65 protein-coding genes and 2 tRNA genes are annotated in these 56,313 nt (G+C 46.0%); 8 read left to right on the top strand and 59 right to left on the bottom strand.

Going from position 1 to position 56,313, the window contains the following annotated elements; genetic code table 11:
* Window positions 1–528: 528 nt before the first annotated feature.
* Complete coding sequence (locus Q6A92_RS19770) at window positions 529–1,017, top strand: hypothetical protein (protein WP_274401792.1); 489 nt, start codon at window positions 529–531, stop codon at window positions 1,015–1,017.
* A 688-nt stretch (window positions 1,018–1,705) separates the two neighbouring features.
* Window positions 1,706–2,941 (top strand): MFS transporter, encoded by a 1,236-nt coding sequence (locus tag Q6A92_RS19765; RefSeq protein ID WP_274401790.1) that lies wholly within the window; start codon window positions 1,706–1,708, stop codon window positions 2,939–2,941.
* Between the two features lie 33 nt (window positions 2,942–2,974).
* Here the strand turns inward: Q6A92_RS19765 and Q6A92_RS19760 are convergent, their stop codons facing one another.
* The 4 genes from Q6A92_RS19760 to Q6A92_RS19745 form a co-directional block, all read right to left on the bottom strand.
* Window positions 2,975–3,802 (bottom strand): SAM-dependent methyltransferase, encoded by an 828-nt coding sequence (locus Q6A92_RS19760; protein WP_274401788.1) that lies wholly within the window; start codon window positions 3,800–3,802, stop codon window positions 2,975–2,977.
* Window positions 3,799–4,632, bottom strand: coding sequence for an aKG-HExxH-type peptide beta-hydroxylase (locus Q6A92_RS19755; protein ID WP_274401786.1), 834 nt, complete (start codon window positions 4,630–4,632; stop codon window positions 3,799–3,801). Before Q6A92_RS19755 ends, Q6A92_RS19760 begins: the two co-directional genes overlap by 4 nt.
* Window positions 4,610–5,497, bottom strand: a complete 888-nt coding sequence (locus tag Q6A92_RS19750) for an aKG-HExxH-type peptide beta-hydroxylase (protein WP_274401785.1) — start codon at window positions 5,495–5,497, stop codon at window positions 4,610–4,612. The genes Q6A92_RS19755 and Q6A92_RS19750 overlap by 23 nt, the downstream gene beginning before the upstream one ends.
* A gap of 363 nt (window positions 5,498–5,860) precedes the next feature.
* Window positions 5,861–6,022 (bottom strand): hypothetical protein, encoded by a 162-nt coding sequence (locus Q6A92_RS19745; protein WP_274401784.1) that lies wholly within the window; start codon window positions 6,020–6,022, stop codon window positions 5,861–5,863.
* Between the two features lie 395 nt (window positions 6,023–6,417).
* On the opposite strand from Q6A92_RS19745, the gene Q6A92_RS19740 reads away from it, so the two are divergent.
* Together Q6A92_RS19740 and Q6A92_RS19735 are read left to right on the top strand one after the other, a co-directional pair.
* Entirely contained in the window at window positions 6,418–7,650 is a 1,233-nt protein-coding gene (locus Q6A92_RS19740) for a DNA polymerase IV (RefSeq protein WP_274401783.1), read from the top strand.
* The gene (locus Q6A92_RS19735) at window positions 7,647–8,009 is read left to right on the top strand and encodes a YolD-like family protein (protein ID WP_274401782.1); all 363 of its coding nucleotides are present in this window, start codon (window positions 7,647–7,649) and stop codon (window positions 8,007–8,009) included. The genes Q6A92_RS19740 and Q6A92_RS19735 overlap by 4 nt, the downstream gene beginning before the upstream one ends.
* A 162-nt stretch (window positions 8,010–8,171) precedes the next feature.
* Here the strand turns inward: Q6A92_RS19735 and Q6A92_RS19730 are convergent, their stop codons facing one another.
* The 38 genes from Q6A92_RS19730 to Q6A92_RS19545 form a co-directional block, all read right to left on the bottom strand.
* Window positions 8,172–9,572, bottom strand: coding sequence for a DUF3991 and TOPRIM domain-containing protein (locus Q6A92_RS19730; protein WP_274401781.1), 1,401 nt, complete (start codon window positions 9,570–9,572; stop codon window positions 8,172–8,174).
* A 74-nt stretch (window positions 9,573–9,646) separates the two neighbouring features.
* Window positions 9,647–10,879, bottom strand: coding sequence for a MobP2 family relaxase (mobP2, locus tag Q6A92_RS19725; protein ID WP_274401780.1), 1,233 nt, complete (start codon window positions 10,877–10,879; stop codon window positions 9,647–9,649).
* Window positions 10,876–11,340 (bottom strand): hypothetical protein, encoded by a 465-nt coding sequence (locus tag Q6A92_RS19720; protein ID WP_274401779.1) that lies wholly within the window; start codon window positions 11,338–11,340, stop codon window positions 10,876–10,878. Before Q6A92_RS19720 ends, mobP2 begins: the two co-directional genes overlap by 4 nt.
* Entirely contained in the window at window positions 11,337–11,636 is a 300-nt protein-coding gene (locus Q6A92_RS19715) for a hypothetical protein (RefSeq protein WP_274401778.1), read from the bottom strand. Before Q6A92_RS19715 ends, Q6A92_RS19720 begins: the two co-directional genes overlap by 4 nt.
* Window positions 11,633–11,884, bottom strand: coding sequence for a hypothetical protein (locus tag Q6A92_RS19710; RefSeq protein WP_274401777.1), 252 nt, complete (start codon window positions 11,882–11,884; stop codon window positions 11,633–11,635). Before Q6A92_RS19710 ends, Q6A92_RS19715 begins: the two co-directional genes overlap by 4 nt.
* A gap of 325 nt (window positions 11,885–12,209) precedes the next feature.
* Window positions 12,210–13,037 (bottom strand): hypothetical protein, encoded by an 828-nt coding sequence (locus Q6A92_RS19705; protein WP_274401776.1) that lies wholly within the window; start codon window positions 13,035–13,037, stop codon window positions 12,210–12,212.
* Between the two features lie 13 nt (window positions 13,038–13,050).
* Window positions 13,051–14,082, bottom strand: a complete 1,032-nt coding sequence (locus Q6A92_RS19700) for a bifunctional lytic transglycosylase/C40 family peptidase (RefSeq protein WP_274401775.1) — start codon at window positions 14,080–14,082, stop codon at window positions 13,051–13,053.
* Between the two features lie 12 nt (window positions 14,083–14,094).
* Window positions 14,095–14,763 (bottom strand): hypothetical protein, encoded by a 669-nt coding sequence (locus Q6A92_RS19695; protein ID WP_332239100.1) that lies wholly within the window; start codon window positions 14,761–14,763, stop codon window positions 14,095–14,097.
* A 2-nt stretch (window positions 14,764–14,765) separates the two neighbouring features.
* Window positions 14,766–16,661: an ATPase gene (locus Q6A92_RS19690; protein ID WP_332239099.1), complete on the bottom strand. Its 1,896-nt coding sequence runs from the start codon at window positions 16,659–16,661 to the stop codon at window positions 14,766–14,768.
* On the bottom strand, window positions 16,648–17,100 hold the full coding sequence (locus Q6A92_RS19685) for a hypothetical protein (RefSeq protein WP_274401772.1): 453 nt from the start codon (window positions 17,098–17,100) through the stop codon (window positions 16,648–16,650). Before Q6A92_RS19685 ends, Q6A92_RS19690 begins: the two co-directional genes overlap by 14 nt.
* Window positions 17,101–17,225: 125 nt before the next feature.
* The gene (locus Q6A92_RS19680; protein ID WP_274401771.1) at window positions 17,226–18,545 is read right to left on the bottom strand and encodes a hypothetical protein; all 1,320 of its coding nucleotides are present in this window, start codon (window positions 18,543–18,545) and stop codon (window positions 17,226–17,228) included.
* Between the two features lie 123 nt (window positions 18,546–18,668).
* On the bottom strand, window positions 18,669–21,227 hold the full coding sequence (locus tag Q6A92_RS19675; RefSeq protein ID WP_274401770.1) for a DUF6273 domain-containing protein: 2,559 nt from the start codon (window positions 21,225–21,227) through the stop codon (window positions 18,669–18,671).
* Window positions 21,228–21,233: 6 nt separating this feature from the next.
* Complete coding sequence (locus Q6A92_RS19670; protein ID WP_274401769.1) at window positions 21,234–22,298, bottom strand: WxL protein peptidoglycan domain-containing protein; 1,065 nt, start codon at window positions 22,296–22,298, stop codon at window positions 21,234–21,236.
* A 120-nt stretch (window positions 22,299–22,418) separates the two neighbouring features.
* Window positions 22,419–22,757, bottom strand: a complete 339-nt coding sequence (locus tag Q6A92_RS19665) for a WxL domain-containing protein (RefSeq protein ID WP_274401814.1) — start codon at window positions 22,755–22,757, stop codon at window positions 22,419–22,421.
* Between the two features lie 44 nt (window positions 22,758–22,801).
* On the bottom strand, window positions 22,802–22,999 hold the full coding sequence (locus Q6A92_RS19660) for a hypothetical protein (RefSeq protein WP_274401768.1): 198 nt from the start codon (window positions 22,997–22,999) through the stop codon (window positions 22,802–22,804).
* Window positions 23,000–23,074: 75 nt separating this feature from the next.
* Window positions 23,075–24,139, bottom strand: a complete 1,065-nt coding sequence (locus Q6A92_RS19655; protein WP_274401767.1) for an ImmA/IrrE family metallo-endopeptidase — start codon at window positions 24,137–24,139, stop codon at window positions 23,075–23,077.
* Between the two features lie 134 nt (window positions 24,140–24,273).
* Window positions 24,274–24,855 carry a hypothetical protein gene (locus tag Q6A92_RS19650; protein ID WP_274401766.1) on the bottom strand — a complete coding sequence of 194 codons (582 nt, stop codon included), beginning with the start codon at window positions 24,853–24,855 and terminating at the stop codon, window positions 24,274–24,276.
* Window positions 24,845–25,180, bottom strand: coding sequence for a hypothetical protein (locus Q6A92_RS19645; RefSeq protein WP_274401765.1), 336 nt, complete (start codon window positions 25,178–25,180; stop codon window positions 24,845–24,847). The genes Q6A92_RS19650 and Q6A92_RS19645 overlap by 11 nt, the downstream gene beginning before the upstream one ends.
* Window positions 25,177–27,630 carry a pLS20_p028 family conjugation system transmembrane protein gene (locus Q6A92_RS19640; RefSeq protein ID WP_274401764.1) on the bottom strand — a complete coding sequence of 818 codons (2,454 nt, stop codon included), beginning with the start codon at window positions 27,628–27,630 and terminating at the stop codon, window positions 25,177–25,179. Before Q6A92_RS19640 ends, Q6A92_RS19645 begins: the two co-directional genes overlap by 4 nt.
* A gap of 2 nt (window positions 27,631–27,632) precedes the next feature.
* A complete protein-coding gene (locus Q6A92_RS19635; RefSeq protein ID WP_274401763.1) occupies window positions 27,633–29,789 on the bottom strand; it encodes a VirD4-like conjugal transfer protein, CD1115 family in 2,157 nt (718 codons plus the stop codon).
* Window positions 29,786–30,148 (bottom strand): hypothetical protein, encoded by a 363-nt coding sequence (locus tag Q6A92_RS19630; RefSeq protein WP_274401762.1) that lies wholly within the window; start codon window positions 30,146–30,148, stop codon window positions 29,786–29,788. Before Q6A92_RS19630 ends, Q6A92_RS19635 begins: the two co-directional genes overlap by 4 nt.
* Window positions 30,149–30,164: 16 nt before the next feature.
* Window positions 30,165–31,268 (bottom strand): hypothetical protein, encoded by a 1,104-nt coding sequence (locus Q6A92_RS19625; RefSeq protein WP_274401761.1) that lies wholly within the window; start codon window positions 31,266–31,268, stop codon window positions 30,165–30,167.
* 15 nt (window positions 31,269–31,283) lie between these two features.
* The gene (locus Q6A92_RS19620; protein ID WP_274401760.1) at window positions 31,284–31,514 is read right to left on the bottom strand and encodes a hypothetical protein; all 231 of its coding nucleotides are present in this window, start codon (window positions 31,512–31,514) and stop codon (window positions 31,284–31,286) included.
* Between the two features lies 1 nt (window position 31,515).
* On the bottom strand, window positions 31,516–31,707 hold the full coding sequence (locus Q6A92_RS19615; protein ID WP_274401759.1) for a hypothetical protein: 192 nt from the start codon (window positions 31,705–31,707) through the stop codon (window positions 31,516–31,518).
* A gap of 29 nt (window positions 31,708–31,736) precedes the next feature.
* Window positions 31,737–31,976, bottom strand: a complete 240-nt coding sequence (locus tag Q6A92_RS19610; protein ID WP_274401758.1) for a hypothetical protein — start codon at window positions 31,974–31,976, stop codon at window positions 31,737–31,739.
* A 21-nt stretch (window positions 31,977–31,997) separates the two neighbouring features.
* Window positions 31,998–32,138 carry a hypothetical protein gene (locus Q6A92_RS19605; protein ID WP_274401757.1) on the bottom strand — a complete coding sequence of 47 codons (141 nt, stop codon included), beginning with the start codon at window positions 32,136–32,138 and terminating at the stop codon, window positions 31,998–32,000.
* 137 nt (window positions 32,139–32,275) lie between these two features.
* The gene (locus Q6A92_RS19600) at window positions 32,276–32,647 is read right to left on the bottom strand and encodes a hypothetical protein (protein WP_274401756.1); all 372 of its coding nucleotides are present in this window, start codon (window positions 32,645–32,647) and stop codon (window positions 32,276–32,278) included.
* Window positions 32,648–32,663: 16 nt separating this feature from the next.
* Window positions 32,664–33,389: a hypothetical protein gene (locus Q6A92_RS19595; RefSeq protein WP_274401755.1), complete on the bottom strand. Its 726-nt coding sequence runs from the start codon at window positions 33,387–33,389 to the stop codon at window positions 32,664–32,666.
* Window positions 33,386–34,198: a hypothetical protein gene (locus Q6A92_RS19590; protein WP_274401754.1), complete on the bottom strand. Its 813-nt coding sequence runs from the start codon at window positions 34,196–34,198 to the stop codon at window positions 33,386–33,388. The genes Q6A92_RS19595 and Q6A92_RS19590 overlap by 4 nt, the downstream gene beginning before the upstream one ends.
* Complete coding sequence (locus Q6A92_RS19585) at window positions 34,185–35,420, bottom strand: ATPase, T2SS/T4P/T4SS family (RefSeq protein ID WP_274401753.1); 1,236 nt, start codon at window positions 35,418–35,420, stop codon at window positions 34,185–34,187. Before Q6A92_RS19585 ends, Q6A92_RS19590 begins: the two co-directional genes overlap by 14 nt.
* A gap of 17 nt (window positions 35,421–35,437) precedes the next feature.
* Window positions 35,438–35,827, bottom strand: a complete 390-nt coding sequence (locus tag Q6A92_RS19580) for a hypothetical protein (RefSeq protein ID WP_274401752.1) — start codon at window positions 35,825–35,827, stop codon at window positions 35,438–35,440.
* 155 nt (window positions 35,828–35,982) lie between these two features.
* Complete coding sequence (locus Q6A92_RS19575; protein WP_274401751.1) at window positions 35,983–36,177, bottom strand: hypothetical protein; 195 nt, start codon at window positions 36,175–36,177, stop codon at window positions 35,983–35,985.
* A gap of 20 nt (window positions 36,178–36,197) precedes the next feature.
* Window positions 36,198–38,603: a MucBP domain-containing protein gene (locus Q6A92_RS19570; RefSeq protein ID WP_332239098.1), complete on the bottom strand. Its 2,406-nt coding sequence runs from the start codon at window positions 38,601–38,603 to the stop codon at window positions 36,198–36,200.
* A 456-nt stretch (window positions 38,604–39,059) separates the two neighbouring features.
* Window positions 39,060–39,779, bottom strand: a complete 720-nt coding sequence (locus Q6A92_RS19565) for a hypothetical protein (protein ID WP_274401749.1) — start codon at window positions 39,777–39,779, stop codon at window positions 39,060–39,062.
* A gap of 441 nt (window positions 39,780–40,220) precedes the next feature.
* Window positions 40,221–40,514, bottom strand: a complete 294-nt coding sequence (locus tag Q6A92_RS19560) for a hypothetical protein (protein WP_274401748.1) — start codon at window positions 40,512–40,514, stop codon at window positions 40,221–40,223.
* 643 nt (window positions 40,515–41,157) lie between these two features.
* Entirely contained in the window at window positions 41,158–41,925 is a 768-nt protein-coding gene (locus Q6A92_RS19555) for a Fic family protein (protein ID WP_274401747.1), read from the bottom strand.
* Between the two features lie 27 nt (window positions 41,926–41,952).
* Complete coding sequence (locus Q6A92_RS19550) at window positions 41,953–42,309, bottom strand: hypothetical protein (RefSeq protein ID WP_274401746.1); 357 nt, start codon at window positions 42,307–42,309, stop codon at window positions 41,953–41,955.
* Between the two features lie 20 nt (window positions 42,310–42,329).
* Window positions 42,330–43,493, bottom strand: a complete 1,164-nt coding sequence (locus Q6A92_RS19545; protein WP_274401745.1) for a ParM/StbA family protein — start codon at window positions 43,491–43,493, stop codon at window positions 42,330–42,332.
* A 432-nt stretch (window positions 43,494–43,925) separates the two neighbouring features.
* On the opposite strand from Q6A92_RS19545, the gene Q6A92_RS19540 reads away from it, so the two are divergent.
* Window positions 43,926–44,741 carry a hypothetical protein gene (locus Q6A92_RS19540; protein WP_274401744.1) on the top strand — a complete coding sequence of 272 codons (816 nt, stop codon included), beginning with the start codon at window positions 43,926–43,928 and terminating at the stop codon, window positions 44,739–44,741.
* A 333-nt stretch (window positions 44,742–45,074) separates the two neighbouring features.
* Here the strand turns inward: Q6A92_RS19540 and Q6A92_RS19535 are convergent, their stop codons facing one another.
* The 15 genes from Q6A92_RS19535 to Q6A92_RS19465 all read right to left on the bottom strand — a co-directional run bounded on the left by Q6A92_RS19535 (window position 45,075) and on the right by Q6A92_RS19465 (window position 53,795).
* Window positions 45,075–45,254, bottom strand: coding sequence for a hypothetical protein (locus Q6A92_RS19535; protein ID WP_274401743.1), 180 nt, complete (start codon window positions 45,252–45,254; stop codon window positions 45,075–45,077).
* 179 nt (window positions 45,255–45,433) lie between these two features.
* Window positions 45,434–45,592 carry a hypothetical protein gene (locus tag Q6A92_RS19530; RefSeq protein WP_274401742.1) on the bottom strand — a complete coding sequence of 53 codons (159 nt, stop codon included), beginning with the start codon at window positions 45,590–45,592 and terminating at the stop codon, window positions 45,434–45,436.
* Between the two features lie 108 nt (window positions 45,593–45,700).
* Window positions 45,701–46,129: a single-stranded DNA-binding protein gene (ssb, locus tag Q6A92_RS19525; RefSeq protein ID WP_274401741.1), complete on the bottom strand. Its 429-nt coding sequence runs from the start codon at window positions 46,127–46,129 to the stop codon at window positions 45,701–45,703.
* Between the two features lie 19 nt (window positions 46,130–46,148).
* Window positions 46,149–46,322, bottom strand: a complete 174-nt coding sequence (locus Q6A92_RS19520; protein WP_274401740.1) for a hypothetical protein — start codon at window positions 46,320–46,322, stop codon at window positions 46,149–46,151.
* Window positions 46,319–48,502, bottom strand: coding sequence for a type IA DNA topoisomerase (gene topB, locus Q6A92_RS19515; RefSeq protein ID WP_332239097.1), 2,184 nt, complete (start codon window positions 48,500–48,502; stop codon window positions 46,319–46,321). Before topB ends, Q6A92_RS19520 begins: the two co-directional genes overlap by 4 nt.
* A gap of 32 nt (window positions 48,503–48,534) precedes the next feature.
* Entirely contained in the window at window positions 48,535–48,879 is a 345-nt protein-coding gene (locus tag Q6A92_RS19510) for a hypothetical protein (RefSeq protein ID WP_274401738.1), read from the bottom strand.
* The gene (locus Q6A92_RS19505; protein WP_274401737.1) at window positions 48,876–49,097 is read right to left on the bottom strand and encodes a hypothetical protein; all 222 of its coding nucleotides are present in this window, start codon (window positions 49,095–49,097) and stop codon (window positions 48,876–48,878) included. Before Q6A92_RS19505 ends, Q6A92_RS19510 begins: the two co-directional genes overlap by 4 nt.
* 47 nt (window positions 49,098–49,144) lie before the next feature.
* Window positions 49,145–49,618 (bottom strand): hypothetical protein, encoded by a 474-nt coding sequence (locus tag Q6A92_RS19500; RefSeq protein ID WP_332239096.1) that lies wholly within the window; start codon window positions 49,616–49,618, stop codon window positions 49,145–49,147.
* A 170-nt stretch (window positions 49,619–49,788) separates the two neighbouring features.
* Complete coding sequence (locus Q6A92_RS19495; RefSeq protein ID WP_274401735.1) at window positions 49,789–51,984, bottom strand: phage/plasmid primase, P4 family; 2,196 nt, start codon at window positions 51,982–51,984, stop codon at window positions 49,789–49,791.
* A gap of 41 nt (window positions 51,985–52,025) precedes the next feature.
* Window positions 52,026–52,598, bottom strand: coding sequence for a hypothetical protein (locus tag Q6A92_RS19490; protein WP_274401734.1), 573 nt, complete (start codon window positions 52,596–52,598; stop codon window positions 52,026–52,028).
* Entirely contained in the window at window positions 52,561–52,797 is a 237-nt protein-coding gene (locus tag Q6A92_RS19485) for a hypothetical protein (RefSeq protein ID WP_274401733.1), read from the bottom strand. Before Q6A92_RS19485 ends, Q6A92_RS19490 begins: the two co-directional genes overlap by 38 nt.
* 30 nt (window positions 52,798–52,827) lie before the next feature.
* Window positions 52,828–52,968: a hypothetical protein gene (locus tag Q6A92_RS19480; protein ID WP_274401732.1), complete on the bottom strand. Its 141-nt coding sequence runs from the start codon at window positions 52,966–52,968 to the stop codon at window positions 52,828–52,830.
* Complete coding sequence (locus tag Q6A92_RS19475) at window positions 52,955–53,170, bottom strand: hypothetical protein (protein WP_274401731.1); 216 nt, start codon at window positions 53,168–53,170, stop codon at window positions 52,955–52,957. Before Q6A92_RS19475 ends, Q6A92_RS19480 begins: the two co-directional genes overlap by 14 nt.
* Window positions 53,133–53,483 carry a hypothetical protein gene (locus Q6A92_RS19470; protein WP_274401730.1) on the bottom strand — a complete coding sequence of 117 codons (351 nt, stop codon included), beginning with the start codon at window positions 53,481–53,483 and terminating at the stop codon, window positions 53,133–53,135. The genes Q6A92_RS19475 and Q6A92_RS19470 overlap by 38 nt, the downstream gene beginning before the upstream one ends.
* Window positions 53,484–53,537: 54 nt before the next feature.
* The gene (locus tag Q6A92_RS19465) at window positions 53,538–53,795 is read right to left on the bottom strand and encodes a helix-turn-helix domain-containing protein (RefSeq protein ID WP_274401729.1); all 258 of its coding nucleotides are present in this window, start codon (window positions 53,793–53,795) and stop codon (window positions 53,538–53,540) included.
* Between the two features lie 168 nt (window positions 53,796–53,963).
* On the opposite strand from Q6A92_RS19465, the gene Q6A92_RS19460 reads away from it, so the two are divergent.
* From Q6A92_RS19460 to Q6A92_RS19450, 3 genes are all read left to right on the top strand, one after another.
* Entirely contained in the window at window positions 53,964–54,392 is a 429-nt protein-coding gene (locus tag Q6A92_RS19460; protein ID WP_274401728.1) for a helix-turn-helix domain-containing protein, read from the top strand.
* Window positions 54,393–54,397: 5 nt separating this feature from the next.
* The gene (locus Q6A92_RS19455) at window positions 54,398–54,817 is read left to right on the top strand and encodes an ImmA/IrrE family metallo-endopeptidase (RefSeq protein WP_274401727.1); all 420 of its coding nucleotides are present in this window, start codon (window positions 54,398–54,400) and stop codon (window positions 54,815–54,817) included.
* An 86-nt stretch (window positions 54,818–54,903) separates the two neighbouring features.
* Window positions 54,904–56,037 carry a site-specific integrase gene (locus Q6A92_RS19450; protein ID WP_274401726.1) on the top strand — a complete coding sequence of 378 codons (1,134 nt, stop codon included), beginning with the start codon at window positions 54,904–54,906 and terminating at the stop codon, window positions 56,035–56,037.
* A 120-nt stretch (window positions 56,038–56,157) separates the two neighbouring features.
* On the opposite strand, the gene Q6A92_RS19445 is transcribed toward Q6A92_RS19450, so the two are convergent.
* A tRNA-Thr gene (locus Q6A92_RS19445) sits at window positions 56,158–56,231 on the bottom strand.
* Window positions 56,232–56,237: 6 nt separating this feature from the next.
* Window positions 56,238–56,312: transfer RNA gene (locus Q6A92_RS19440), tRNA-Asn, on the bottom strand.
* Window position 56,313: the final 1 nt, after the last annotated feature.

The raw sequence follows: 56,313 nt of genomic DNA, 5'->3' as shown, positions 1-56,313 counted from the left end.
ATCAGGGAAAGAAGATCAAAATGCCATCTTTGCTCCCTGATTTTTTTTATTGGCAGTCTCTGTTTATTCTTTTTCTAGACATCCTTTTTCTCAGCCGGATCGAACACATTAACAAAAGCGTCCGCACAAAGTCGGAAAACGGCTCCGAATCTTTTGGGCTGTAATTCTGACAATTAGAAATGTGTTTTTTGTTCACATAATTGATTTCCTTCTTCATTGATACTGATTGCCGTAGAATGTTTATGTATGATAGGAAAAATGATTCATAACGTTTGTATTTCAGGAAAAATTAAAAGCATTTTTTCAATGAAATACTTTAAATTTATATCTTTTATCTCATGTTTTCCATCTATTTTTGATATCTTCTCAAATAAGAATCACCACTGGTGCAAATAGACGCACGGTTTAGGAAACCCACATAGCTTATTTCAATCCGTATTTTACGTATCACATTGTTTTTTTAGGCCTATTAAAACAGGCAAATAAGACGTTTACTTTTGATTTTGTATTTTATGTCTGGATAAGTTAGTGACCATTTTTGTGACCACATCTTCTCATGTAATTTCATTTATGAGTTTAAAAGCATTCCTTCAAACAATGAATGAAGAAATGCTTTTCTCTATTATTTTCTCAATCAGTTTTGGTAACATCTCAAATAAGAAATCCGCATCTGCTGCTTATATTGCCTGCCAATTTAATCTACAAAATTGTTGGATTTTACACAATGGAGACCGGAACGTCTGGTTTGATAATAATACAGATCGAGGTAACAATATGGCCAATGTAAAACAGTATTTAATTAGTCATGAATGGAAAAAGATGACATCAAGAACTGAAATTGTGCAGGATTATTGGCTATTGAAACGAATATCTAATATTAATAATTCATTGCATAAGTTCCATGCATGGATATGGATAACATCGATATCTGGTCTCAGCGACGAAGAAATTATAACAATCGCTAAGGAGAAAGAAAAAGAAATAAACGATAAATTCGAAAAGATAAAGGTGGACTGAAGTGATTAAAATTAAGGCGTCTTTAACAAATCATGCAAACTAATATTTTATCTAACTAATAATCCTGTAACAGCAGTTTTAGAAACGCAACTTGAGGAGAAGAATTTGCTCATTTCCGATCAATAAGAAAAAAACTCCCAGGATAGAGAGTTCGGAACAGAGGAATACAGAAACATTCTAGACAACACTCATTACTTTTATACTTTGCTTAAAATTTACGTATAAATGCCGTTATGCTTCGATTCATTAAACCATATATTACCTCTGATCATCCGACTGTTTAATGCCAAATTTCTTTGATATAAGATCCCATAATAAAAAAAACACCTTCTAGCTATAATGATAGCATAAGGGGGGGGTTATAGAGATATAGTTTATAAGCAATGTTTTAATACATGAAGTTCGATGAAATACGTGCACCTTATGACAAAATGAAAATCGTCTCAAAAACAATCGATTATGAGATGAACACCGATTCGATTGTACTCGATATATTGGAGTATAAAAATGGATTTTTTTAATCACGTTAATTATAGTGCTTGTATTGTCGTATATTTATTGTGGAGTGATTAAAATATGTGAATTGTCATTGTTATAATAACAATCTGTTAAATAGCTACAGTGGTGAGTATATATGCTAATTCACTCATTCTTTTGAGCTGCATCTAGAACAGAAAGGAATTTGATAATGACAAAAAAATATTCGTTTAAATGTCTTTGGATTGGGCAATCTTTGGCCAATTGTGGAGATGTATTTTATATTGTCGGATTAATGACAGTCGTATATGCTGTTACCAAATCAGCAATTTTTATGACCGTCATTCCTTTTTTAACTACATTCATAAGATTTATCAGCGGTATTTTTGCTCCCCTAATTCTGAATAAGTTGGGTTTAAAAGGTTCTTTGGTTAGCTCTCAAATTGGTAAGTCCTTCTTTTTACTGTTTATGGCACTTACTTTAACGTTCCATATATTTGGACCGAATTTTCTTATCATGTTTTTTTTCGTAGCTTGTATTAGCTTTCTTGATGGTTGGGCATCACCTGCCAGAAATGCAATGGTTCCAATGCTTATAGATCAGGATAGGTTGGTAAAGGCTAATGGCTTTTTGTCAATATTAGATCAATCCATTAATTTAAGTGGATGGGCGCTGGGAGGCATGTTGGCAGCACTTATAGGTGGGTCAAATATAGTTTGGACTACTTTTTTCCTGTTCGTTATTTCAACCATCTTTATGTTCATGATTAAGATCGATACTTCGATTAATGCTTCCAAAAACAATAATTCATCAGCTAGGAAATTTGAAGTAATGAGAGAAGGATGGCATGCCATTTGGCATAAGCCTGTTTTACGTATCATCAGTATTACTGATATGATCGGGACCCTTGCCTCGGTGGTTTGGATGGCAGCCATTGTATTAGTGTTTGTTCACCAAGCATTACATGTCAATGAATCGTGGTGGGGGTTTATAAATTTCAGCTTTTTTGCTGGGCTTATTATTGGTGGCCTAATCAGTGTTAGACTTTCTAATCATATAAATAAACATTTAAAAATTGTCTCGTTAGTGGGCTTGTTCATGACTGGGATTGCTACAATGCTCTTTGGATGGAATACGTTCCCTTTACTTGCATTGATTTTTTCGGCCGTAGTTGGGATTTTCGACCAGCTAAAAAATGTGACCTTTGAAACGCTCATCCAAACAAATACGAAATCAGATTTATTGGCAAAGGTTTATTCTGCTCAAGATGCGATGTATTCATTGTCTTATGGCATAGCAACTTTGTTTTTTGGATATCTCACCGATAAAATCGGAGTTCAATTTGTTTTCACTTTATCTAGTGCGCTTTTGTTTACTTCGTTTATATATGTTATAGGTTCCAAAAATTATCTTGTTAAACCCGAAAATGTCAGAGTGGATGAGTAATTCAGCACGGAAAGAAAAAAGCGAGGGATGATTTCATCCCTCGCTTTTTTCTAATACATTTAAAAATTTATTGTTGATTGCTTCAACAGGTGTTCCTGGTATAAATAAACTTGAATCAACTGTTATAAAGTCTCTAAGCTTCTCCAGATCTGATACTGGACAATTTGTTACTATAGCCTGTTTTCCATTTCTATTGATTGACCTAATTAGTTTCACTTCATGATCTGGTGGAAATGTTTTAAGTAGAAAATTTTTGAATAGATCTAAACGATTATGCAGCGAGAGATTTGAATATTCTGTTCGCTTATTGCCAACCGAGCATATATGGTATACATAATAATCCATTCTAGGATCCAGCTGCAGTTGATAAAGTAAAGCCCTATTTGCATCCAGTATTACAGCACCATAGTCAAGTGGATCTCTTGATAAGTCATTAATCATAGTATCGAAACTCGATATACCATCGAACTTATTTAAATGTATATCTCCCTTATCCTCTAGTTTCTGTAAAGTTTTAATCCAACTTACCCCAACTTGTGGATGACCTGGTACCAAAACAGCTACATCTCCAAAATTCTGTGCCTTCTCTAATATTCTTTCTGTTATTCGTCTATAGTTTTCCTGATCTCGCGCTCCCTCTTTGTAGAGATCACCTAGATTTTCAGGATCAATGACATTCAAAAAATTTTCCAGCCAATTTTTGTTTATTTTTTCAAAAGGAAAAAATAAAACTTTGGATGATTTACGAATCACATCTATTACCTCTAAGGTGAGTTGTTTCGCTCCCCTTACACCTGTGCCTAAAATATTCACAACGGGTAAGGTATTTATTGAATTCATATTATACGGATGCGCTATCATAAATTCACCTTCTTCTTACTGTGTTTATTTAGCCAGTCATGGGCTCTTTTTAAAAGATATTTCATACGATCTCCAAGAATATCCTGGATTGCCCCTTGGCTGTTAATCATAGTTAGGGAGTATAACCCCTTGCGTAATAAAAAGCTATTTTCTCCATGGACAGAATTATTATCCAAAGAATAGTTCCATTTTTTGCGTAAATTAAGAATTTCAGTGGCAACCAAGATACTATGTGCCACTCCATCTAATGGCCTTTTTGTATTTCTTATCGCAGAAGGTAACCAGTATTGCTTTTGATTTAATTTTTCTGGTTGAACATAATGTCCAAACCTATTTTCATCTAAGTATAGAACATTGTGCGTAAACTCATGAACTAAAGATTCAATAATATCAAGCGTTGTCCAATTATTATTTGGCTGTATCCAAATAGCACCAAGGGTATTGGGACTAGACGATGATCCTGGAATTGAAACTGAATCAGTAATAAAAATAGTTTTTACCACAACACTAAATATTTCATAGTATTCGGGATCGTTATTTTTTAAATAGTTTAATGCTGAGTTTACTTTCAGACAAAATAAATCCATTTTTTGAGCCTTTGGTTGCCCGCATTGATCAAGTTTAAATTTATGGACTAATTGTTCCCACCTCTTTCCTGAAGTGAGAAGTTCCAAGTCTGTCGAAGTTGATGTGACTTGGTTTGCTTCAGAAAGAAAATTTTCAAATCCCTTTTTCAAATCAGGTATAGTTAATTTTTTATCTTTATCTAAATATGGATAAGAAAAAGTATAAATATTTTTCAGAATTTCACTTTTGGTGAGAATGTACATGGCTTATCTCACCCTCCATTAATTTTAACTTTGATAAACAAATATCCAGCATTTCTATCGCTCGTTCATTCAACATCTTTTTTTCAATGCCTATGTTTTTTACAGATTTCAGCGAGACTAAAGTCATAGAAATAAGTTCGTGTGTCTCTGGATGAAGTACATGTTGTACCTCATCTCTAATTATATTTTTTCGAAACATTAGTATTTCTGTGGCAACTATTGCACTATGATATGCTTTATCAAGAGGTCTTCTTTTCCCTCTAATAGCGGACATTGCAAATGTCTCTGAATCAGTTAACCTGTTTTTATTTGAGAAAATACCACATTGCCATTCGTATAGGAAAATCATTGTATGGCATAACTCATGAATCAACAATTCATAGTAATCTATTTTATTCCAATTGTCTGATGGATTCACCCATAACACACCAACTGCATCACTTGTTGTACCGCCTTTTGCCATTTGGGATGGAGCGTAGAACACAGAATCCATAGCAAGATTAAATAACCATTTAAAGGATTCGTATTTTTCTCCCAGTTCAATCATTGCTGAACGAGTTTTTTTTAAAGCGAAGTTTTTTTTATAATTAGATTCAATCTGGCTATTACCTAGATCATAATCCACATCATCTAGGAGACTTTTAGATCCAAATATACTCACGAATGATCGAGTTAATTCGTTACTCTCTACAAAATTAATCTCGTTTGTTTTTGAGTGAGGCACATCAGGTTGAATTTCTCTCAAAAAGTTCTTGTACCCCTTCTTTAATCCTTGATAGTTAATTAAGTCTTGCTCGGTACAGTATGATTTTGATAACACTTGAATTATCTTCAAATTTTGTCTCAATCCAAGTAAGTTTAGCATTAACGTTCCTCCTCGTATAATAAGTTTTGAACTTAATAGTAATTTCTGTTCACGGGTACTGCGTAATATCATCTAGTTGTTCATTGGAATGGTTCCAATCGTTAGGCTTTTTTCTCCTGTAGTCATTTTACTTTTTTATCCTGACGCATAATCGGGTGTAGCGGTTGGCCCAACTTATCGGAAGCAAGATGAAGCAGCTTTTGGTCGTGACCCGAGTCTACTGATCGCGAGGTCGCGTTTATACAGCTGTAATTAGGGGACATCACAAAGTATCCGAGCTTATTCCAAAATTGATAAAGAAAGGAGGTTCTAAAATAAAAAAGTATCATGATAAATTTGAAGTTACCATGATACTTCTCATATTTATTTGCTTTCTGGTTCAGCGGCAAACATACGGAAGATGTTGACGTTTCTCCTGATTGTTTTATTCATTTCTTTTGCTTCGTTAACTTCCTTATCAGTAATCTCATTGGCCACTTCATTTAACAGAGAATCCAGGGAAAGAGTATTTGATTGAGCAGACATTCTTATACCTCCCATAAAATGTATTTTGAAAACGCCTTTATTCTAAGATATTTAACACAATATTTCAATACGTGTGACTATTATCATTTAAAAAAATTATTCGACAATATTTTTAAACCCATCCTACATTAACCTATATAAAGATGATTACAACTATCTACGCTTCATCCCATTAGACTTTAATTAATTCAAAAGTTTTGGTAGGACAAGTCTACCTATAGGGCCTCGGTGGAAAAATTTTAGACGTACAAAAAGTCACCAAAATACTTCTCAACAAGCGTTTCGGTCTGTATATAATTTATATTGAAGAACAAATGTTTTCTTTTTCCATTGAATGAGGAACGTACATTCGCATATAATAGGGCCAATGATGCGTGATAAGGAGCAAAAGATGGATGACCAAACAAAAAGTCATTTTTCTTGTGGATATGCAGACTTTTTATGCCTCTTGCGAAAAAGCTGATCTCCCTGAGCTGAAAGATCGGCCGGTTATTGTCGCCGGTGATCCCAAGCAGCGCAGCGGCATTGTATTAGCAGCCTGCCCAATGGCAAAGAGTTACGGCGTCAAAACGGGAGAAGGATTGTGGGAGGCTCGGAAAAAGTGCCCAATGGCTGTCATTCGAATTCCACGCATGCAGCACTACCTTGACATCTCAATAAAAATAACGGGAATCCTCGAAACTTTTACAGAACTCGTCGAACCTTATTCCGTCGATGAGCAATTTATGGATGTCACGGGCAGTCAGCATTTGTTCGGTCGTCCACGCGAAATCGCCCGAAAGATCCAGCTGAAAATCTGGCATGAGATCGGTATCTATGCACGTGTTGGCATCGGTCCGAACAAGGTGATGGCCAAAATGGCCTGCGATAATTTCGCCAAGAAAAATAAATCAGGAATTTTCGAACTGACTCATGAAAATATACAACAATATCTCTGGCCACTCCCGATTAAGTCTCTGTTTAGCGTGGGTACACGGATGGAGAAAAACCTTCTTTTGATGGGAATCCGAACGATTAAAGGCCTGGCAAATTATCCGATAAGTTTATTAGAGAAACGCTGGGGCATAAATGGAACACTCCTATGGATGACCGCACAGGGCATCGACTATTCTCCCGTTACGCCTGGCACGTTTCGTGAACAAAAAGCAATCGGCCATCATATGACGTTGCCATATGACTATAAAGATGAAAAAAGCATCCGCATTGTGTTGCTAGAGCTCAGCGAAGAAGTCGCTTATCGCGCCCGGACAAAGGGTTACCAGGGTGACGTCGTATCCACTGGCATTACCGGCGAATATGATCGCCACACAGGTTTTTACAGGCAGATCAAGCTCACCTCAGCAACAGATTTCGGAATGGACATCTTTCAAGCCGCATGTAAATTATTGACCGAAAATTGGGATCGTGAACCTGTGCGCGGCGTCTCCGTGACTCTTTCTGATCTTCGATCGGTATCTCCTTATCAGCTGGATCTCTTTGGAAAAGTTGAAGAAAAAAAACAACTCAGTGCCGCGGTTGATGCCATTTATGCAAAATATGGAAAACCAGCTCTTTTTCACGGTTCATCTTTACTTCCCGGTGGACAGTGGATAAATCGGGCCAGAAAGATCGGAGGACACTTTAAATGAAAGCGAACAAGCTGACAAAAGGGGCTAATGTGCGTTGGGAGTCATCAAGAATGGTGCTCCCTGAACATGTAGCTGCGTTGAAGCAATATGACGTAGAAAAAAGAAAAATCATTCGTCCGACCTTAGATGAACAGGAAATGGAAGCGATTGAGCAAAGAATACAGGCAGCAATTAAAGATCGGCAACCGGTGCAGCTACGGTATTATAAAAATGGGTTTATCAAGGACAAGGTTGTTTACCCTGCCAAACTGGACGCGATGACAAGACGTTTGATCTGCCATGATGCTTTTGGTCTGAAATGGATGATCAACTTTGCTGATATCCTCGGCGTGACCGGGGGTACGGGAGACCTGGATTAAAGAAAAATTTAGATCAGATGGAAATACAATAAAAAAAGGAGAGAGACAAGTGGCTATCCGGCCACTCGTCTCTCCCCTTCTAACCCTTGTTTTTATCCACTTTCCGCTGACGAATAGGGTGCTTAGAAAGTTCATAGGAAGACCTTCCCTGATGACCATAATTCAGGCCCGCATTCGGCTGACTGTTTTTCGTGCCGTTACCGGCCTTTCACGTTTGTAGGGATAATCCTGTTCACGCGCGTTTCCATTATTCTGCAGAAACAGCGCATCATTCCAGTCCTTTCCCGGCAGTCCGGACGGATGGTCATCAGTCTGAAAGTCGCCGCCGAGATACCAATTATATACGGATTTCACCTTCCTCTCAAAACCTCGCTTATCCTCAAATGGCAGCTTCGTGTTAATGAGAGCATCGGTGATATTGGTCTGACCCTCCGACGTATAGCGCTCCAAATGCTGCGCGCAGCGCTCGCAGGCCTTCTCCAAATCGATTGATTCTGGATGATGATTCTTAGGTAAATCCCGGCCAAAGAAGGCCTCATAATTAAAGCCATTGACCAGCTCGTTCGTGCGAGACAGGTTAGTCTCCACCTTATGGATCGCGGCAATCCATTGCCAATCAATCCCGTGCCGCTTGGCTGTTTCTTGATAAACCGGGAGATTCGCCTTCGGCAAGTGTTTATCAAAGGGAATCAGCGAATGAAAGGTAATGCGTTCGCCATCCGGTGTCGCCATAATTTTTTTGGATAGCCGATCAAAGAAAGCCTGGCCAGCGCGATCATTATCAACGCCGATCTGCACATTAGTCGGATACATTCCGTAGAGCTGGCCAGTGTTTTGGATCATCTTCTCGACCGTCAGTGGTTTGAGCCCGTCCATGGAAACCAGCCGACAATCGTTTAATTCCTTATGCAGCGACCAGTATGAGAGCAGATCAATTGGTGCCTCAAAAACATAGAGACGTTTCGGCGATCCAATCGACAGATTAAAGCCATAGTTCGGCTCAGAATTCGCGCAAATTTGTTTAAAAGTGGTGCGGTGGCCAAAACGGCCATCGTCAAACGCTTGTGTCCCTTGCAGCTCTGCGCCGACCCGCTGACCGGCAAGCCCCCAGACAAAAACGGCATTTTGTCGCACATCCTGTTTCAACATATTTTTCTGGATCAGCGTCTGAACGATTCGCCGATCAATGCCGCGGACGTCGCACAGATAATGTTCGACCGCTTCTGTCGTCTGGTCATGAAGGATCGCATAGCGGAACGGTTGCGGTTCGGCCGCTGCTTTCTTCACATTGACCGCGACATAGCCGTCAGCGAGCAGGTCCTGGACCGCGTGCCGAAAATCCCTCCCCATAAACGTCTGTACAAAATTAATCGCGTTGCCATACTGCCCGGTAGAGTACCATTCGTACGTATTCTTCGATCGGTCAATGACCAGGCTGTCGTGCTCAACGCCCTTATAGTAACGCTGGCTAACTTGGCTTAACGGATAGCCATTTTGCGCACAGAAGTCGACGATGTCGACATTCTGGGCGCGTTGAATCGTTTCCTTATCCAGCAGCGTCATGACATTCACTCCCCTTTTTTAACGCGAAAAGAGACCGGCGCAAGGCCCGTCTCTTTGCTTAATCATTTATTTTTTTACCGGTGCTGTTCCATTTCCCACTGCATTTCTTCATACTTACGCCGGTTCTTCTTACTCTGCAGTTCGTTATCCAGCGCCCGCCGCAAACGGCGCAGATCACGCCGGGAAATACTCCTGGGGGAAGAATAAGAAGATCCCGAAGCGTAGCCGCCGTTCTTCACGCGCTGCTGCCATTCTTCATTCTTCCGGGCGCGTTCCTCTTTACGAATGTTTTTCATTTCGTGGAGCAGAGCATTCCCCAGCTTGCCATACAATTCATGCTGCTTGTTGTCGTAATAATCTTTATAGCGTTCCGTTTCCTTCGGCCCGTCGCCATACAGTGATTTTCGGTAATTCATCTCACTTTTCAGCGCCTCGTCCAGCTGCTTCATCTCTTCTGGATGCTCATGTTCCAGATAGTTTTTCGTGGCCTCATCAATCAGCGGACGAATACTGTTCATCGCGTTGTTATTATATTTCCAGAGCCGCATGTCGCTCGGCAGCTGAGCATAAATCTGATTAAACAGCTGCAGGCTTTCGCGATCATAAGCAAAGTTGAGCGCGACTTTCGACGGCGCCAGGCGCTGATGAATGAGTTCGGAAATCCGTGAAAGCTCCCGGTCGCGATTCAGGAGCGCGTTGGCCACCGTGCTTTTCATTTTGTCGAGCGTCGACTTCTTCCGGGAACCGCGGCGCGCTTCATACATCTCTCCGGTTTCTTTATCTTTAAAAACCTGTTTTGCCCGCGTCGGCTGCGGTTCCACCATCGCCACGTGTACATGGATATTACCCGTGTTGTAATGGATCGACGCCGTCCAAATCGCGGAAACTTCAAGTCCCTCCGCATGCATCATCGCTCGCATCCCCGAACGTATCGACCGCTGAAGCGCGCCTTTATTCAACCAGCCCGTTTGCGGATTATAAAAACCGTTCGCCGCGAGCCAGGCGTTGTCAAAACTGATCACGTCCTGCCACATGCACGATCCATTTTCCTGCGCCGTCTCAAACAGCTTTTTGATCGCCTGCTTTTCTTTAAAATTTAACGCATCTTTTTCTGCGGTAAATATGCCCTCGGATTTTATTGGATTTCCCATGTAGTTGTTATAGCCGTCGTATGAAAGAGCGTTAAACTGTTTGAAATGATCATTACGCACGGCCTCGCTCCGGTCCACATAGTCGACATAATTTTTAAATTTCGCCGACCCGGCCTGGACAAATTTGGAGACAAGGACGATACCCGGACGGGTCACGATTCAGCCGCTTTCTGGGCGGCCTCACGCTGCTTCTTTTTCTCCGCACGCTCCTTCATCCTGATCTGCTGCTCCGTGATGACGTTGGACACGGTATCCGTCGCCTGCTGTAAAATCGACGACTTAAACATCGTCGTTGGAATAAAGGTTTCTTTTCCATTTTTCGGCCTCTGACTCATCAGTTGACTGTTCCAGAGCTCCAATAAAACTCGGACATTCTTATCGACATATCCGCTCCGGATGCGCAGTACATCCAGATCCGTTTTAAACCGCGCATAGACTTTTTCAATCAGCTCGTCCCGAGATGCAACCTGGGCGCGCAGGCGGTCATGCTCCGCAAGCACTTTCTCAATCGTGTCGGACAGGCTCTTGCCGCCAAGGCGCTCCTGCTGCGCCTCAAGATAGGCGAGGCCGTACCTGGATTCCTTTTCTTCTTTCAGTCGAATGTTTTTTCGGATCATTGACTCACCCCGCTGCTTTCAATTAACCCATTCACGTCTTCTTTCATATCTGAAGAAATGTCTTCTAAAATTCTCTGAGCACCATTCAGAATTTCTGTTGTCTGATCGATGAGTTCATCTCTTTCTCTCAGCAAATACTCATGTTCTCCTAAAATTATTTCAATTAATTTTGATTGACTATCGATCATATCCGCGGGCATGCCTTCAGCAAGATAGCGTTCACGCTGAGCCGATAAATAATCAATTCCCCATCCCTTCTCACCAGACTCTTTAAAACTAATTTTCTGAGCGATCATCTCAACAAACCCTCCCTTTCTTCTTTTACTAGGCCGCCCATAACTTCCGTATTTTCACGAATGGCCATGGCACAAATTTTCATTGTCTCTTCCATCCTTTCCAGCAAGTCAGTGATTTCCGGCTGGGTCAAATTCAAGACAATTAGGCGACGCAAATATTCCTGCTGAGACATATGATTATGGCTGGCCCGCATACTCAGCGCAGCTAGTGTTTCTTTTGAAAGACCATGGATTGTAACGCCAGACATGATAACCACCTCCGATTATGGCAAATCCTGGTGCAAAAAATTTGTAAGAGCATAAGGGAAATCTGTAACCATTTCATGGTTAAAACCGCAGTGCGGTTTGATTTCTCGTGGTTACGTTTTTACTAAGGAATGTGCCATTTTTAACGTTTCGGACACACCATATTCTGGTAAATGCACGATTTCCCTTCATTTTGGTGCCCTCCATAATTTTCCTTAAAAACCTGAAAAGAACAAATGTGCCTCGTTGGGTGATTCCGACACACCATATCTTGGAAAAACACGATTTTTGTCGTTTTTGGCACTCCATCTTTTCCCATTTTTTCGCTTATTTGTTCATTTTTTTAAGCTTGTCCTGCAACAAACCGATCTCCTGACGACTGTCCTTGGCACGCGTTTGGCTCTGCTGGATGTCGTTTTGGAGACCGTTAATTTGTGATTCATAGCTTGAAATATTGCTCTCCGTCGTCTGTTTGTCGCTGCCGGTTTGGTAGCTGGCCTGATCCTTTAACGCGCGGATCTGGCTGTTCAGCGCATGGATATTCTGACGATCGGCGGCCTGTTTCCGTCCCTCTTTTGTGATGGATTGCTCACAGTCTCCGATCAGGAGATGATAATAATCTGCTGCATGTTCAGACATGGAACGGCTTTTGAAATGTTTCACTTTGACCGCTTTCGGTTCGGAAACGTAGAGCTTCTGGTTGTCCGAAGTAAGTGATAGCCCAGACGATCCGGTGTCACTGACAAGCACCGAAACATCCGTCCATCCGGCCGGCAGCTGATGGATATAGAGCAGGTAATAGTCGTCCACAATCTTAATAAGCTGTGTCGGGTAGTGCGCCTTGACGTTTGTTTTTTCCGCTACTTTAACTGCGTAACCGGTTGGAATGGCATTCGCGTTGCTGTCGATAATGAGGCCGATCTCCAATAAATTTCTATCCGCATAAAAAGTTCTGCTGGTCATTTGTACCGTGATTTCGCCCGTATTAATTTTTGTTCGGAGTGCAGTGTTTTCGTAGTCTTCAGGCACATGTACGAGCAGACGGCTGAGAAACAAAAAAGCGTATGCCGCGATCAAAACCCCCGCCAGCACACGATAAATATTTTCCTTATGATCAAAAAATTGTTTGAGCTTTCCAAGTAAACGTTTCTCCATTTTGACCTCCTTTCTACTGCGTCAGCTGCACGACGACGCCTTTGAAATGGCTCTTCCAATAACTATTGGACAAGCTAGAAATCGTGACGCCGTGACTGTCATTGCAATTTAAAAATCCGTCGCCGTTGCCCATCCAGATGCCGACATGGCCGTTTGTTTCATAAGTGTCGAAGAAAATCAAATCACCCGCCCGGATCTGGCTAAAAGAGACGCGGTGACCTTCCTTGACGAGTTCATCGGTTGTCCATCCGACGTTCACGCCGGCCTGGGCAAAAGCGTAATGCACAAAGCTAGAGCAGTCAAAACGACCGGCAGCGATATCACTTGGATTCCGGCCGCCGCCGAATACGTAAGTGCTGTGGCCAATGTATTTCTCGCCAGCGGCAATCGCTGCAGCGACCTGCGGACTGCTGGCCAAAATCGGGCTGCCTTGGCCAGCAGTGGGGACCAGGTAACGCTCGACATGCGGCACATAGTCTTGATCTCCATAAGCGTAGGTTCCGTTGCTCCGCATCTTTCCCTGGCTATGAATTCCTGCGAAGGCGATAGCCGTGCTTTTCGAGTAGCCTCCACTTTGTGAGATAGTGTAGTCAATAAAACCGTAGCCAAAGTTATAGGCTTGGATTGCCGTCTCCAGCCGGTTCTGTGAGGCTTTCTGCGCAGCCTGGTAGTCTCTGGCATACTCTTTGACGCCGTTAATAATTGAGTCTGTTGGGTCTTTTGCGCCGTCCTGCATGACGTCGTTGCCGTCGCCCCCGGATTCTTGCATCATGATCGCGAGGATGACGTTGACCTGGTCGGGAATGCCGTTTGCTTTGCAGTATTGCTCAACCAGAGACTTGTAACGCAGGACGTCTGGGGAAACATTCAGCGTACCGTCTGTCGATCCGGTATCGGGGGATGATAGGATGCCAGCCAGCATCACTATCAAGGCGAGAAGAACCAAAATAATGAGCACGCCAGAGACCCCAACGCCACCAAGCAGCCAAAAAAGCCATTTCCGAGTCACGGTCTTTTTAACGGCCGTCACGGCTTGAGAAGCCATACTGCATCCCTCCTACTCATTCAAGCTTGATGCAAAGTAATTGACTTTCAATGCACCGTTTTCTGTCTTCAAATCCACACTGACCGTATCTTTCTCGCTTCCCATCAGCTTGTTATTTGAGTCAAAGGTTTGAACTTGCATTGTTGCTTGAACCGTCTCCACATCGCCATTTTTACTCGGTGTCTGGGTCACGACATTTGAGATTCTACGGAAACGGTAAGACGGCACATGCGTGTTATTCGTCTGCGCGTTCGAAAGGGCTTGATAGAACCCGGCATCTGTAAGGGTCTGGACATCAGCCAAATGCTGATAGGGGTTGTTCCAGTCATACGTGAAATATTGGCTGATAAACTGCGAAACGACCGCCTTTGCGCCGTCTGCATCCATCACTTGGCCAGGACTGGATACAGGCGATCCAGATACCGTAGAATGAGCAGAAGAAGAACGTGAGGAAGACGAATTAGCTTTTAGGCCCTTGTCGTCCGCCGGGCGTTTACCAGCAATCGTCACCTGCTTGTCAGGGGCACTAACGGACGGTTTTGCAGGTGCAAGGCGTTCCCATAGATACAGACTGCCAACCAGCACGAAGCCAGACAAGAGTAAAAAAAAGAGCAACCGGCTGCGCCGGAGCTCCTGTTTTGATTCCGACGCACGATCTGTCGGCTGATGGTTTTTGAACAAAATCAAGCGCCTCCTTTGAAGAGATCCAGTTCATCCTCGGTAACTTCGACGTGAAAAATCAGATTCTGATCACCACTGATCGACAGCAGAACATCGCCCTTTTCAAACTTTGGAATCATCGCGTATTCGTTTTCCGTGATCTGATCCTTAAATAGGCGGCGAACGAGATCCATGGAAGACTCATCCGTTTTGACCAGGAACTTATATTGCGTAAGTCCAAAGATCTCAGCCAATTTATTGGCGGCACGGATGGTTTTCGGATCATTAGCCCCAGCTGCCTTTGGGAACATGCGCTCCAGGCGTTGCGTGGCCAGAACGACTCCAGAAAAAAACTTCCGATCTTCAGACAACAGCGTCGCAAAAAATTCGGCGGTAAACCAGGTCTGAAGGTTCAGCCAGTTATGACACTCATCACCGATAATCAGAAAACGGGTGATGTCCCACCAACTTTTCAAGTGATTTTCATAGGCCTCTTTTTCACGCCGACCGATGCGCATCATGTCGCTCCAGATTTGCGTCAAAGCGTTGTAGATCTGGATATTGAAGATATCTTCATCAAAGGCGCTCAGGTTGCCAATGTCATAGAAAACGATTTGCTCATTCATAAGATCCGGAATGGTGGTCGGACCGTCGAATAGGTCCGAAAAAGAGTTCACCAGTTTTTTAATCAGCTGCACGATGTCGCCAATCCGTGCACGGATTCGGTCTTCTTTTTCAGCGGCGTACCGGTCTTCAATATAAGTAAAGAAATCACTGAGAATAGGATATTGATCCTCTGGCAAGTCCGTGATGTGCGTTTGTCCATTGCCCCAGAGGTCAATGCTTTTATAGAAGTCATAGACGAGCTCGTCAAATTGGTTAAGATCCGTACTGGTCGCTTCCAGGTTTAGAATATGATAGATCATGTGCAGCTTGGAAACATGTTGACGGAATGAGCCGGCTTCGTCAATCGCTAGATTATCCTCACCTGGTTGCGTAATAGTTGGAAACACCTGCATGAGATTAATCCGTCCGCCTGTTCCGTCCAAATTGATTGTTTTCCCGCCTTGATCCTGCGTGACAGCCAGAAACTCTCCCGACTTGTCAAAACCCCGGATATAGTTCCCTTTGGCCGCATTGTCCCGGAGAATGCGCTTAATAAGCGTTGACTTGCCGCCGCCTTTATCGCCTGCAATAAACACGTCATAACTGAGCCGGCGGTTTGTCTTATGAAACATATCCCAATAGACCGTGCCACGCGTCCGCGTCAGTCCGTAAAAACCCGCAGTTGGATCGCGCAGACTGGTCACATTGTGGGCAAAACCGATGCCCATCACTTCAGCTGGTATTTCTACGCCCTCCCGGTGTGTCCGCAAAATCTTTTGTGTCGGGGCATCCAGAAAAAGTGACTGCCATTCCTCCTTCGCTTCCGCGAGAAAGACCTGGCTTTTGTAGCCGTCGGTGTCCAGTTGCTTCACAATCTCACCAATTCTCTTTTGTAGATCCGCCCGGGTGGCCGCATGAAGATAGATCCGTACTTGTACACGTTTGATGACCTCCCCATTTTGCCGGACATCCAGGCCGAGCTGACGGAGCGTCGCCAGTTCTTCGCCAGCGACGTCGGCATCCTGCTGATGTGTCGCCTCTTTGACCCGTGCAGCGAGTTCGTCAGTAGAATACTTGATCTGTGCACCATAGTCGATGCTCGTCTCAGTCATCGTGTCGACGGTGACGATCGTGTCCGGCAGACTGGTAATGGTGTTCAGCCAGTAAGCGGAAAACTGAAAGGGGAACCGGTAAATATGAATACAGCCCTCATAGCCATTTCCTTTCCGGATAAAGAGTTCGTCCTTGAAGGATAGCCCGCCTTGCGGTTGCGTGTCATACACGAACTGCAGGTCTTGTTCAATGGACGGCATGATGCTCACTTCCCTTCTTTTTATCCGCATTCTTCAAGGCTGCAGCATCGCTGCACGTGGTCAGTGCATAGGCAATGCACTCAAAGAACGCGCGCCGCCCCAGGGGGACTTTTTCCGAAAGCATCGTCAGAAAATGAGCGAAGGATGTTTCCTGAAAATCTTCCTCGTAGAGAGGAACTCTGGCCATGTACTCCTGACTTTTATTGGACGGCCGAAGAACCGCACAGCGGCAGTTTTCGCCATCATGAAGTTCACGCATTTTGCTGCCAGGCTTCAGGTAGCAGAGCCGTGCACCGTCCGGATCGTAAAAAACACGACCAAGATTCGCATTGCGCACATACTGATTGACCTCTTCGCCCGATGCTGCTTCAAGCGTTTGAACAAGTAGTTCAATTTCAAAATCATCTCGTTCGAAAATACCGGCAATTTGAAACTGCAAAATCTCACCTTCCTAGTTTATTGAGCTTTAAAGAACGAGCCTGCCGCCTGTAGACCGTGCATCCCCCCTTTTTGGTATGTAAAAAAGGGAACGGCCGAAGCCGTTCCCAGATCGTGTGTATGTTATTAAAGAATGTGCTCCGCGGCCGCCGCTCGATTGTTGTTTACGGAAGGATGGGCTTTCGATCGCGGGGGCAACGTGTAGGATGGTGTCGCTTCTCGATCCGGAGTCTCGTTTTTCGTTGAGATCTGTTGACGTAAGGCGTGGACATCCGACGCACAGTCCCCCAGATCCTGATCGAGGAAAGCCTGACGCTTGGTCAGCGATGCCGGAGACGTCGCCAGTGCGGCATCACGTTTGATCAGATATTGTCGGAACTGTTCGGCTTCCCGTTCTCCCGGCTCGCCATGTCCGAGAACAGGCCCCTGCTTCAGCCAGGTATTCAGTGCCTCCCGTCGCAATTGAAAACGGGCATCCGGAGAAAACATAGCATCACCAGCAGCGAGCGCCTGTTTGTCGATCGGGTAATATTCCCGGCCAACAAAATCATTGAACACGATCTTCTGATAGTTCAGACGATACGCTTCGGCAATCCGCTCATCTCCTGGGCGCGGAGGGCCCTTGGGTACACTGCGATGAAGCGCGACCCGCTTAGCCACCGCATCAGCGTGCGTGGCAATGCGGCCGTTCAGGCTGATGAAGCCGTCGATCAGTTTGTCCTGCAGCACCGTCTTCAGCTGTCCTGGAGTTGCTTTGACCGCTTTCAGCCGTCGATCCGCCTGATTTTTCAACCGTTCCATCCGATCGACCAAGCCCTGTTTATAATCGCCCAGTCGCTGCCGCCAGCTTTTGGCCGGTGTTGGTGCCTCACGTTCAGCAAAATATTTGTCCAAGAGACCATGCACTTGTTTCAAATGATTGTCCAGCAGCCGTTCAACATCTTTAGCCGAAAGCGTCTCTGCTTTGGCTTGATCGATTTTTCGTTCCAGTCGGCGTTCCAGATGACGATACACACCCAGGAGATGGCGGTTGGTCAGGTTCGCCACGGCCAGATCTTCCAGGTGCGGGCTGGGCGCAGGGCGCTGATTCGATCGTGTGTTTCCTGCTGGCCAGGTGGCCGTCGGATGCGTTTCCCCCGAATCTGCCTGTTTCGATTTGATCGTTTCCGCCTGTCTTCCCTGTGTTTTTTCTGCGGTAACCTGTTCTGCGTTCGTCCGATCCTCTTGAGGGTTAAGGGTCATATCCACCTGTTCCCGGGCCGCAAGTTCTTGCTCGGCCTTCTCGCTTTTCTCTAGGCGCGGGGGCAGGTAGGCAAAGAAACGATCGGAGAAGGCCTTCCACATGTCCTCATTGGCCAAGGATGGCGATACGCCTCTAAGAACATCCGCACCATAGAGATCTTCAGGCGGCTGGTTATCCTGTAAATTATCAAAATCAGATGCCATATACTCACTCCCTTTGTTTGTTTTGGATCTCAATCTCCCTATCTGATCGTGTCGGAGCCCGAATCGTGACAGCATCTTCGCTGGTCTGCATGGCAACAACTCCTTTTCTTGTACGCTCAATATCTACGGGGCACTGACTAAATCCTCGGTAACCGTCGTCTGATAGGAACCAGCATAGGCGCTTGCCGGCGCAGTCACGCGCAGGGGGGCGTTGATCGTATAACTGCCGGTCCCTTTTCCCGAGGCCGCCGAAGCCACGCTCACCGCGCTACCAGCATCGATCGCCTGATAGCTGCCGAGTGGGCTACCAACCGTCCCATCACTGCCGCTGATCGACGGTGTGCCGACCTGAAGAGTGTTGGCTGGCAATGTATGGCCATGACCGGAAAGCCGGCTCGCCTGCATCGTGACATGCCAGCCAGTGCCGCTGCCCCGGTTATCCTGCACACCGAAGGCACCCGTTGAAAAATTAAGCGTCTGACTCTTCCCGTTGTCAGAAGTTGAAGCAGACAAACTCGTCGATGGGGTTTGATTAATCCAAAGCAGGCTGCCCATATTGCTCACCGTGACGGTCTGGGTTGATACATTGCCCACAGCATCTTTGCTCTGAAACGTGTACGAACCATTCTGTAAAACTTTATAGGATACCGAATTGCTCGTGTGCCAGACACCGTCCGGAGTCTTTACTGCCTGAACGCCGGACTGACTATCGACTGCCTGAGCGGTCAAGGTGACAGGCGAATGGACGGTCGATGTCGGATTGCCGGAGACGGTGAGCGTTGGCGGAGAGGTATCAATTTTAACGGTGACCGTTTCCTGAGTCGTTTGACCTCGGTTATCAATAATCGTAAAAATATAAGTGCCCGCCTGATTGAGTGTCCCGGTGTAACTGGCGGCATTCACCGTCTGACCGTTTGGCAAGGTGATCGACTTGATTGTGAAATCAGATACATCGTTCAGCTGGTAGGCGAGCGGGTTCCAAGTGATGCTGGCATCGCCCGTATTAACAATCGGTAAGTTGCTCCACATGTAGAGGTCCATGGCAAAGTCAGAAGGCACCGTGAACGTTTGGTTAAAGCCAACCGTGCCATGAGCTTTGATATAGGCAAGGGTCATTGTGATTTCTGGCTGAAATTTTCGATTAAGATTAAATTCGCCATTGACGAAGGACAGCGTGTCATACATAAAACCGATTTGTAAATTATTGCTTAAATTAATATTGGAAGAATTAAAGGACACTGCGCCCGAAATCGTTATAGATTTCCCATTGTAACTCGTGTAATTGGGGAAAAGATAGGAAACGTTATCTCGATAATTCTGAACGCCCGTGACGGTTGTTCCAACTTGATTATCCGAAGTGATCGTGACGCTGACCGGCTGGGTCGTCCAATCACTGCTTGACTGGGAAACAATGATGTTGCTTGGCGGGTTAATATTGCTAATCGGAACGGTCAAATTGCGGAAGTTTCCAGCCTTGTCCACTGTTTTAAAGACATAGTAGCCATTGCTCTTGATCTTATATGAAAACGATGTAGCTGTTGTTTTCGTGCCATCGGGCAGCAGCGTGTAGGCCACTCCGGATGAATCGTCGGTTGCTGAGAAATTCAAAGCGTAGGATCCATTCTGCCGTTGCGTGAGCGCAGAACTATTTGTGACGGTCAGGGTGGGCGGTGTCGTGTCCGTTGTGCCATGGGTCGGCGTATACGGATCGTTGGAGTAATCGACGTCAGCTGAAGAATAGTTGATCGTGTTCGAATTGACAGGTACGGCTGACTCTTGGGCATCGTATTCCATCTCATCGATTGCATGCGTCGCAATAAGCAGAGCATAGCCATTTTGTTTGTTGACCACCTGCCATTCGACGGGCACACCGAGAAATTGGCCAAAATTAACAGTCTGGCCAATCGTGAGATTACTGGCCAGGGTTCCGCCTACACTGGCCGTAGGCTTAAGATTAAGCGCTGGGACGACCCCCTCAGATTGACAGGGCACATCGTAGTTGGCGGCATTTTTTTCGTCAGCGATCGTGACGACCGTGTCCCAATTACTAAGCGGAGCGAAGTCCGTACCCGTCCACCAATGATCATCATCTGGAACGCCGCGTAGGGCTGTTGCTTGAGAAGTCAATGTACGGTCCATGCTGTACCCGCGCTTTTGCAGATATTGGTACACGTCCCAAGCGCTCAGCAGGAAGACCTTATCGTTGACAAGGTGTGCTGCATAATTCGCGCCGCCACTCAACAAATTAGGAATTGAAAAAGTCAAAGACGAAGATTGTCCTGTGCCTACATTGGAAGCGTAGGTACTGGAGTTACCGGCGTTATACATGCTGCTATACGCCGGCGTGTAGTTCACCCGATGACGCGTGACAGCGATCGCATTTTGATCGGTCGTTGTAAACTCGTGCAGGAAACCTTCGGAAGAAGCCGTCGAAGGAGCAGCGCCGGTATAAGCAACCTGGCCTGCAGCTGCAGAACTGTTGAGAAATTCACGCAAATTGGATGAGTCCCACCAACTTGATCCGTCGACAGTCGGATTGTATCCTGTTGCACCGCCGACCGTTAAATTAAAATTGCTGTTCGCCGACGCGACCATCGGCCAGGCATCCAGAAAAAAAGAAAAAGCAAGGATGAGTGCAGCGGATAAACGGAGGAACCGGCTCCTCAGTCCTAACAGTGACATATCGCATCATTCTCCTTTTTTCGCTTTCTGGTCTTCTTCTCCATCATTTTTTCTCCGTTTCCAAAGGATAAATACTAAGAGCAAAGCCAAAATGATCACGAGGCTGACAAGGGTAGAAATAATAATGATTGTCAAATGATCATAGGGGGCCGCAACCGAACGTGTTTGCGTCTCGCGTTGATAATTCTCCACTGCTTGGTCAGGTACTGTGAATGAATAACGGTCACGAACCGTCTTTCCGTTCACTTCATGAATGATGTCCAACTGATAATCACCAGGAGAAAATGTTTTAGCTCCCCACGGAATGGAATACCCCACAGAGGAGCAGGGGGCCATATTAAAATCGTTGGCACGGCCGTCAAACAGCTTTTTTCCGGAAGCGTCATAAACTTCCCAGCTGAAATTCACGCCCATTGCAATCGTTGCCGATCTGTTCTGAATCTTAGGTAATACAATCGGCGTGCTCGTCGTGATGGCAACAGACGGTTGATGAAAAGTCACGTCCGCAGCCGGTGCCTGACCGACAATAGCCTCAATGCCAATCACGCGATCCACTTGACTGTGAATGACGATGGATTGATTCTTTGACTTTCCTGTGCTCGTCGTCTGGGAGGTTGGGGAAGAAAAGGAAAGGCCACCCAGTAGGACACCCGTGCTCAGGTGATCTGGAAGTTTAAGCGTATAGGTCACATCAAGCGATTGGCCAGCGGCCAGTGTGACTGACTTGGGCCCATAAAGCAATGGAGCCATCGCCCGACTCGGGTCTGTTAATCGTGAGTAAGGGAGACCCTTCTCTGCGGTGTATTGAATGCCTCCAAAGGTGGAGGTCAGGGCATTATCCCGCGTCATATTCACCGTTGCCGCGCGGTCTGAGGAATTATGCAGGGCAACGGTCAGCGGATAACTGTGCCCGGGCTGCGCCGCAAAACGAAAATACCCGAGCGCACTGGCCACTGAATCGGCCGGCTGCACATCAAAATTAAGTGACGCGGCTTGTGTCGGCAGTACTGGAAGTAAGAAAAAGGCAACCACAGGAATTAACACTAAATAAAAATAAATCTTTTTGAACATCATCAACTCTCCTTTTCATTTTTTGACCCTTATGACCTTCTGAATGGCAGCTTTCACGCAAAAAAGAAAACTGAAATTCAGAAAGACACAAGGGAAGCCCTGTGTCTTTCGAAAACAGCCTTAAGGTGCAGTTGCCAGATCATAGACGATAGACGTTGTGTACGTGCCAGCAAAGGTATTAGCCGGGACATTAACAGTCAGATTCTTTAGTGCTGCTGTATAGCTTCCCATGCCGTTTCCAGCTGTCGCATCCAGCAATGTCACTGCACCGCTATCAATAGCGGCAGCTGCGCCTGTGCTGATCGTTGGGACCGCGCTCGATGTCTGATCAATCTTGTTGACAGACACCACCGGATCAATGCTTGCCGATCCAGTCGGCAGCGATTTTGAACCCGCTGCCACCTTGGGGCAGCTCGCCATGAGATGCCAGCCCGCGCCAGTTCCCGAAGCATCGGTCACGGACACATTGCCGAGTGACACCGCTGCAGACGTGTCGTAACCCGTTAATCCAACCGCCGGTAGCGTGACTGTGCTACCAGAGGGACCGTGCGTGCACCTCCATTAATCGTCACATTCGCGGTCTGGGTGGCCGTTGGGTCAGCCGCATGAGTCACGCCAAGGCCAGAAATAAAAATTAAGGCAGCCACAAAAAGCGCGACTGCCGTTTTCAAAAATTGATGATGAACTTGTACATGAACCATTCAGATTTAAACCCCTTTCCTTGAAATTCACCGACTCACATTCATCGACTTCAGCCTTTTTTCCTCTCACCTCCTTCAGCGGCTCGGCGTCAGTGACGCTGACCTTGGCTTCGATTTTCCGGATAATTTTGAAGACCGTTCTGGCAAACTGTAAACGGCTGAAGCCTCGGATTTTGACGATTCATTCTGGCGTTGCTGAGGTTCTCTTCCTAATTTGTTTTCCAGAGTAGAAATGAAACTTAACGACGTTTCGTGGACCTCTCCGATCAGTTTCTTTTTGTCGTTCAGAGTTTTATTTTTCGTCCAGCTGGCCAGATAGTGCAAGGATTCATTTTTTGTATCAATTCCGAAGTGGCTATGAACGACATAGGCCGTCATCTCCGCTTGAAATTCCTTCTGCCTCATGGTAGTCTTCCCCAGCTTGTCCACCGGATGAAGGGCCGCGTGTGCCAGTTCATGCGTCAGAGTCGTCGCATTCTCAAATGGCGTGTTCCGTGGGTTTAGTTGGATTTTTTTAAGCGTCGGGATAAAGACGCCCTTCGCCGCACCACCGGTATAAGGGCTGCTTTCGTCGATCGACATTCCCAGATTTTTGGCCACCTGACGCAATCCTTTCATCCAACGGTCGAAGTCCTTGATTTCTCCGGTGATATGGCGATTAGGGAAGAGTTCCGGCAATTTCTCAAGTGGACAGGTGGTCTGGGAAATGTCAAAAACCGTTCCGGTCGTGAAACCCCTGTGCGCCTCGATCTGGCGAAGCGCCCCCTCGTTAATCGCTCTGAGCTCTTCTGCAGTCGCCTTCCTAAGCGGCTTCCATTCGCCTGTCTTGGTTCGGAATTTGGCAGGTACCTGAATGGGCACCCAGATCTTTTGACCATGCTCGCCTTTTCGGACGGTATAACTTTTAGACTTCCAAAATGGATAGGAGCCGACCGCCACTGCACCGGGAAACTGCTTTTGAATCAGTGCAGCGTTCGCCGGCGAGTAGCGATAAAACTGACTCATAAACGATAGATATTCTTTCAGCTTCTCCGGATCGACAAAATAGCCGTCAATCGCTTGATCCATTTGGCCAATTAGGCCTTGGATCTCTGCTTTCTTCTCCTCGGGCGTTTTAGGAGAGTAGCGCCTATTCGGCATCGGGAACATCCTCCTCTGCGCCCGCGAACTCCGGAAGCGGAGGCTGCTGCATCCAAAGGACTGGCTGATCAGCTGCGGCGATCGTTACGTCGGTGTCTAGTTGAGCATTCGTTGGCAAAATGATTTCACACCTCTCATAATTGATTGTTGAAACTAAAAAGCACCCGCTTTTTATCGCGAAGTGAGAGCGCCTCCTGTCCCAGATGATCTTTAAACCGTTCCAGGTCCTGCAGACGGGTTTTCAGTTCCTCGATCGTCTTTCCAAAAACGAACAGATAAACGTTGCGCATTCGATGCTTTTTTTCGATGTAGCTCAGCTTCTCTAGCTCAAACTGCTGAATGCGTAGTCGATTCGGATCCGTTGTATGTTCTATCTTGTATTTCCAGTAGTTTTGCTGATCCTGATTGTCTTCCGGAAAGTTGAGATACACCTCTTTAAGCGGCGGCACATATAACTTATTTAGGTTCCACTGACCAGACGTCAGCGTATCGTACTGCATACTGTCCAGCTTATAAAGATCGTACTGCCGGAGCTTTAGGATCTCGATGAACCCGTCAATGAACCCTAATACCTTAGTTATCACATAGCCATCGTCCGTGTACCCGTGGACGGGGTATATCCGGTTGATTTGATCCAGTTCGGCCAGTGCTTTCTTCTCACGACGATTCGTTGGTTGTCGCTCTTTCTCCCGTTTCTCAATCGCGTTAAACGGCATTGCTCTTGCTCCCTTCGGTTGGTTTCACCTTTCCCGGCGGTAAAATAGAGCGGTAGACGCCATGATCGCGGAACAGAACGGTCAACGTTTCTTGAACCATCGTTTTACCCGCTGCGTGTCGGCTCGGCATGAGTAGCACATACACCGTCGTCGGAACCAGTGCCACGTAGATGTATGAAAAACCTGGCAGGACCAAGAATTTTGTCAAGAAAGCCAGACCCCCGCTGGCAAAGACGATCAGCCACTGTGCAATCGACAAGCCATATATACCCGGCTTCACCTGCAAATTGTGCGGCGTTTCAATAAACGTGCGCATGCGGCTCACTGTTTAACCCCCTTCTTCACATTTTTGGAGAGCCAGCCTGGAATGTTTGAAGCATTCATGGTTGTCTGGCTGATGTCATAGACCTCTCCTTGCTGAAAGTCCGTGACCTTCCCAGCTCCATCTTTTACAGGAACCGTCACGGTGATCGGCTGAGCACCTGACTGAATGGCTGCCCCGTGACTGTGCCAAAAGCTGGCGGAACCTACTGCCTGCGCGTTCGGAAACTGTTCTCGAATGCTGGCCTGGTTTGCCTTAGAATAAGCATGTAGCGCCTGCGGAACGGGTGGGGCTGCAATTGGTTGCGGTGAACTCGTAGCCGCAGTCGAGGGGTTCGCGCTCGTTGTTGAAAGAACAGGGTGCGAGGGCTGACTGCTCGACGAAATAGACGGAGTAGGCAAACTTGTCGGTCCAGAAGGCGGACTGTTTGGGCCGCTATCTGCCTGAGTTGGAATGCTGGCTGGGGGAGGCCCCGCAATCGAGTTATAGGTCAGGTCGCGGCTTTTTCGGTAAGCGCTGAAGGGCGCAGAATCTGAGATCCTTTGCGCCATGCCAGCATAGCTATTGGTGAGCTTCCGTCCAGCGGCCTGACCCAGTGTTTCGCGTGTCGTCGGCTGCGGTTCGGTGGCGGCGATTGCCTGTTTCCCTGCAGCGGCACGCTGAGCAACCGAAGCCGGCAGATGAACTTGACCGGTCCCTCTAACGGTGCTGATCGGTTGCGGTGAAAAATGCCCAAAACCGGAAAATGCTCCACTCGAATGAGGACCTGACGATCCGAGGGTCTCCGGACCGCCGCCGGCAGACGCATCGCCTAGAGCAGCAGTGGAGGTCCCGCCTATACTGCCGGAACTGTCGGGAATTGCAGCCCCCCCTTGATCCGAGTTGCCGAAAGCAGGAGTGGATTGGGAAGCTGCAGTCGCCAGCTGATTTCCTGCAACTGCAGCAGAAGGTTTAGTCGCAGCCGCTACGGACGGCCCGGCAGAAGTTCCCCCGGCCCCGGGGGTGCTAAAGCCGAGCCCTTTGGAAGCGGTAGCAATTTTGTCGCCCATTTTCTGAGCGGCCGCCTCGTCAGACAGCGGGGCTTTCATCTCGCCCAGTCCACCCGGCTGTTTGCTGTTGCCAGGCTGGGCATCCGGCTTGACATTTTTCGACTTAGATGGGTCGGCGGCGTTCGTCGCCTTGCTCTTAAATCCATCGAGAGCTCCCTTGCCTGCGCCCAATGCCGCGCCGCCGACGTTGGCTGCGCGGCCAGCCATTTTCTTGCCGACATCCAGTGCCTTTTTCCCAGCGTCGAGGGCACCGCCAGCGGCACGGGAAGCCAGAAAGCCGGCTCCCATGAGGCCCATTGCGCCTTTGATCGCACTGCTCATGCCGGCATTGATGCCAAACAATTCTTCGACGATGTTCGGTCCGTCGATAACCAGAAAACCAGCCGCTACCGTAAAGATCACACGCACCAGATCGCTGATTCCTTTGACACTGGAGATATAGTCCAGAAAAACGAAATAAATCTTCAAGGTCAGCGCCATCAGGTAGAGTACGATAAAAATGTTCCGGATTTTGAGGATCATCTTCTTTGTCCGCTGACCGCTTTCCAGATCGGTGAATGAGCTGCCAATCGCAATCGTTTTGACGAGGGCAAGTTCCATGCTCAGCTGGGCTACTTTGAACATCGTGCTCAACACGACGACCATGGTCATCAGCAGACTGATGATCATAAGAAACGGATGCCAGGAATAACGATAATACGCTTCATCCGCGGTAAACCAATGCGTCTGCATATCTTCGAGTGTCAGTTTCCCGGTGGAATTGCTAAGCTTTTTTGAAAAAATCTTTTTGCCATCATCAGACAGTGGCGAATTGTTGCCAGTATCCACCGCCTCATTAATATCCAGAACAGACACATCGCTGTCGCTTGAAATGTAGTTTTTACTGCTCATTTTACTGGCGTTGAATTTGGCTTTATCCAATAAGTAAAGATCAGTAATGTTGGATTTAATCACCTGTGTCCCGTCGCCCATTTGACTGCTCAAGCTCTTGGCTGAACTTAAACCGCTCTGCCCATAGTTGACCATCTTGTACATCTGCTGCATGCCCCAGGGCATCGCCGCAAAGAAAGTGACGATGACTAGAAAATTGACGATGAGCTTGTTATAATCCGTCCGATGCCGGATAATGATTGTCCAGCCTAAATAAGCAAGAGCCAGCCCTGCCATCGTGAAGAAAAAAGGCAGATAGGGCTTAATGAAGGCATTAAAACCTGAAGAATCATAAAATGCCATGAGTTTATAGGCCTGTGTGACCCCATTACTCAGGCTATTATCAACGGCGGAGAGCCCTTTAATGATTGACCAACCGATCCAACGAAGCAGATCTGTTCCCGGCGAGTTCAGGCTCAGGTAGTCAAGAATGCTCTTCAGCTTGGCTATAATTTGGCTGTCACTGAGCCCCATGATCAAGCCTCCTTTCTTTCTGAAAGCAGTGCAAGAATCTGCCGGATGCCGTCCTTCTGGCTTAGTGCCACATTGCCTTCATAGCCAAAAAACTGCTGAATCGCTTCAACGGTATCCAGCTGATTAAAGGTAGCCGCACGGTCCGGATCGAGCCGGGCAAAGGACTGCCTGAGCAGCTCCAGCTGATCGCCTGTTAGTACGGTTAAAATACCGGTTTCCGTTTCCGGAATGCCTTCAATGTGCTTGTCCTCCAAAGGATCACCTTCTTTCTTTTCCGGATGTTGAAAGTCAATGACCAGTTTATTAAGATCAATGTCCTTATGCGATCCCCACAGGTTCATGTCCTCAAATGTACTCGGGTGATTGAAACGATGCATCAAATATTCATACCGATGGAGCATTTGCGTACCCTCAGCAACATTCGCGAAAATCGGATACGGCTTGATACGCCGGCCCTTCAGGTCGCGGCGATGCTTCGTACGCAAAAGCACCCACTCGCCATCTTGAAGCGAAGAAAGCTCGTCCGGCATTAAAAGAAGACGCTGAGCCTCGCGCTCAGAAAAGACTTTGTCGATCGCCAGCGGATCACCCTGCCGATCCGGCGCAATAGCCGTCTGATTACCGAGCAGTTTGGAAAATTCCTCCGCATCTTCCGGACCGTCCGACATGATGTAGTAACGATTGCCGCAAGCCCCAATAATCGCCGCGGCAAGTTCCTTGCCATATTTGTCCTCCAATTGTGCCCGGCTCTGAATGATTAAATGATAGAGAATGTTTCGGCTCAGACCGACATTCATCGCTCGCGATAAGCCTTCGATCGCTGGGATGTTAGCGGCTTCTTCCAGCACATAATGGACACGTCGGGGTAGCCGGCTTTCCTTCGACAGCGTCGCCTTTTCGCTCAGCACAGCATTGGCCTGGCTGAGAAAAGTCGAAATCAGGCTGTAGTTGGAGTCGTCCCAGTCCGGATAGACAATGAAGAGGGCGACAGGCTTCTCCCCATACGCCATGTCCTCAAAATTCATATCGTTCTGCGCGGTCATGCGTGCAATCGTGTCGTAAGCGTAATTCTTCAGCTTGGCCATCGTCCCGGTAAAGATCCCGGACCGCGTGACCCCTTGTGAGAACTGCACCGTGCCGTACTGCAGCTTAGCCGGATCATTCACGGGTAGGTTGGCAAAAAACGAATCCAGATCTGTCATTCCATTTTCATCCGGATCGCTTCCCAGTTCATTGAGCATGACTGTGACTGTGTACATCGTGATGCACTCCGGATGACCAATCTTCTTACAGATTCCGCAGACAGCCAGGATCAGGGCGTTCGTCAGCGAGATGCTGGACTCTTCCCACATGGGATCTTTGGCGTTTGGGTTATGGAACAGCGAATAGGATAGTGTGTTGCACAGCATCTGGGCCTTCGCGTAATCACCTTTCAAATAAGCCCTTTTGACCAGTTCCAGCGGGTTGTAAGCAATTCCCTGATACGGCAGGAGCAAGTTGAATACCTTCACGTCGTAGCCATGCGCGATGAACTCGGCCCGGGTATTTTTCAAAATATCACCCTTGATGTCAGTAATGAACGCCGAATCTTTTTCCTCCGCGCGCATCACGGCATCCAGGAAGGGATACGTGAACGTTTCTGTCTTGCCGGATTGTGTCGAGGAATCCACAACGGAGTGCGTGTTCATCGTTTCAATGTACAGCGTGTGCTGGTGGTGCAACACGGGATATCCCGATTGTCCCTTGTATTCCTCATCATTGTCCGGAATGGCTTTGTACTGTTCCTGAACCTCTTTCAGCGTGGTCCAGCGCCGCGTGCCCTCCGTACCCAGGTTGATGTCTCTGTAGGCGATCCGCATCTTATACAGTCGGATCGGCAAAAAGATGGCCAGAATAATTGCCACGACAACATAAACCAAGAATAGTGAAGGAACAGGCGTTACGAGCCAGGACATGCATCCCGTAAAGAAAGAGGGACGCTGCGCGACTTGGCTAGCTGCAGTCGTCAGGGTTGTGTGAAGGTATCCTGGCAAACGAATGACCATATTCAGCACGAAATTCACGGCCAGTGTGGCAAGAATGACTACCCCGATGGCATAGGCCGTTAAGAACCACGGCGTCGCCAGAATCCTCTTCCACTGTTTGTAACGCTTGTTCATTGCCTCTGCCCCCGATTGACCGGATCAGCGGCTCGACGAAGTTGGCGAAATAGCCGGATGATCTCAATGCTTAGCGCCCCGGCTCCCAGAACATAAACTGGCCAGGATGTCAGGTGCGGATGAAACAGCCAGGACAGCGTCGAGCCCGAAAACAAGTTGGGCAGCTTTATCTGGAACAGATGTCCACGATGTGCCTGCGCGAGCAATGTATGAAGCATGTCAGGCAGCTGGCCAGTCAGCGTTAATCCGATATTCGCAACCACATAAGCCAAAAACAGAACAGCCGCAAGCCAGAACGGCCACACGTAAGGACGCAGCATAAAGGCAGGCCAGTTGGCTCGGTTTTCATTTTTCTGCATGAACCCATTCCTCCCTTCAGTGCATCCCGAACTGACTCAGGACCTGATTTTTTAAGTGGACGATAGTCTCCATCGCTTGATGAGCCTGATCTGGATGTTGCCAGTACCACAGTCCGCTTAAAAAGAAAGCGACGAGCACCAGCCCGCCGATCCAAGTTCTCCCATGCCCGCTGCGCACCTTCGCCGTTCGGGCTTCCTTCAGCTCACGGGCCAGCCGTTCCTCGTGCCGGGCATCTTCCTCCACCTGTTTTCTCACCCGTTCTCGGTCCGCTGCCAGCTCTTCGTAGAGCTTTGCTTTTTGTTTTGCTTGCTCAAGTTGCACGTCCAGTGCTTTGATCCGTCGTTCCTCTCGTCGAAGCTGCGCCGCCTGATGGTGTTGAACCATGATTTTCATTCCGGTTGCCGTGGATTTAGCGACTTGCTTGACCGCTTGCTTCACGACAGGCCCATACTTCTGCCAGATTGTACGGCAAGTCTTGAGCCTACCGACCAAGCGTTCGAATGCGCGTCGACCCTTGGCAGGAACGTGGACGGGTTCTCCACGTTCCTGATTCGGCTCCTGGCTGACCGCTGCTGCCGGCTCTTGTTTCTCGTTTCTATTCACGTCACTAGCTGTATGGGTTGTCCTTTCGTTTGGAGCCTTTGGACGATGCCGATCCTTTGGCAGTCGCACACGAGAGGCATGCGTACGCACTTCCCTCCGACGATCATCACCCTTGGGCTTTCGCCAGAATGCTAGTCGAGAGAAAAACCGGCCACTTGGCACACACGGTGGAACATCGGCCGGTTCAGGCTCCTCTGGTGCTCGCATCGCTTCAGCTACTCGCTGGAGCAACCGGTCTTTGTCCGCTTCCGGCTCATCGACGAACACAGTCGTCAGCGCCTCCTGTACAAGAAACAGCAAGTTTGTTGGCTGTCCAACTCCGATCAGATGACGGTCTTTAAAAAGTAGGCGATTCCCATCATAGATCACATAAACGACTGCCTCGCTAGATCCGGCAGCCTGCGCCTCCTCCTCCAGTTCCTTTAAAATTTCACTGGCACGGCGAATGGATAGCGGTTGATTTTTCTTCACTCGTTTTCGTAGACGCCGGCTGGCTTCAAAATAGACAGTTAACAAACAGCCCACCCTCTTTTAAAATTTCAGGTTGCCTTGCAGCCACTGCGAAATCGACAGAGAGCTAATGCAGACGGCCAGCCCGATGGCTACGTTGACCATGCCGTCTTTGGCTTCCTGAATTTTCTGTGGATTTTTCTGCATATAAGCAATGCCGTAGATCGACAACTTCAGTGCGGCATAGGCCCCGCTGATTGTGGTAACGAAATTTAAACAGGCAATGATAATATTGACGACCCCTGATGGCATATTAGTCCCGACCCTTCTTCTGTTTTTCGATGAATAAATTCAGCGCCGCATCCAGCGTCGGCACGCCTTCCTCAATGACCCTCCGGTGCTGAGTGTCCAGCCAGTCCTCGTAATCTTGGCCTTGTGCCGCCAGGATTTTGACGGCCATTTCCTTCCGCTTGCGCCTTTCCGCGCGTTCCGTTTTCTCTGACATCCGCAGCCCCCTTTCGTTGTTTTCACAGCCTAATTCAGCTGCAGCTCGACGCCCTTCTCATGGGGCACGAGCCGCTGGATATGAAAAACGCGGAGCGAATTGATCACTCCGCAGTAAAAAACGACCGACAAGCGCCCCATCTTCTCACTTGTCGGCAAATGTTTGACCAGAACTGGCAGTCTGTCTGGCTGCCAAAGAAAACGCTTGTCCCGGTCAATTTGTTGATATTCCTCGTAATCCACGTTGATCGTCAAAACAGACCTCCCCATTCCTTTTTTCCTCCTGACTGATCAGCCCTGCCAGATCGTGTTAAACCAGTTCCACATCGATGTCAGCTCAGTCGGTAGATGCCCAGTCACCGATGTATAAACAATGAGAGTCGCTGCCAGTCCAACGACAACGACTGCGACTTCCATAATCCAGGTCCGCACGTATTTCACCTCCTCTAAAGAAGATTTTTAAAAATATATAAAAAGCCCTGAGATCCAAAGGATCAGGGTCTTTTAAGCAAATATTTGAATGTTTGGGACTCGAATGGTTCAATCAGTTCCATACCGAACGATGCCCCTCAAGAACCGTCCCCCCGGACTAGAGAAACGGCTGATCCCGAAATGGTTTGCGGAGGCAGTTGAATATTGAGCAGAGTCAGCCGTTCCGGTACTTTGACCTGATAGTTGATCACGCTGCCATAAGGCTGTGCCCCGTTGCCGCTCTTGCTTTCCAACCGATAGCGTCCCCCGTACTTTTGTTGGTCATAGGCGTTGATTTCCGTCATCGCGCTGCCAGTCAGCCCTCCGTTGCGCTGAATCTGATAGTCGACATACTGCCGGAAATCATACGCCTGACTGCGCTGTGCCCAATATGCTGCAGACGTACCAAGAGCGGCGATCAGAATCGCAAAAATAATCAGCGTCGCGATATTCAGTACCCAAGTTCGCATAGCTTACCTCCCCTCCTTAACCGTGAAAGGTCATGATTTTGCCAAAATTCGATAGGTAACTGATCAGCGAACCGGAAAAAGGGATCAGCATGCCGAGGAAAATCGCGAAAGCCAGGTAATTAAAGCGAGCAATTCTCATCTCGCGAATTTTTTTCCGATTTCTGAACAGCTCGTCGCTGGCCATCTTAGCCAAATTACGCAGCACATCTGGATCTTTGGTATTCTGCTGAAACTCAAACAGAGCCGTGCAAAGTGTGCGCGCTTGATCACTCCCCGCACCGGCACGTTCGCCAAATTCCCAAAACACTTTAATGTCATCCGGCTGCTCAATCATGCGACCAATGAGACGATGTACATCGTCCGCGATCGGGATCTCTGGATTCTGCTTAAGCGCCTGTTCCAATGCGTCAGTGAAGGAGGTCTGTTCCGCGATCGGCACGAGAACCCGGAAATACAGGGCAAAATTGACGCGCCGCTTGATAATCGACAGCTGGGCAAGTTGCCGAATGTTGACGTAGTGAAACTTCCAAATCAGAAAAGCAACACCCAGCGCAATGACAGCCGGAAGCACCGATCGCACAATCAGGGCAAAAAGGACGGCCAGCAGAAAAAGTAAAAGCGGCACAAGCAATCGTCGGCCCCTTTCCCGTTGTCGTCCCTTTTCCGTTGCATAAACGGTTTTTAGCAATTCTTCATAATCCGGCTCCGACAGTTTCCCGGACAGCCAGTTTAAGACTTTCAATAGTTGATCTCCTCCACCTCGTCATCGACATAGTTTTTGAAGAAAATACGATAAATGATGCCAATGTACACGAAGTACAGTGTGTTGCAAAACCAGCCGGTCGGCTGGTGGCTGTACAAGTTGATCCAGTTTTCCAGCGTAAATACATGGCTGAGAACGAAGAAAGCAAAGAACGTCATGAACAGCATGATCAAGAGCTCGCTCTTCGGCCCCTTCTTGTCCTCGATAAAGGTTTCACGCTCTATGAGGACCTCGTTGTGCTGCCGAGTGATCTGATCGAGCACGTTCGTATTTATTCGGCCAAAGGCAAAAATCGTCGCAATTTGTTCCAGGTAGTGAACAAAGGAAATGTCCTTTTTGTACTGCCTTTTGAGCGATTCAATGGCCGTGATGCCCTCTTTTTCGCTAGCTGACCGCAGCCTCCCAGTGAGCGTCGTTAGCTGCCCGCCCAGCTCCCCAAGCGTGATGCTCGCAATTTCATTGAGACAACTGACGAAGGACCGAGCCGGGTTTTTAATCATCTGCGTGAATGTATTCGTGAAGCGGTCTCGCTCCCGATAGGATTGCATCTCATAGACGCGGTGTGCTTCAGCCGGAAGCACCCACAGATAAGTGCCCAGTACGCCCATCAGTCCATAAATGGCAGACATCCACCAATAGCGATAGAGAATATATGACATGATATAGAGCGCGAGAAAGGCAATAACAAACCGGGCCAAGAGTTCACGGGCCTGAATCTTATGTCCATACTTCTCGCGCCAGACGTTGATTTCCTCAAGCGTCCAGGTTCGCCGTTTAAACGTTGCCAAACACCTCCTTCAGTTCGTCCGTATCCACTTCATCCACATCCTCATAACGCTCTAGGAGCTGGCCGCTAAGAGGAAAAAACGAATCGATAAACTGGCCGTTCCGACGTTTACGACGAAAAATCGGACGGGCCGTGCAATCCGGATAAAACTCAATGACCTCGGACAGCCAGCGGAGCGTCTGCCCGTTCTCCTTCTTTTTCTTCAGGTAGCCGCCGATTGGAAAGGCGGAATAGATATTCTTCAGCATCCTTTCTTCATTCACGCTGTGATACTTCGTGATCATGCTGAGCAGGCGATCGGGAATCATCGGCGCGCTGAGGGTGTGCAGCGTTGTAAAGACGTGCGTGCCCCCAATCGCACCTTCCACTAGTGTGCCGGTTTCCCGGCCGCGGATCTCGGATGGCATGACCCATACGGCATCGTTTCGAAAAGCGTCCTCAATACTTTCTTCATAATTCGCGCCCGGACCGACCAACCACTCATAAATGTTCAAGTCCGGAAACAACATCTTAGCATGGGTTTCGTCCTCATCTTCCAGCAGGATGATCTTTTCTTCCGGATTGGCCTTGGATAAAACCAGTTTTTGAAAAGAGGTCTTGCCGGTCCCCATGTCGCCAGCCAGAAGCATATTATTGTGAGCCCATAAATTTGAAGCAAAAAATCTGAAGATGCTAGGCGGGCAAAAATCTTGGATCGTCGCCTCCGTCATCACCAGCCCCGGACGCGACAAGCGAATGGAAAAAGTCGGGCCGCTGACCGTCATGGACTGATTCCGGGCTGACAGACGCTGATTGCCGATTTGTCCGGACAGACGCGGTTCTTTTTTGCTGAAATCCTTCTTAACCCGGGAAGCCGAGCGCTGAAGTAGGCGATTAATATAGTCATCATTCACCCGGGGATCTTTAATGTAATAAAAGCCGTTATTGGTTTTTCGAAACAACCGGGAACCGTTATAGCCAACATCCGTGTTCTTCGGATCCTGTTGCAGTTCTTCAAGAATGCCCAGCCCGACAATTTCCTGCACAGCGTAATTCGCCTGTGCTTCCGTTTTGACGAGTTCTGGAAATTGCGTCATGATAACTGAACCCAGATCAGCTCGTGATTTTGCATCACCATCGTAGCATTCGTTCATCAGCTTGGCGTGAGTAATCAGCAGCTGATCTTTTATAATTTTTAGTGTGCTGGGCAACAGTTTGCCTTGTGAATCCTTAACGCCTTCCATTGAAATCTCCTTTCGTTTTAGTTAGACGCGGTGACGTTAGCCACATACGTGGTATGGTAATCATTACCCTTGCCGTCGTGAATCTTAATTTTGATTGCCTTCACCGCGCCCGTCTGGCTGTCATTTAGAAAACCAAAAGTATACTGCACCCCCGTCAGATGAATCTCCATGTTTTTCTGAAACAGTTGTTCAAAGTCTTGTTTAAACGCCTCCTCGTTTAGCCGCAAAACGCCCGGATCGGCCCTCGACCGCTCGTTCGCATCGACGATCACTGCGGTTTTTGCGGATTCGGTCATGTCCATGATGACTTCTTTGTGCTTGTCATCGAAAGACAGCCAGGTATTGAGCACAACCATCAGTGCGCTCCAAATAATGAACATGAGAAAAAAACGCGTGTAGACATTCACGTGTTCTCCTCGCCTCCCTTCGTGTTTCTGAAAACAAAAAAAGGGCCATTCAAATGAACTGACTTTTGAATGGCCCTGCAGGGCTTGTCCGCTGTTGTTGCATGGAAATAAAATTCTTTACTTGCAAACCTTGTTTACTCTCACAAGCGATTTACTCAAATATCAACGACGGTGTTGAGCATTTTATTAATATCTGTATTTAATTCCTTCAATTGTTGGATCGTGGTCTTTGCATTCTTGAACTTATGTTTTTTTACCTGTTCATTGAGATCGGCTTGTAGTTGTTCTTCGTCGGCTTGAAGCGTGTGTAGATCGTGTAAAACGTTTTGAAGGGACAGATGTTTTTTCATAACAGATCTCCTCGTATCAGTTAATCGTTCTCGATCCACTGCTCGTCGCTTTTTGTCCATCCAGGCGGCAGCCCATTCGGGAACGGATTGTCCGTGTTCACCGGTTCCATGAGGAGCTCGTCTTTATTGATCGTCGAACTGCCCATCCAGGCGTACATATAGGCGACAAGCTGCAGCTGATCCTGAATCTTCAGCGTCACTTTATTTACGCCGAGCGGATTCGTTGAATAATCCACGTTATAGGTCGCTGGAATAGTCTGCGACTTGTCTGGCCAAATCGGCGTGTAGAACTCATTGTGACCATTGTATAGTTTTTTCTTGATGCGCGAATCTTTAGCGGCAGCCTGCTCGTCAGTGAACAAATGTCCTGTGTCATCTTCGACGTTCATATGAGGAAAGACGAAGGACTCGTCACGCCAATAGTTGCTGCCGTTGACAAACGCGATCCGTGTGGCCGTCATGGGCACATTGACGTCTCCATTTTTGACGGGATAATCCAAGTACGATTTATCTTGCAGCACGGAGGGAGCCTGGAAAGTAAAATCATCTTCACTCACCGGCGTTGCATAGTTGTAATTCACTCCCAGTTCATTTTGATAATCAAGACGAACGGTTGACGCAACGCCATATCCCGTTTTTGTCTTCGGCAGCGGTGTCGCGCTGTAGTTAAAGGTCTCATATATCTGTGTCATCGACTGCTTCGGTGCAATTTCCGTCATCACGACCCGTTTCGCTTGGTCCAAATCGTTCACGCTATTTTTCAAGTTAAGTGTCACAGTGTCTTCCGAACTCGTATAACCGTCCGTCGTTAGCTGTGCGGCAGCCGTTGTGTCGTCCTCAATCTTAACGTCATTGGCATTATAGTTTTCAAACTTGACCGTATAAGGCTTGTGCGTATTCTTCACAAGTCCGCTTCTGGATGAAATCTTAAAGGTGAGATCTTCCGGCAGCGAGGCTGCGGTATAAGTCTGTGTGGCAATCCGTTTTGAACCTTGATAGAGCGAAACGGCAATTGGGCTCTTGGACATGTCAGCCAGTGAAGAACTGTAGTTAAAGATTTTATTCAGCTGAACGCTGACCGGCAGCCCATCGGCAACTGGAGCTGTGTAGATCTTCAGATCTTTAAGGCCCGTCTTGATGAGTGGAATATCGTAATAATAATTGATCGTGATGTTATTCCGACTGATCGTACCTGACTGAGAATCTCCAGATTCTTTGACATAACGGTAGGTATATTCACCGTTTTTCGTTTTAAAATTTGTCGGTGGGGCCTCCGAATAATGATCGCCTTGATGCACACTGTAAGATTTCGAAGACGCTATCGGCTTGCCGGTTCGGTTATCCAGATAGTTGACCGTCACTTCTCGTCTCAGCTTATACCCAAAAGTGTGGTCGATACTGTTGCTTGGAACCTTTCCCTTCCACGGTGCGGTGCTGTCCGCGTCATAAGAATCGCCGCCTGACGTGATCGTCTTCGGCGGCGTGTAACTGAAAGAGGAACCGATTGTTAGGGTATTGGTGTCGTCACTCTTTACCTTATTTCCTGTGTAATCGTCCACATAGTGGCGTGTAACCTTTTCGGTTCGTGTCCAAAAATGGACAGTAAACCCTGCTTTTGTTGTAGGGTCGTCCACAATAAACGGACTGGCTAAAATTGTTTGATAGCTTTGGTTATATGGAATATATAAAATAGATGCAATTGTTGCTTCCCAAGCATTCACATTACCCGTCTTATAATCAGAATTATACGATAACGGAGCGGTAAAATAAAAAGACTGTCCGCCCTTTACTTTAATTGAACCACCCTTTTGTACTTTTCCTCCGATGACATGAATGGTTATACCGCTGGGAATGTTCAAACTAGCATAGCTAGCATTGGATCCACTTACCTTTATTGTTCCCGACTTTTGTACAGTTCCGGATATGTTGGATGAAACATATCCGGTATTAAAAGAAATATTATATCTCGGTGCATCTTGTTGTTCTGCATGTTTAATCAGACTGGCTACGAAAGAATCGCTATTTGAAGCTGATTGTGGCACGGTTGTCTGTCCATTTTTCCAATTATTTAAGGCCACCCATGTTTTTACATAATCCGTTTTTGATCCATTGCCTTTATAACCTCCCCCTCCGTATCCGTAATAAAGAAGCGAAGTTATATGAAAATCATAAACGTCTGTTCCATTGTTATAACCTGTTCCATTTGAAGTGGGAGGCAAATTACTTTCTGCATAGCAATAAACAAGATTGCTACCATTTAATAAATATGCAGTCGTATGGTAATATCCTGCAGCATCCACCCACGTATAATCCCCAGCGGCATGAATTGTCGCCGCCTCAGCCTGTTTAGCAGGATTGAGTATGGGAAAAAGAGAAGATAGAATTAGCAGGGATAAAATAAATAATCCCTTTATTTTTTTTCCCAAATTTTTGCGCCTCCATTTGAAACCTTGATTGAAAGATATGGTCAACCTTGATGCTTCGTAACTCAAAAACCCGTTTCATTTCGAAACGGGTTTTTTTTTAAGCTCCAAAAAACATACAGACCAGAATCACTACATAAAAAACCTCAGCTGATCCTTCCCTATATATAAAAATTTATGATTTAAAATGACTAAAATCCCTCCGTCATTTCGGCAGTTTTCAAAAAGAAAAAGGCCCCTGTCTACTTGAGAATATAACTGAGGGAAACAGTTCCTTTACCGGCAATTCCTGACAAGCGGAACTGACCGATTATAACGACGAGATCAATTCATTTCACACCGTCATCGAAACTCTCTGTTAGGTCGTGACCTTAATCCGAACTGATCGAGTAGTCTAAGGTTAAACAAGCCGTTGCAAAAGCAACTAAACAGGGATATTTATTTACCGCCTCCATGTACTTATTTGCCAACGCCAGTAACAGTGTAATGAACGCCCCCGCTGTTAGTTCCGCTATATATCTGGCTTGTATGTCCGGAATTAATTTGATTAATTACACCTGTTAAATCAGTCGAAGTAACACTTGTTGACTGACTGCCACTTGAACGATGACTAGTGGATCCAGTGGACGATGAACCCCTATAAGCCGTACCTGACGATCTTGAAGTTGAAGTTACGCTATTGTGACTTGAATATCCACTACTCTTCACCGGCGAACTTGGTTGAGCTGGAGCAGAATACGATGCTTGACTCGATCCACTAGAAGAAGAGGAAGAACTTGTTGAACTGCCCTGAGTTACCTTATCCTGCTCAGAAATAGACGATGACGGTTTATTTGCACTAGCAGGAGTAGAAGAAGTAACAGATTGTTTAGCAGCAGTCGGATGATTTGTTACGGTTACAACGGCAGTTTTTGCTTTTTTAGGGGTCGTTTTTTCTTGGCTACTACTTTTGTCAACTTTTTTTGTCGCTTGAGCCTTGCTTTGTTTTGCAGCGGTCGTTTTCGCCAAATGCGAAGGCTGAGAAGCAGCATATACTAGCGCGCCACCACCCCCACCGATAATCAGCACAACGGCAGCTACCACAGATAGAAAGACAGGACGATGTTTCAACCGTTTGACTAGAGCCAACATTTTGGTCTTCAACGCATTGTCCTTCACCGAAAAGTGTTTGCCTTTCATTTGTCCCACCACCCTTTTATTTCATATTTGTATGTTATGTGTCGGTCACTGGGATGTCTGATATAGTTCGATGGTTTTATTATACCATAATTTACCTGATACCAAATTCAGTGCCGATAATAATAATCGCCACAATCAGATAACGAATAGACTTGTGGCGTATGTACGGATTTTTAGCAGTGGTTTATTCCGTGAACTCTATCTCAGCACAGTATCTGACAAGCGCCGGAAGTCAGCAGAAACACAGATGCATATCAGATCTGAGAATGCGCAGCCATACCTGCTGTCCCGATTTCGGGTCATCACACCAGGAGATCCATCTCAATCCAGACGCATTGCATGGCTACGGATTTATACGTCTGGAGGGGCCGCTACGTCCCTGTCTATTTGTCCGGCGCGTCGTCGGGTTACTGATTCATCACCTCCTTAAAGATCCATTAATTAATGGATCACCATATATTTTTTCTTTCTCAATTGAGGATAGGCCCCCTCAATGGCCCATAGGTTTTTAGACCATCTCCCCACGCGTTTAGCAATCACTTGTCCATTTCCATTACGTACCGTGCGTATTTCTTGATATACGCTGTCAATCGGTCGGATGCTTCCAGTTTCCAAAAAAACAATAAATTTGCCATCAATCTCTCCATAGTTGCCATTTTTCATGCGAACGCTGTCTCCTAAACGCTCAACCTCTCTCGGCGTAAAGACACGTTGGATCGGGTTTCTCTTTCGCATGTGTCTCTGCATTCCTCCTTTCCAGCTAATTAAAAAAGCCATTCAGATTCTGTTTACGATCCGAATGGCTCCGTCAGTTGCGCGACATCTTGCAACAAACTACAACCTCTACTGCTTTATAACCGACCGGTTTTGATTATAGTCAAAATGTCAGTTATAATTTGGTTGCATGGTTTGTGGCCGTGCACCTGAGGGCGGGTTCGTAAACAGCTGGAACTGTTTAACGAGCTATGGTCACTTCAGTGAGCGCCAACTCTCTGAAGGACTGCCCTCTTATTTTTTTGTCCTCACTAGCAAGATACACCCACACACGTTCGCTTGTAAAGAGCATTCTGCAAATTTATGTATATTTTTTCTCCCGAGTTACTTTTGAAGATGAAAGTTACCTTTTTCCCTGTATTGTCGCAGAAAAATGACTTTCAAAATAAATACCCGAAAATCGGTAATTGAGTAACCTTCAGAGCACTTAAAGTGTAAATTCAAAATATAAAAAATCCCCGCGCCGAAGTGCAGGGAATTAAGGGAATAGATTGAACAATCACAGTATAGACATTTTAATGATAAAAATACTTTTTAATCGTTCAGTTATCATTTTCCTGGACAACAACACTAATTTTTTGCTCGTCCTTCGTTTTTTCCCTCCTCAGCGCTCACGTGAATCTTGCTTTTTAGGAAGAGACTGGCCTTTTTTCTTAGGCGGTAAATCCACCGTAATCTGCTGTGCCTGTTGATTTTGGAATCGCCGGATACGATCCAGTTCCGTTTGTGATTCCTTTTGAATAAATCGGCTGAGCTCAGCCCCGTCTTCCTGAGCGAGGAGAGCGATATAAGTTGTTCGGTCCTGACTGCTGATCACAACCGGTGGCAAATCACTTTGTAACAACGAATAATTCATCAGCATCCGTCCCGTCCGTCCATTGCCATCAGAAAATGGATGAATACGTTCAAAAGCAATGTGCGCCTCACTGATGGTCAAGTAACGATCGGTCGCCTTTTCAGTATTTGTCAGACGGTAATTTAGATTGTCGACCCATTGTCGCATCAACAGGGGCGTTTCTGCAGCGCTGGCCGTGTGAAACTCTGCGCCAAGAATCGCGTTGTCTGATGTCTTGAACTGGCCGCGATCATGCTGCAGATGGTCAGTTAAATCTGCATGGACGCCCCTGACTGTCTCAATACTCAGCGGATGTTTCTGCTCCAGCTCTTCCAGTACAAAACGAAAGGCCTGTTCATGATTTTTAACTTCGTAAATTTCACGCAGATCAATACTCCGGGACGTCGGCGGTAATGTGTTATGCAGGATAATGGAGACCGTCTCAGCCAGTGAGAGAGTATTGCCCTCAATGGCCGTTGAGTGATGAGCCAAGCGGACCAGCACGTCTTTCAAATACTCATTTGGCAGTTTCAACAATTCCAATCATCTCCCTTTAGGATGCGCTCAGATATTTTTCGGATTAACTCCGTCAAATATATCGTTTTCCTCATTGCCGGTATCAGGGGCTAATGGAGAGTGATCGCTCTCCTCTTTTTCTTTCTTCATTGTTCGCTCCGTTTCCTCCAGCACCTGAGCTTGGACTGGAGGCACTTCCTGTCCTAACACATCCGCATAAAGTTTTTTCTGTACGTCGTAATCCATAACGTTCACATTACCGAATCGATCGACAAAGTATAACACCAGCATTTGCAACGAATCCCGGACATTGCTTTGCTGATCCATCCAGGCATTAATTTTCTGCTGTACGCCCGAATCGGCGTCATAACGCCAGAGATAAGAACCTCGTTCCTTTTTTATCATGATGACCAGTCCCTGCTTTCTTAGGCACTCACAGCAATATTCTTAGCAACATCCTTATAGAAGAGATGCTTATTCAGGCTGTCCATGCCCTTCACGTTCATGTCTACAGCATATTCTGCCGGCACCCACAAAAGCTTTGTATTGGCGTTTTCGGCGAATGTTTGAAGTCTTTCATAAAGCGTATCATAAAAAGCAATGCTACCACCGCCGTAAACCACAATATAATCAACAGATGCCGAAAGTTCCATAAATTTTTCTTCGACATCCTGCTGAATTTTATCAGCCTGTGCAAGCAAAGTCTCAGCAAAATATCCCTTAGCTTCAGCGTAATAATTGTTATCCGGATCGGAGAGGACATCCATGTACTGCTGACGGGTCAACTTTACGTATCCATTGGTTAAATCCGACAGCATTTTAATCGCCTCTTCGGTCGCATGTCCAACACCTCGTCGTGCGCCACTGCATTGATCCGGTACTGGATTCACACCTTCCGTGTAAATGTACTCCGTTGTACCGTCACCAATATCAACGTGCAGCGCGCGCTTGTTTTTAAAATCTCTCGGTGAAGTCTCCTCACCCTTATAGTTTTTAAGGATACCAGCGTCTGCTTCTAGTAGAGCATAAAGCGCCGGAATGCCTTCCTGTGTGATTTTCACTTGTCTAAAAATATTTTTGACGGTAACAATTTTATCGAGAACATGGACAGTAACAATGTGAGGCACCTTCATATACTTGTCCTCTAGGGATCTGGCGATTTTTGTTGTGTATTCGCTGGCCGGAATAGCTCCGGTCATGTAGGCCTCTGCCGTTATTGTATCCGGAAACTGCAGCGTTTGAAAGAAACGGTCTTGTACAGCTTTTGCCGCAGTCATGCCGAGTGTCGTAATCAGGGGAATATCGCTATCCGCTTTTCGTCCAACATGAATGTTCATCGCTTCAGCTTGCGTACTGGACGATTTAGCGCGCTGTCCGATCATATACAGGCCGTTTCGCCGAACAGCTGGGGATGATATATCCAACAGAAGCCGATCCATCAATGTGCTAACTGCTTCGTTGATTGTCCCATCCGCTACCGTTGGCGCTGAATAAATACGTCGGACCATTGTTGGTTGCTTGATTAATGATTCATTAACAATCATTTTAGTTGTCGAATTCCCATTATCGTCAGCAATCAGCATTTTCATTTTTGCTATCTCTCCTCTATAAATTAGATAGATTTTTTATATCATGTCATCTCGCCCGTGGCTTGATTAACAAATAATCAAGCATTTGTATATCTTCCAGCTATTTATTTGATATATTCATTGATTTAAAGGCGTGAAATACATCTTCTAAATATCATTTATATATTTTCACCCGCGATAGTTGTAATGATGAAATAAATGTTTGGCATCATGGTAAGATTCGGAAAAATGATAAATATAACTGCTACTCATGTTGCCACTGTCACTAAAATGAGCGCATGAGCCGGCGTTCACAGTGATGATTACGCTTGTACTGGTCTGGTAGTTAAGAATTGCTGTTATGCAAAATATCAAATCTATATTTCTTTGCTATATAATTTCATATAGAATAAATAATGTGTCTTAATATATACCCCGAAGGGACTGTATTAAGTGGCAAACATTCTTTCTATTGTGATGTATTCATTAAATATTGTATTTACCACTCTTCAGATTTTCAAAAGAAATAAACAAGATCACTCTACAAACCAAACCAGCATAAATAACTACGTCAATGGAAACGGAAATTATATTTCAAACTACAATCAAACTATATCAAATTATCAGACCACCACCGTTCAAACAGTACTTGCTCAAAATAATGAAAAGGACGAATGGTGGAAAGCATTACTCATTTTCATCCTTGTCTTTGCTATATACGCTCTTTTCTACAAATTTATCCCTCTATTCATGTCAGTGCTCCTCACAATTGTATTAATTGTGACATTTTTTTATAACAAAACGACCTCTGTTAATAGATACACTTCAATATTTTTTTCTATTTATGCTTTGTGTATTTGTTTTCTTTCCTTTTCCACTCTATCTATGCCTATATCCATTGAACACATGATTGAACAAGTATCTCATTCTTATAACTGGCAGCAGCCCTTTCCTTCCGCAATTAAAAATTATCTTTCGAACGTCGGTGCATTCATCGTCAAAATTATTATCAATCGCAACCATTTTTTTATTTTCTATATAGCTGCACGCCTATTAGCCCTTTCATTAATGGCATGGAGATCAATCACTTATCTTTTTCCTCGTACATACAAAGCCGATCTTCTGCGTTGGAATAATTTATCGACACCGCAAATGGTTTTTCATTTACTGAAAAATGGTGTGGCGTTTGTATTTTTGTTCATCGCACTACATTTGACAATTGTCTGGACATTTATTGACTATTTCTTGAAAACGGTTATGCATCAGTAATAGATGTCCATGATCCTACTTATTAACACGAATAGCGTTTCTGTTATCAGAGTCAATAAGCAAAACGCCAATGCATAAGTCATGATCAAGCCCATTATCTTGCTGATTTCTTTGCGAAAATGAATGGCGTTGCCGATCATTATCTCAATTTTTATCTTTTTTTTGTGCTCACTTTTTTTGTACTTAATCATTTGAGCGACAAAAATTAATAGCATAGTGACATAGAGAGACACCGTGGCCAATCCAGCCGTCATTGCAAGCTGTCCCAAAATGTATTTCATATTTTGCCCTATCCTTTCTGCAAAAGCCTATTCTTTAAATTCTCTAATGCCCTCATCGGATCAAAGTTAATACGTGCAACATTAAGAAGGTACCTGCAATTAAGGGAATAAAGATTCCAAGAAAAAGCGCCACAAGAAACCATTTGTTTTTAGTTTTAATATATTGTGACACAAGTTCTATCACTGCACCAATTGCCATTACTGCTGCGAATATTGCTATGGTGGCTTCCATTTTTTTATCACTTCTCCTTATTCAATTCTGATCAATACTTCATTGACATGTAGCACGTTAAAAAGGACGAGAAAGAATACCCTCTTGATTCGTCCAAGTCGCTCATATTCATCGGTTATCAACTGAGATTCTAATAAAAGACGTTCATCGGAGTCCGTTCGAAAAATTTTTTTGGACCGTTAATGAATGTTTTTCTGATGCTCACAAGACGTTCGCTCACTCTTGCGCCACTCCTCTTCTTTTCTAGCTCCGATGACCAGACACGCATAACTGGCTAAACCAATAAATATCAGAGTAATAATAATGAGTACGATGAAGATAAAATGAAAGATTGTCATGCCGCTGCCCTCCTGCCGGCTTGATCTATTTATCTATAAGGATCATAAGCGTCACTTTACCTGAATGGGCTGATGTTCCTCTCTAATGAGTCAATTCACCGTCGTCAATCAGAAGGGCAAGTCGTCAGAAATGTCGATCGGCTTGCTGTCATTTGCGAAAGGATCATCACCAACTGCAGACGAGACAGGAGTCGATGCAGCATTACCACCATAATTCGATACCCCATGGTCCTGCGAAGCGGTTCCTTCGTGCCGCGTCCCCTTGGGTTCGAGAAATTCAACTTGACGGGCGACCACTTCTGTCACATAGACGTGCCGACCCTCGCTATTTTCATAGTTCCGCGTTTGAATTCTCCCCTCAACACCGGCCAGACTGCCCTTTTTCAAAAACTTGGCCGTACTTTCAGCTGTCCCCCGCCAGGCAATCACAGGAATGAAATCTGCCTGACGCTCGCCATCCTGCCCTGTAAACGGACGATTGACCGCAAGCGTGAATTGGACTACTGCAACGCCATTCGATGTGACATTATTAATCATTTGGATCCTCTCCCTTGCCTTATTTTTTAGAATGTTCAATCTCTAGGCGTTCCTGCTCTAAAACTTTTTCAAACTCGCTAATCCCCTGCCGGATCTCTCGACGACGTCCATGATACACCTGTGAAAATTGTCGATCAGTCATTCGGTTTTCGCCGCGATGGATAGCGATGAGTGTTTTTGTAATTGGGTTCATGAGCTTCTCAACCTGCGATTCGCGATTCTTTTGTTGCCACTGCTACGACGAGACGATTTCTTCCTGGATGAGTCAAATTGGAAAGCCAGTTTGCCCTCCTGGATCACTAAAGCCGCATCGAATGATTTGCCTGCTTTGCTTACAAAGCCTTTCAGTTTCTTTGTTTGTTTGCCAGCAAGAAGTGCCTGAATCGCTGAAGGTTCAAGGGTTTTTGAGAGTAGTTCCTTCGGTAAGGTGAACGCGCAGCCATTCACGTAACCGGAACAGCCATAAAACCGGCCTTTATCAATGACTGGGCTGCCGCAAATAGGGCAACGGCCTACCGCTTGCGACTGTGCAAGACGATCAAGCTGCGCAGACACCGCCTGCAGAGCTTTGGGGGCTTCGTCCATCAGATACTGGACAAAATGACGGATGCCACCCAAGAAACGCTCCTGCGTGCCGGTTTTCATCCGGATCTTTTTTAAATAAGTCTCCCACTCAGCGGTAAAAGCCGGACTAGCGAGCTTACTGCCTGCAAGGACATCGCAAAGCAACCGGCCTTTGTCCGTAACGGACACGGTGCTTTTATGAACCACGATGTAATCCTGATGTTTTAACGTTTCAATGATGCTTGCACGCGTTGCCTCGGTACCGAGACCTTCCGTTTCGGCCAGCATCTTCCGGGCTTCCTCGTCCGAGGCATTCAGGGTACGGCCAGCCGATTTCATCAGCGTGATCAGCTGACCTTCGGTATACGCTTTAGGAGGCGTCGTGACCCCTTCTTTCAGCTGAGTCGTGGCCGTCACTTCTTGTCCCTCGCTAACCATCGGTAAAGGTGGCCGATTCTTGTTCTGATCCAATTTGAATAACACTTTCCAGCCGGGATCACGTTCGGTCTTTCCAGACGTCTTAAAAGTCAAGCCACTAGCGTCCGTCAGGATCACTGTTTCTTCAAAAACATGTGGCGCGCAAAACATCGCGACCGTATTCGCGAGAACATCCAAATAGATCGTGCGCTGCGCTGGCGGAAGCGCATTAAGATCCGTAACAGACGGTAATCGACGGGTGGGAATAATCGCGTAGTGTTCCTGAACTTTTTGACCGTCCACATACCGCTTTTTAGCTCTCATTTCCAGATGCTCCAGCTGCACGTCGATCACCCGCAGATAATCGGATAATTGTTCTGAAAGATAGGTAAATTCGCCGTCTGTGATGAAGTTACAATCCGTCCGTGGGTAAGATAGCAATTTTGCCTCATACAGCGCCTGTACGGCCGTCAACGTGTTAGCTGGTCCGATATGATAGACTTTGTCGGCCCGTGCCTGCAGATCGCTCAGACTGTAAAGGTGCGGCGACGGTTCGCGTTTTTCTTTTTTGACCACTGACTGCACTACAGCCTCCGATGACTTTTCAATCACTAAATCATGCTGTTGAAGTAAGGCCTCCGCTTCACCTGCTGACGACAGCCGTTTTTCATACTTGCCCGTGTAATGGCCAGAATCAGTCTCAAATTCCGCTTGGATTTCATAAAATTTTTCAGGCTTAAAGTTCTCAATTGCCCGCTGCCGTTCGGCGATCATAGCCAACGTCGGTGTCTGCACGCGGCCAACCGAGTAAGTTCCCTGCAAACCTCTCTGCCGCAAAAGCAATGTAAACAATCGTGTGGCATTCAAACCGACTAACCAGTCTGCGATCTGTCGGGACTGAGCTTCTTGGTAACTCGATACAAAGTCGTCACCATCCCTCAAATCAGCAAAACCTCGCCGGATCTCCGACGTTTCAAGCGAGTTAATCCACAAACGCCGAATCGGTTTGCCAGTATTGCCAGACTGTGCGATGATCGAGCGAGCGATGTTTTCCCCTTCCCGATCGCTGTCCGTTGCGACAATGATCTTGTCTGATTGATCCAGGAGTCGTTTCACGATCGCAAATTGTTCTCGCTTATCCGCTGGGACATAAAATTGATAGTGGCCCGGCAGCATGGGCAACGTCGCAAGTGACCACTTCTCCCAGGTTTCGTTATAGGTTGCGGGTTCAGCCAACTCCACCAAGTGACCAAAGCCATAAGTGAGAAAAACGGGTTCGTCAAAAAGATCGTCTTTAACCTCAAAATAACCGTTCTTTTGTTTAGCCTGCCGGAAAGCTGCAGCATAATGCCGCGCTTGATCCGGTTTCTCAGCCAGAATCGTACAAGTCATTGAATCACTTCCCTTTCGCTGGGTCGTTCCAGTTAATTGCCCTCTTTTTTAGGGGTTTGCAACGTTTCCTCAGCGATCCTTAACAATCGCCAAATACTGTAGAAATCGTCCAGTATCTCAAAAGCTGGAATACTCCAGGCGTCAAATCCATGTCTCCGGTAAAGATACCAAGCCATACTGGACGCTCCCTCAATCTCCTTTTGAAGCAAATCCTTTACAATAACCGCCTGCTCGTTTTTAAGAACAATAGGAATGTGCGCTACTTGCAGAGACTGGACCGACTCGAAGAGCTCGTAGAGTCTGCCGGCTATATCCTGCCGATCATGCAGCATATTCACCAACATGTTCACCTGATGAGGATTCAGTGTGATTCTCATGAACGCCCCTCCTTCTGCTGTTCTGCGACCCAACGATAGCCTTTTGCATTCGTCATTCGTTCCGGATATTTTACAGTCCCTGGGGGGCCGTACTTTCGATGGACTTCGGCTAACTCATCCGGTGTCAGCCGATAAGTCACGATCTGTCCATTGATGTTGATGGGATCGTTTGTGTAGATCTGTTTCTTTCTTGCAATCGTTCGTGTTTTAACTGACATTCCAAAACATCTCCTAAAAAAACTATTTGGTTCTTGCTTGGTGTCGCTCAATCCATCTCCCATACCGTGATCTGCTTTGATGGCTGCTGATTAGCTATGACATGGCCGCGTTTTTTATTGAGCCAGTCGATAAAAGAAGTGGCCTGGCCGAACGCTTTGGCAAAGGATACATCTTTGGCCATTACAACCATTTTTGAGCTTGCTTTCCGTCCAGACAGATAGGTTTCTCGCCACACGCTGGCTGCTTCGAAGTCGCCGGAAAGGGAAAAACGCTCGATATAGAGAAACGATGTACGGCCATACTGAAGTTCGTAAAACTGACCGTGAGCATAAACGAGAAAGCCGAGTTGTCGGGCTCTAGTATTCTCCAGGTATCGTTGGATAAGGGCATCCTGGTTGATGCGCACGGCACTTTTTAAAGCAGAATCCAGTTTTTGAGAGGAAAAAAACTGATAGCTTTTATTTTTTTGAATCATTTTTATATCTTTCTGATAAACATGATCTAAAAGAGCAGTAATCATTAAAAACCACTCCCTTATTTTTCCAAGTTACTTAGTTACTTGAGTTATCAATTTTCCCCTATTACTTCTATAAAAATTTCTATAGGGTTATATAGGATTTTTGGTAACTTCAGTAACTAAGTAACTGGTTTAAATCTCCAATATCGAAAAGGCACGCAGTAAGTCCGCCTTCAGAAAAAACTGCTGGGTAACGGCGCATCAGTAGACAGACCGATTCCAAAAAAGAACACCTTGTTCCCTGTCGAGCGTCGCTTCTGGAAACCTCGCATTTCCATCTTCGTATTGAAGGCACGTTGCTTCATCTGAAACTCTCCATTTTCTTCGGCCCAGCGCAGATAGGTTTTATGAAGCGTACTGGCCAGCACTTTGGAATGGGAATTGACCAGGCAACAGTCCGCAATGAAGCTGTGCAGCAGATCCATTTCTTCTTTATAGTCCGCGGTTGCCTGCCTGACTTCCCGCGGTGTACCCAGGCCATCGCGCTGCCACTTCAGGCAGCCTTCCACTGCCCAGTGCAGGATGCCTGGCAGTTCCTTCATCAATTTTTCCGGCAGCTCCTTGTCAACTTGATCCGGTGTCACTTTATGCTCAAAGGGAAGCAAGCGAATACGTCGCCAGATCCCGTCGTCGCTGCCGCGCACGATGGGTTTGTAGTTGGTTGCAAAAAAGATCTTAAATTCCGGCGTATACTCAAAGAACTCTTTTCTTAAAAACCGGGCCGTAATCGCTTCGCCGCCCGTCAGTTGCTTGACAAGCGCTTCTGACAGTTTCTTGCCCTCTTCTGATTCGGTTGCCGGTACGAAACGTGCACCGTTGAGACGGGCAATGTCGTTATTAATCGCGTTGCCGACGTCTACCTTCGCTGTGAACGTATCTGAATTGGTCTGCTTGGCATAATCGCCCAGCATAGCTTTAATCACATTGAGCAGCGTGGATTTCCCATTGTTGCCTTGCCCCCACAGGAAGAAAATGACCTGCTCCCTTGTATCACCCGTCAGGGCGTAGCCGATCGCCCGTTGCAGAAAATCGAGGAGTTCCAGCTTGGGCGTTCCATCTGTCTCACAAAGAATGCTCTTCAAGAAAGTCATCCAAGTAGGACAGCGCGCCTGAGCGTCATAAACAATATGGGTGTTCATCGTCATCAGATATCGACGTTCTGGCTGAAGCAGCTGGCCTGTCTTCAAATCCAACACACCATTTTGGCAGTTGAGTAGAAATTTATCTTTGTTGAGCTGCTGCTGACTAACGGGAAGCATCGCCTCTGCACGGTGAATGCTGTTGAGGAAAACATTGCTCTTTTCACTCGTCTTCGCCCATTTAAAGAGCTCTTGCCGTCTTGTGTCGTCATGTAACATTGCAGCTTCCTTATACATGGCTCTAAAGGTTCTCATGGCCACGCGCTCGATGCGCTTCATTTTGTCTTCAATCCAGGTGTGACCGTTCCAAAGCAACCATTCTTCAAATTCCACACAGTAGCATAGGTTATTCCCGTTGAAATGAACCAGTCGCTCCGCATTGCCAAGCTCGGTGAGTTTGAAGCTTTTGGTCTCTCCCTCGGCTGCCGATTGTTTGTCCGGAGGCGATCCGGCGTATATTTTTCCACTGGCTGGTTTTTCTAGTGCACTATTCAACGTGTGCGCGACTTCATCCGCCGGCAGTGACGGTGAGAGAAAATAATGATTCATAAATTCCACAATCTGCCGGACTTGATCAGGCGAATAGCCAAATTCAATCAGTCGGCAGGCATGTTTATAAAGTGTGTCATTTCGTCCGCCCTCAGTGATGGGTAAGGTAAAAGGCCGAGGATGACTTTTAACACTGAAAAGTCTGTAAAAGTATATCGGGACTTCCGACAAACGCCCTGTCTCGGTACGTACCCAGGTCCTGCCCGGCGTTTGTCTGGATGGCAGGACGATCTGTCCACGATCGGCTGTCCGGTAATCACCAGCGCAGCCGCAGGCCATGAACAGCTTCGTTCCCTGCTTACGAATCGCTGCAGCACTGTCTTTGAAAATAAATTGGCAACCATTCGGCGTCTGGATCGCGTGAAATTTTAGGCCTTCTTGGTTCAAGGCATGAAGGACCTGCTCGCCCTCTCGCTCGTCGTCTATGTCGACGACCACGTAGTCGCTGGGGATGACAAGACCCGTCCAGCCTTTCTGCACGAGCCATAGCTCTGCAGCCTTTCCGTTTAGACCGGGTTTTTGAAGATTTGACCAGTCACGCATACAGGGACGCTTCGCCGCCTGATAACGTTGGCTGGAACCTTTTACTTTATTCTGCCGGCTGTACCCAGCCAAGCGAATCACTTTGAGTGTGGTATGCGGAAACATTTCCGCAAGATTGACTGCTTCCACAGGCCCCATTCTTCCTTTCTCTTAAAGATCTTGAAAAAGAAGATCAGGCATTATTCCCGGCTCAAATCCTGTGAAGCGATGCTCTGACTGAGCCAGTTCCTGTACCATTGATCAATGACGTTTTCAAAAAGATAAAGAGGAATAGGCTCTTTGGCTTGTTTATCAGGCGATAGACGCTTGCCCAGTTCCAGGCGAACGGCGCGCTGATAGGCTTGCTCCTGATATTGCTGAAGATCCCACGCCTCAGATGCTTCCACGTTCAGATTCTTCAAAAGCGTGCAGAGTGCCGTTTTGCCGGTTGGTCCCTGCGGACCGTCGATAATGATCGGACGATCATCCCTCAATGCGATCAGTAATTGGTTAATTTGGTTATCATCAAGAATGGAATGAAGATAGTCCTGCCATTCCTGCAGATGCTTCACGGATTGTTCGTCCTTCCGCTTTGCTTTCAAATGGTTAAACGTTTCAACTGTCTCAGCCAATCGGTCTTCAGCAGCGAACAAGTTATTATCCAAAATAGCGTCACAAAAATAGCAGGCAGTTTTAATCAATTCAGCCTTGATCAAATCGTTCCTCAGTTCTCCATCAGGCGAGGATTTCATTATCATCTTTTTTTCCTTCATTCTTTTCGTTGCCCCCTTCTACCCGTTCAAGTTCGTATGACTTTGCCAGAATGCTTAAACTGCTTATTGCACCATGAAGCCATGAATCAGAGTCATTTCCTGAAAATTTGACGGTTTCCTTGCAAGCATCTGCAACAAGATTTATCTTTTCTGCAAGTTTTAGACGATCACCCTTAAGACCATCAAGTTTAACAATCACAAGCGTTCATCCTTTCTCAATGACCTTTAGTTATTGCTTAGCCGCTTTCATCTGGCGAAAATAGCGGGATTTCATTTTTAGCGCGAATCGTGCCGGCCCCATGCAATGTTTAGCCACCATTTTCGTTTGAAAACCAGCAAAGAATAGGAAAAGTTCTTCAGGCGTTTTCATGTTTTTCACCACCTTTCAAATGCTTTTTCAGCGCGTCATAGCTAGAATCAGCCATTGCACCAGCAAGAAGTTTTAAAGAAAACAGTCTGTTTCCCAGCTCATCAATTTCCTTATCCTTGCCGCAGTCATGCAAACCGTCCATGTTGCGCTCAGTTTGATGTAAGTCAGTAAGAATAGTGGTGATCATTTGTCGATAGTTCATTTCTCATTCTCTTTTTTGCCAAACGTTCCGTTGAATGTTCGCTAATCCATTTCAGAATGGCCTCGCTTGAAAAGATGACTCGCCCCGTCTGATGCTCTGGATCGTCGACCCATATGGCTGGGTAAAAATTTGGATTATGAGCTAATTCATAAACTTTTGTAATGCCAAGGCTTAACATCTTGGCGGCATCCTTTGCCTTTACCGCTGGTGGATACTGTGCCACTGTCTTTTGTTTAAGAAGATGGATCTCCTCAGCAATAGGAACTAGCGCCTCGTGTACCGATTGTCTGATTGCCTCTTCAATGGTTGGCATTGAATTCGCTTCCTTTCTTTAGGTGTTAAAACGCGTTAAACTAAAAAATAAGCATCAAATATCACGTTGGGTCTCTACTCCTGTTTTAAGTTGAATTCCTTTTATAACGTTTTCCGTTAGTTTGTCATCAAAAAAAATGGCCGGGTTAACACCTAAAGCAACTGCTATTTTTTTCAATCTCTCGACATCAAGACTCGTGTAGCCTTTCGAAATATTGTGATAGACCTGCAAAGATATGTGCGCTTTATTTGCGATAAACGTTTTGGTAACACCTTTGGCAAATCTAATTTTTTCGACGTTTTCGTAAATCATTTTTTATCACTTCCCTTCTAACGCTTATCGTTAGGTTAATTATATAACGTATTCCGTTATTGTCAACACAATAATTATATTTATTCTCATATTCCGTTATATAACTATCTGTTTTCGTTATTTGTTGATAATATTGACGTATTAGCAACGGAATAAGTGGGTGATATTATGGATTTAAAGGATAGAATAAAAAAAATAAGAAAAGAGCATCATTTGACTCAAGTGGAATTTGGAAAGAAATTAAATGTCTCTCCTCAAGTCGTTTCAAACTGGGAAAGAGCCTACACAACACCAAATGCATCAGACTTGGAAAACATCGCTCGAATATTTAATGTCAATCCTATAGAGCTTGGCGCAGATAAAGGAATTTTATCAAATGCCTCTACCACTGAAAAAGATGAAAAAGACGTGGCTAAGCGCCTTGAGAAAGTTAAAAAGGAACTTGAGAATGCCGAAGATGGGGATGGATATATGTTGATGGGTGAGCCCATCAGTGAGGAGGCGAAACAATCCATTATTGAAGCAATGGAATTTGCGATTCGCCAGTCCAAGCGAATTAATGAAAAATACACGCCAAAGAAATTTCGTAAGGAATGATCTTAATGAGCAGCCGGATTGATCAGATTGTTGCCGCGCATGTTAAGAAATTCAAAACAAATGATCCTTTCGAAATCGCGGCGTCGAATAACATCATCGTAAAATATTGGCTCTTTAATCATGAAGTCTTCGGCATGTACCGTTATGAACGCCGAAACCGTTTCGTGTTTATCAACCGCAACATTTCAATAAGTCAACAAATCTTCACATGCGGTCACGAAGTTTATCATGCACTCTTTCATACGCGAATGAACACCATGTTTTTAAGTCGAAATACGTTATATCCCGTTGGAAAATTTGAACGTGAGGCAAGCGAATATTCTACGAAACTGCTTTTGTATGGAATTTCGGAGAATAGCGATATGACGAAGGAGAATGTCTGCAGAGAATACGGCATTCCTTATGAAATGCAAGAATACATGTGAATGCTCGTTCCCGAACTGGATGGATGACAATTATCCGGTATTTTAATTCTCATTAAGCGAACGCACATTCGATCGGAGGGATTTTCTTGCGCGGCTATATTCAAAAGAGAGGCAACAAGTATTCGTTCATCCTAGATTTAGAACGCGATCCTTTGACAGGAAAACGGCGGAGAAAACGTTTCTCCGGTTACACGCGAAAGAAAGATGCCGAAAAAGCAATGGCGGAAGCCATTAATCAAATCTCTAAAAACGACTTCATTGAACCTTCTAATCAAACGTTTGAACAATATGCCATTGACTGGATAGAAAGCAAAAAACATAATGTCCGGGAGACGACCTATACAACCTACAAATTCATATTGGACAAGCATATCAATCCAGCAATCGGCAATAAGAAGCTGGATGAAATTAAGGCCCTTGATCTTGATCGGCTTTATAGCCAACTTAAAGAAGAGGCATATGCGGATTGGACCGTTTTTAAGGCGCACACGATCATTAAGATGGTTTTCGACAAAGCCAAACGTTACAAAGAAATCCGAGAGAATCCAGCCGAATTCGTGGACACGCCATCAGTTCGGAAACGTATTATGGATTTTTGGGATGAGGAAGAGGCAAAGAATTTTTTCAACAACGAGGAAATCATGCAGAGCAGAGAATATATTGCCTTCCTGCTGGCATTTTCATTGGGTATGCGTCTCGGAGAAGTTCTTGCGCTTAAATTTCGTGATGTTAACTTCGTCAAGAAAACAGTCATCGTACGTCGATTGCTGCAGCGGAACGGTATGAAATTAATTGATATTGTTAAGACGGATTCCAGCAATCGCACACTGATTGCCGATGATTTTACGCTTGGTATGATAAAACGCCAGAAGGCTATTGTAACCGCAGAGAAATCAAAGCTCAGTGGTAAGTACAAAGATAATGACCTGATTTGCTGTACCAAACTCGGCACACCGATTAATGCATCAAATCTGAGGCGCGTTTGGCACAAACTGATCGACATATCTGGAAACCGAATCATCCGTTTTCACGATTTGCGGCATACTCATGCCACGCTTATTCTTCAACAACCCGGAGCAGACATTAAGATGGTCAGCGAACGGCTCGGTCACAAAGACATCAAAATTACGCTTGAAACCTATTATCATGTGCTTCCCGGAAAACAGGAGCAGGCCGTAAAAAATTTTGGTGACTTCTTCTTCAAACAGCAGGAGAAATAAGATCATGTATTCGATTTAGCACGCTAAAGGTCACCAATTAGGCACCAATCCGCCTAGGCAACCAAAAAATCAAGGATTTCAAAATAGCCGAAACCCTTGATACATAAGGAGTTATAGATAAGCTTCCAACTGGACTTGAACCAGCGACCCCTTCCTTACCATGGAAGTGCTCTACCGAACTGAGCTATGGAAGCAATAAATGGCTCCACAGGTAGGGTTCGAACCTACGACCGATCGGTTAACAGCCGATTGCTCTGCCGCTGAGCTACTGTGGAA

It is taken from the genome of Sporolactobacillus sp. KGMB 08714, from assembly GCF_036598985.1.
Taxonomy (GTDB): Bacteria; Bacillota; Bacilli; order Bacillales; family Sporolactobacillaceae; genus Sporolactobacillus.
Note: the sequence above shows the minus strand (reverse complement) of the source record. Positions and strands in the feature narration are given on the sequence as shown.

What these genes read in the sequence shown, in the direction of transcription:
- Q6A92_RS19700 (WP_274401775.1), bottom strand. Translation starts at nt 14,082, where the DNA reads ATGGCTTCTCAAGCCGTGACGGCCGTTAAAAAGACCGTGACTCGGAAA.
- Q6A92_RS19690 (WP_332239099.1), bottom strand. Translation starts at nt 16,661, where the DNA reads ATGCCGTCCATTGAACAAGACCTGCAGTTCGTGTATGACACGCAACCG.
- Q6A92_RS19615 (WP_274401759.1), bottom strand. Translation starts at nt 31,707, where the DNA reads ATGTCAGAGAAAACGGAACGCGCGGAAAGGCGCAAGCGGAAGGAAATG.
- Q6A92_RS19530 (WP_274401742.1), bottom strand. Translation starts at nt 45,592, where the DNA reads ATGACAATCTTTCATTTTATCTTCATCGTACTCATTATTATTACTCTG.
- Q6A92_RS19730 (WP_274401781.1), bottom strand. Translation starts at nt 9,572, where the DNA reads ATGACGCTGCTGGATAAGGAAACGATTCAACGCGCCCAGAATGTCGAC.
- Q6A92_RS19675 (WP_274401770.1), bottom strand. Translation starts at nt 21,227, where the DNA reads ATGTCACTGTTAGGACTGAGGAGCCGGTTCCTCCGTTTATCCGCTGCA.
- Q6A92_RS19505 (WP_274401737.1), bottom strand. Translation starts at nt 49,097, where the DNA reads ATGTCAGTTAAAACACGAACGATTGCAAGAAAGAAACAGATCTACACA.
- Q6A92_RS19660 (WP_274401768.1), bottom strand. Translation starts at nt 22,999, where the DNA reads ATGGTTCATGTACAAGTTCATCATCAATTTTTGAAAACGGCAGTCGCG.
- Q6A92_RS19455 (WP_274401727.1), top strand. Translation starts at nt 54,398, where the DNA reads ATGAGCAGCCGGATTGATCAGATTGTTGCCGCGCATGTTAAGAAATTC.
- Q6A92_RS19550 (WP_274401746.1), bottom strand. Translation starts at nt 42,309, where the DNA reads ATGATAAAAAAGGAACGAGGTTCTTATCTCTGGCGTTATGACGCCGAT.
- Q6A92_RS19600 (WP_274401756.1), bottom strand. Translation starts at nt 32,647, where the DNA reads ATGCGAACTTGGGTACTGAATATCGCGACGCTGATTATTTTTGCGATT.
- Q6A92_RS19745 (WP_274401784.1), bottom strand. Translation starts at nt 6,022, where the DNA reads ATGTCTGCTCAATCAAATACTCTTTCCCTGGATTCTCTGTTAAATGAA.
- Q6A92_RS19510 (WP_274401738.1), bottom strand. Translation starts at nt 48,879, where the DNA reads ATGAGAATCACACTGAATCCTCATCAGGTGAACATGTTGGTGAATATG.
- Q6A92_RS19765 (WP_274401790.1), top strand. Translation starts at nt 1,706, where the DNA reads ATGACAAAAAAATATTCGTTTAAATGTCTTTGGATTGGGCAATCTTTG.
- Q6A92_RS19495 (WP_274401735.1), bottom strand. Translation starts at nt 51,984, where the DNA reads ATGGGGCCTGTGGAAGCAGTCAATCTTGCGGAAATGTTTCCGCATACC.
- Q6A92_RS19670 (WP_274401769.1), bottom strand. Translation starts at nt 22,298, where the DNA reads ATGTTCAAAAAGATTTATTTTTATTTAGTGTTAATTCCTGTGGTTGCC.
- Q6A92_RS19710 (WP_274401777.1), bottom strand. Translation starts at nt 11,884, where the DNA reads ATGTCTGGCGTTACAATCCATGGTCTTTCAAAAGAAACACTAGCTGCG.
- Q6A92_RS19610 (WP_274401758.1), bottom strand. Translation starts at nt 31,976, where the DNA reads ATGGGGAGGTCTGTTTTGACGATCAACGTGGATTACGAGGAATATCAA.
- Q6A92_RS19715 (WP_274401778.1), bottom strand. Translation starts at nt 11,636, where the DNA reads ATGATCGCTCAGAAAATTAGTTTTAAAGAGTCTGGTGAGAAGGGATGG.
- Q6A92_RS19470 (WP_274401730.1), bottom strand. Translation starts at nt 53,483, where the DNA reads ATGCCAACCATTGAAGAGGCAATCAGACAATCGGTACACGAGGCGCTA.
- Q6A92_RS19740 (WP_274401783.1), top strand. Translation starts at nt 6,418, where the DNA reads ATGACCAAACAAAAAGTCATTTTTCTTGTGGATATGCAGACTTTTTAT.
- Q6A92_RS19750 (WP_274401785.1), bottom strand. Translation starts at nt 5,497, where the DNA reads ATGCTAAACTTACTTGGATTGAGACAAAATTTGAAGATAATTCAAGTG.
- Q6A92_RS19545 (WP_274401745.1), bottom strand. Translation starts at nt 43,493, where the DNA reads ATGAAAATGCTGATTGCTGACGATAATGGGAATTCGACAACTAAAATG.
- Q6A92_RS19755 (WP_274401786.1), bottom strand. Translation starts at nt 4,632, where the DNA reads ATGTACATTCTCACCAAAAGTGAAATTCTGAAAAATATTTATACTTTT.
- Q6A92_RS19480 (WP_274401732.1), bottom strand. Translation starts at nt 52,968, where the DNA reads ATGAAAACGCCTGAAGAACTTTTCCTATTCTTTGCTGGTTTTCAAACG.
- Q6A92_RS19655 (WP_274401767.1), bottom strand. Translation starts at nt 24,139, where the DNA reads ATGCCGAATAGGCGCTACTCTCCTAAAACGCCCGAGGAGAAGAAAGCA.
- Q6A92_RS19680 (WP_274401771.1), bottom strand. Translation starts at nt 18,545, where the DNA reads ATGGCATCTGATTTTGATAATTTACAGGATAACCAGCCGCCTGAAGAT.
- Q6A92_RS19535 (WP_274401743.1), bottom strand. Translation starts at nt 45,254, where the DNA reads ATGGAAGCCACCATAGCAATATTCGCAGCAGTAATGGCAATTGGTGCA.
- Q6A92_RS19705 (WP_274401776.1), bottom strand. Translation starts at nt 13,037, where the DNA reads ATGGAGAAACGTTTACTTGGAAAGCTCAAACAATTTTTTGATCATAAG.
- Q6A92_RS19465 (WP_274401729.1), bottom strand. Translation starts at nt 53,795, where the DNA reads ATGATTTACGAAAACGTCGAAAAAATTAGATTTGCCAAAGGTGTTACC.
- Q6A92_RS19520 (WP_274401740.1), bottom strand. Translation starts at nt 46,322, where the DNA reads ATGAACCCAATTACAAAAACACTCATCGCTATCCATCGCGGCGAAAAC.
- Q6A92_RS19630 (WP_274401762.1), bottom strand. Translation starts at nt 30,148, where the DNA reads ATGCAGAAAAATGAAAACCGAGCCAACTGGCCTGCCTTTATGCTGCGT.
- Q6A92_RS19460 (WP_274401728.1), top strand. Translation starts at nt 53,964, where the DNA reads ATGGATTTAAAGGATAGAATAAAAAAAATAAGAAAAGAGCATCATTTG.
- Q6A92_RS19620 (WP_274401760.1), bottom strand. Translation starts at nt 31,514, where the DNA reads ATGCCATCAGGGGTCGTCAATATTATCATTGCCTGTTTAAATTTCGTT.
- Q6A92_RS19500 (WP_332239096.1), bottom strand. Translation starts at nt 49,618, where the DNA reads ATGATTACTGCTCTTTTAGATCATGTTTATCAGAAAGATATAAAAATG.
- Q6A92_RS19475 (WP_274401731.1), bottom strand. Translation starts at nt 53,170, where the DNA reads ATGAACTATCGACAAATGATCACCACTATTCTTACTGACTTACATCAA.
- Q6A92_RS19760 (WP_274401788.1), bottom strand. Translation starts at nt 3,802, where the DNA reads ATGATAGCGCATCCGTATAATATGAATTCAATAAATACCTTACCCGTT.
- Q6A92_RS19560 (WP_274401748.1), bottom strand. Translation starts at nt 40,514, where the DNA reads ATGCGAAAGAGAAACCCGATCCAACGTGTCTTTACGCCGAGAGAGGTT.
- Q6A92_RS19585 (WP_274401753.1), bottom strand. Translation starts at nt 35,420, where the DNA reads ATGGAAGGCGTTAAGGATTCACAAGGCAAACTGTTGCCCAGCACACTA.
- Q6A92_RS19735 (WP_274401782.1), top strand. Translation starts at nt 7,647, where the DNA reads ATGAAAGCGAACAAGCTGACAAAAGGGGCTAATGTGCGTTGGGAGTCA.
- Q6A92_RS19575 (WP_274401751.1), bottom strand. Translation starts at nt 36,177, where the DNA reads ATGAAAAAACATCTGTCCCTTCAAAACGTTTTACACGATCTACACACG.
- Q6A92_RS19640 (WP_274401764.1), bottom strand. Translation starts at nt 27,630, where the DNA reads ATGGGGCTCAGTGACAGCCAAATTATAGCCAAGCTGAAGAGCATTCTT.
- Q6A92_RS19650 (WP_274401766.1), bottom strand. Translation starts at nt 24,855, where the DNA reads ATGCCGTTTAACGCGATTGAGAAACGGGAGAAAGAGCGACAACCAACG.
- Q6A92_RS19635 (WP_274401763.1), bottom strand. Translation starts at nt 29,789, where the DNA reads ATGAACAAGCGTTACAAACAGTGGAAGAGGATTCTGGCGACGCCGTGG.
- topB (WP_332239097.1), bottom strand. Translation starts at nt 48,502, where the DNA reads ATGACTTGTACGATTCTGGCTGAGAAACCGGATCAAGCGCGGCATTAT.
- Q6A92_RS19565 (WP_274401749.1), bottom strand. Translation starts at nt 39,779, where the DNA reads ATGAAAGGCAAACACTTTTCGGTGAAGGACAATGCGTTGAAGACCAAA.
- ssb (WP_274401741.1), bottom strand. Translation starts at nt 46,129, where the DNA reads ATGATTAATAATGTCACATCGAATGGCGTTGCAGTAGTCCAATTCACG.
- Q6A92_RS19720 (WP_274401779.1), bottom strand. Translation starts at nt 11,340, where the DNA reads ATGATCCGAAAAAACATTCGACTGAAAGAAGAAAAGGAATCCAGGTAC.
- Q6A92_RS19490 (WP_274401734.1), bottom strand. Translation starts at nt 52,598, where the DNA reads ATGAAGGAAAAAAAGATGATAATGAAATCCTCGCCTGATGGAGAACTG.